Below are 56,359 nucleotides of genomic sequence, written 5' to 3'. Positions count from 1 at the left end.
CGGACAACCAACCGACGAAGCAAGTCCGAAGAGTCACCCGAGCAAGTCCGAAGAGTCACCCGAGAAAGGAGCCCGGTCATGCCCACCCTCCCCTGGACCGTGCCGAACACGCCGCCGCTCCACGCCGAGGTGCACGTCATGGCCTCCCGCTTCGAAACCCGCACCCTCTGGGGAGCGCTCCGGTTCTTCGCACGGACGCCGGGTGTGTGGCGGCAGGTGAGCAAGGCTCCCGGCGCGTACGGCGCGTCCCTGAAGGCGGCGCCCCTGCGGCGGACCTTCTGGACGCTGTCCGCCTGGGAGTCCCCCGAGGCGCTCAAGCAGTTCGCGCGCTCCGGCGCGCACGCCCCGGCCGCCGGCGGCCTGCGCCCCCTGATGCGGGACGCGAAGTTCCTCACCTGGACGGCGACGGCCGACGAGCTGCCCCTCGACTGGGCGCAGGCGCTGCGGCGCTTCGACTGAGCGGCGTACGACGTACGAGGGAGACGTACGAGGGAAACGCCCCCACCTGACCGGTGGGGGCGTCGGACGTACGACGGAAACGGCCCCACCTGACCGGTGGGGCCGTCCTCGTGCCCCGCCGGGGCGACCGGTGGCCGGGCGGTCCCGCGCCTTCTCGTACTCTTGAGCCCGTGCAGGAACTCCACGACGCCCCGCTCGCCCCGCTGACCACCTTCCGGCTCGGGGGGCCGGCGACCCGGCTGATCACCGCCACGACCGACGCCGAGGTGATCGCCGCCGTGCGCGAGGCCGACGACGCCGGTACGCCGCTGCTGCTCGTCGGCGGCGGATCGAACCTGGTCATCGGCGACAAGGGCTTCGCCGGAACCGCCCTGCGCATCGCGACGCGCGGCTTCGAACTCGACGGTACGAGGCTGGAGCTGGCGGCGGGCGAGGTGTGGACCGACGCGGTCGCCCGCACCGTCGAGGCCCAGCTCGCCGGTATCGAGTGCCTCGCCGGGATCCCCGGCTCCGCGGGCGCGACACCGATCCAGAACGTCGGCGCGTACGGTCAGGAAGTGTCGTCGACGATCACCGAAGTGATCGCGTACGACCGGAAGACGCGCGAGACGGTCACGCTGACGAACGCCGACTGCGCCTTCTCGTACCGCCACAGCCGCTTCAAGGCCGACCCCGAGCGCCATGTCGTGCTGCGTGTCCGCTTCGAGCTGGAGGACGCGGAGGGGCTCTCGGCGCCGATCAAGTACGCCGAGACGGCCCGGGCGCTGGGCGTGGAGCCCGGCGACCGCGTGCCGCTGGAAAAGGCCCGTGAGACGGTCCTGAAGCTGCGCTCCGGGAAAGGCATGGTGCTCGACCCCGAGGACCACGACACCTGGTCGGCCGGGTCGTTCTTCACCAACCCGATCCTCACGGACGAGGAGTTCGCCGCGTTCCACGCGCGCGTGCGGGAGCGGCTCGGCGCCGATGCCGCGCCGCCCGCGTACCCGGCGGGCGACGGCCACACGAAGACCTCCGCGGCCTGGCTGATCGACAAGTCGGGCTTCACCAAGGGGTATGGAAGCGGGCCCGCCCGGATCTCCACCAAGCACACACTGGCCCTCACCAACCGGGGCGAGGCCACCACCGAGGACCTCCTCGCGCTGGCCCGCGAGGTCGTCACCGGCGTCCACGATGCCTTCGGGATCAGGCTGGTCAACGAGCCGGTGACGGTCGGGGTCCAGCTCTAGCGACCCCGTTCGTCACCGGACTCAGTAGGCCACGCCCACGCCCTGCTTCACCGTCCCCGCGTCGTCGATCATCGCCAGCATCGCGTGCGCCACATCGGCGCGGGCGATGAACCGGCCCTTGAGCGGGAAGCTCCCGACGGCCGTGCGGTACGCGCCGGTCACCGGCTTGTTCTGCAGGCGCGGCGGGCGCACGACCGTCCAGTCCGTCGCGCTGCGGGCCACCTCCTGCTCCATCTCCCTGAGGTCGGCGTAGACGTCCTTCAGGAGCCCCGAGATCAGGCCCCGCATGGCGCGGTCGACGAGCGCGGCGCCCTCGGGGTCGGGGCCGACCGGACCCGCGCTCACCACCAGCAGCCGCCGCACCTCCTCCGCCTCCATGGCGCCCAGCACCGTACGGGTCAGCCGGGCCGCGACCCCGGCGTCCTTGCGGCTGCGGGCGCCGAGCCCGGACAACACCGCGTCCCGGCCCGCGACCGCGGGGCGCAGCGCCTCCGGGTCCCTGAGGTCCGCGCGGAACACCTCCAGGCCCGCGCCCGTGACGGTCAGCCGCGCCGGGTCCCGTACGACGGCCGTGACCTGGTGGCCCGACTCCAGCGCCTGCCGGACGATCTCCTGGCCGATGCCTCCTGTGGCACCGAAAACGGTGAGTTTCATGCGCCTGCTCCCCTTGGGTGGACCAGTGGGTGAGTGGTGGGTGAGTATTCACTCACCCGTCTTCCTCCTAGAGTGAGTAAGTACTCACCCACCCGTCAAGCTTGATTGGACCGGCCATGGAATCCTTGAGCCCCCTGCAGCAGAAACCGGCCCGGATCCGCATCCTCGACGCGGCGCACGAGCTCATGCTCACCGTCGGCCTCGCCCGCGCCACCACCAAGGAGATCGCCAAGGCGGCGGGCTGCTCCGAAGCCGCGCTATACAAGTACTTCGCGAGCAAGGAAGAGCTGTTCATCCGTGTCCTGGCGGAGCGGCTGCCCACGCTGGGCCCCCTCCTGGACCGGCTCATGGCCGAGCCGGAGGAGCACACCGTCGAGGAGAACCTCACGGAGATCGCCCGCCAGGCGGCCCTCTTCTATGAGCAGAGTTTTCCGATCGCCGCCTCCTTGTACGCGGAAACACAGCTCAAGCGCCGCCACGACGAGGCCATGCGGGCGATGGGTGCGGGCCCGCACATGCCCATCAAGGGTGTCGCCGCGTATCTGCGCGCGGAGCAGCGGGCCGGGCGCATCCACCCGGACGCCGACAGCTTCGCGGCCGCGTCCCTGCTCCTCGGCGCATGCGCCCAGCGGGCCTTCGCGTACAACTCCACGGAGGAGAGCCGGCCGCCGGCCCTGGACACCTTCGCCCCGGCCCTCGCGCGCACGCTCCTGCGCGGTATTTCGCTTGCCGATGGCCCGGCCTGACGATCACCCTTTGCCTATGAGGCACCCCATATGCGGCTGAGGCTCCGCCAGTTCAGACCTCGCACCGGCCCGCACGAGCACCGAGTCGTCCAGCCCTGGACACCGTTGCGCCACACGTCACTGCGCGACCCGGACCCGTACGGCCTGCTGATGGGAGACCACGACGGCCTGAACCGGCTCGCGGGACTGCTCTCCTTCGCCGCGTACTCGAGGCACACGATCGTGCATGTGCCGCTGCGAGACGGTCTCCCGCCCGACGAGGGCTGCGGCGACCTGGTGGACCTCGTCCTGGTCCACCAGTCGCTCGGTCTGCGTCCCAGCGCATGGCCGGAACTGCGCCGCAAACTGGTGCGCGGCACCCCGCTCACCGTCCGCACCGACGAGGCCCGCACCGCGCGCGACGCCGCGTCCTGGCAGCAGCGGCGCCACCACAAGGACATGCGCGACCTTCTGCGCCACACGACACACGCGCGGACGTTCTTCCTCGTCGGCAGCCGCGACATCTTCGCCGACACGGCCACGGCCTTCGCCTGCGCGGCGGGCTGGGGTCCCCGCGAGAAGGGCGTCGTCAAGGGGCACTCAGCCCTGGTGACCGGGATCGCCGGCCTGATGCCGGACGGTGACGACATCTGGCGCAGCCCCGAGGTCCTCATCTGTTTCAAGCCGTATCCGCCGTACGCGCACTTCAGGCGACCGGGCCGCTGAGCCAGTCGTCCACCCCGGCCAGCAGCTTCGCCCGGACGTCCTCCGGGGCGGCCGAGCCGCGGATGGACTGCCGTGCCAGTTCGGCCAGTTCCGCGTCCGTGAAGCCGTGGTGGCGGCGGGCGATCTCGTACTGGGCGGCCAGCCGGGAGCCGAAGAGCAGCGGGTCGTCGGCGCCGAGGGCCATCGGCACCCCGGCCTCGAACAGAGTCCTCAGGGGTACGTCCTCGGGCTTCTCGTAGACCCCCAGGGCGACGTTCGAGGCCGGGCAGACCTCACAGGTCACCTCGCGGTCCGCGAGCCGCTTCAGCAGCCGTGGGTCCTCGGCGGCGCGCACCCCGTGGCCGATCCGCGCGGCGCCCAGGTCGTCCAGGCAGTCGCGGACGGAGGCCGGTCCGGTCAGCTCGCCGCCGTGCGGTGCGGACAGCAGCCCGCCCTCCCGCGCGATCGCGAAGGCCCGGTCGAAGTCCCGCGCCATGCCCCGCCGTTCGTCGTTGGAGAGCCCGAAACCGACGATGCCCCGGTCCGCGTACCGCACGGCCAGGCGGGCCAGCGTACGGGCGTCCAGCGGGTGTTTCATGCGGTTCGCGGCCACCAGGACGCGCATCCCGAGCCCGGTCTCGCGCATGGTCGTGTCCACCGCGTCCAGGATGATCTCCAGAGCCGGGATCAGACCGCCCAGGCGAGGTGCGTACGACGTCGGGTCGACCTGGATCTCCAGCCACCCCGAGCCGTCCTTGAGGTCCTCCTCGGCGGCCTCGCGCACCAGGCGCCGAATGTCCTCGGGATCTCTGAGGCACGACCGCGCGGCGTCGTACAACCGCTGGAACCGGAACCAGCCCCGCTCGTCCGTCGCCCGCAGCTTCGGCGGCTCTCCGCTGGTCAGCGCGTCGGGCAGATGGATCCCGTGTTTATCGGCCAGTTCCAGCAAGGTGGTGTGCCGCATCGAACCGGTGAAGTGCAGGTGCAGATGGGCCTTCGGCAACTCAGAGACATCACGTACACGCTCCATCCCCGGATCTTGCCGTACGGGGATGTCGTGCCGGTAGCGCTTTCCCTGATCGTGGTCTTGCTCGAACAAAGAAACGGGGCACCTACTCGGAAAGTAGGTGCCCCGCGCGCGTGGAGTGCGAAAACGTCAGTCGCGGGCTTCCGCCAGCAGCTTCTGGATCCGGCTGACACCCTCGACGAGATCCTCGTCACCGAGGGCGTACGACAGGCGCAGGTAGCCGGGCGTGCCGAAGGCCTCGCCGGGTACGACCGCGACCTCGGCCTCCTCCAGGATGAGCGCGGCCAGCTCGACCGTGTCCTGGGGGCGCTTGCCGCGGATCTCCTTGCCGATCAGAGCCTTCACCGAGGGGTACGCGTAGAAGGCGCCCTCGGGCTCCGGGCAGAGCACGCCGTCGATCTCGTTCAGCATCCGCACGATCGTCTTGCGGCGGCGGTCGAAGGCCTCGCGCATCGTGGCGACGGCCTCCAGGTCGCCGGAGACGGCGGCGAGCGCGGCGACCTGCGCCACGTTCGAGACGTTCGACGTGGCGTGCGACTGGAGGTTGGTCGCGGCCTTCACGACGTCCTTCGGGCCGATGACCCAGCCCACACGCCAGCCCGTCATCGCGTACGTCTTGGCGACGCCGTTGACGACGATGCACTTGTCGCGCAGCTCGGGCACGACCACCGGCAGGGAGTGGAACTCGGCGTCCCCGTAGACCAGGTGCTCGTAGATCTCGTCGGTCAGGACCCACAGGCCCTTCTCGGCGGCCCAGCGGCCGATCTCCTCGATCTGCTCGCGGGTGTAGACCGCGCCCGTCGGGTTGGACGGGGAGACGAAGAGCAGCACCTTGGTGTTCTCGGTGCGGGCCGCCTCCAGCTGCTCGACCGAGACGCGGTAGCCGGAGGTCTCGTCGGCGACCACGTCGACCGGGACACCGCCGGCGAGACGGATCGACTCCGGGTAGGTCGTCCAGTACGGGGCCGGGACGATGACCTCGTCGCCCGGGTCGAGGATCGCGGCGAAGGCCTCGTAGATGGCCTGCTTGCCGCCGTTGGTGACCAGGACCTGGGCGGCCTCCACTTCGTAGCCGGAGTCGCGCAGTGTCTTCGCGGCGATCGCGGCCTTCAGCTCGGGCAGGCCGCCGGCCGGCGTGTAGCGGTGGTACTTCGGGTTCGAGCAGGCCTCGATGGCGGCCTGGACGATGTAGTCCGGGGTCGGGAAGTCGGGCTCACCGGCGCCGAAGCCGATCACCGGGCGCCCGGCGGCCTTGAGGGCCTTGGCCTTGGCGTCCACGGCGAGGGTGGCGGACTCGGAGATCGCGCCGACTCGGGCGGAGACCCGGCGCTCGGTCGGAGGGGTTGCAGCGCTCATGGCACCCATCGTTTCAGACCGGAAACGCCCCCGGCACGCGGGTTTCACAGACTGAACATCCGCAGAACATCCGTCCGGATCCGGACGGCTCACCAGTCGATCTTCGGCGGACAAAGCCCGTACGGACACTTTCTGTTCGACGACCGGCCCCGGACCACGTACACTCTCACCTCGTTGGCCTTCACCGGCCGCACCCATCCGGTGCACACCGAGCACTCGGGCGGATGCGGTACGTTGGGGGAAATCAAAGGGTCGTAGCTCAATTGGTAGAGCACTGGTCTCCAAAACCAGCGGTTGGGGGTTCAAGTCCCTCCGGCCCTGCTACACACACCTTTCGCCAGGATGTGTGCGCATGTACGTACTGCAATGCACCGCCGTGCGGCTCCACCGGGCGCGGCACGGCCATGACCCGGAATCAGGTGAGGACGAGTGACGGACGCCGTGGGCTCCATCGACATGCCTGATGCCGAGGCGCCGGAGTCCAGTAAGAAGAAGGCTCGCAAGGGCGGCAAGCGCGGCAAAAAGGGCCCGCTGAAGCGCCTCGCCACCTTCTATCGCCAGATCGTCGCGGAGCTCCGCAAGGTCGTCTGGCCGACTCGCAATCAGCTGACGACGTACACCACAGTGGTGATTGTCTTCGTCGTCATCATGATTGGCCTGGTGACCGTGATTGACTATGGGCTCAACCACGCCGCCAAGTACGTCTTCGGCTGAGCCGAGAGCGAAGGGCGCCGTCACCGGCGCCCCTTTCGCGTGTTCCACCCCCATGTATCCAGGAAGAAGCAGCCACCGTGTCTGACCCGAACCTGAACGACGCCATCGAGTCGGTCGAGTCCGTTGACGACGAACTCGACATCGTCGAGGGCGCGGACGTCGAGGACGAGGTCGAGGCTGCCGACGCCGCTGCCGGCGAGCCCGCCGAGGAAGCGGCGCTGCACGTCGAGGACGAGTCCGGTGAGGACGTCGAGGACGAGGACGTCCCCGAGGAAGCCCTCACTGTCGAGGACGCCGACGAGGCCGAGGCCGAGGCCGAGGAGGCCGACGAGGAAGAGGCCGAGCCCGCCGCGCCCGTCGACCCCGTGGAGGCCCTCCGCGAGGAGCTCCGCACCCTCCCCGGCGAGTGGTACGTCATCCACACGTACGCCGGTTACGAGAACCGCGTGAAGACCAACCTCGAGCAGCGCGCCGTCTCGCTGAACGTCGAGGACTTCATCTTCCAGGCCGAGGTGCCGCAGGAAGAGGTCGCGCAGATCAAGAACGGCGAGCGCAAGACGATCAAGCAGAACAAGCTTCCGGGCTACGTCCTGGTCCGCATGGACCTGACGAACGAGTCCTGGGGCGTCGTCCGCAACACCCCCGGCGTCACCGGCTTCGTGGGCAACGCCTACGACCCGTACCCGCTGACCCTGGACGAGATCGTCAAGATGCTCGCCCCGGAGGCCGAGGAGAAGGCCGCCCGCGAGGCCGCCGAGGCCGAAGGCAAGCCCGCTCCGCAGCGCAAGGTCGAGGTCCAGGTGCTGGACTTCGAGGTCGGCGACTCGGTCACCGTCACCGACGGCCCGTTCGCCACGCTGCAGGCGACCATCAACGAGATCAACGCCGACTCGAAGAAGGTCAAGGGCCTCGTCGAGATCTTCGGCCGCGAGACCCCGGTCGAGCTCTCCTTCGACCAGATCCAGAAGAACTAGCACCTTCTGGACGTACGTCTTCCGAACAGGTCAGACGGGCTCTCGCAGCCGGTCTGACCTGCTCGGTTTTTGGCCGCGCACGGATACCCGTTATCGTTGTGCGGTATGCCTCCATCCGGATCATTGGCTCGGTTGAAGGCAGCCGTCCGGGGCGACTCGGACGTAGGAAGGCGAAAACGAAAGAGGACCCGGAATGCCTCCCAAGAAGAAGAAGGTCACGGGGCTTATCAAGCTCCAGATCAACGCCGGTGCGGCGAACCCGGCCCCGCCGGTCGGCCCCGCGCTGGGCCAGCACGGCGTCAACATCATGGAGTTCTGCAAGGCCTACAACGCCGCGACCGAGTCGCAGCGTGGCTGGGTGATCCCGGTGGAGATCACGGTCTACGAAGACCGCACCTTCACCTTCGTCACCAAGACTCCGCCGGCCGCCAAGATGATCCTCAAGGCCGCGGGTGTCGAGAAGGGCTCCGGCGAGCCGCACAAGACCAAGGTCGCCAAGATCACCGAGGCGCAGGTCCGCGAGATCGCCACCACCAAGATGCCCGACCTCAACGCCAACGACCTGGACGCCGCGTCGAAGATCATCGCCGGCACCGCCCGTTCCATGGGCATCACGGTCGAGGGCTGACACCCACCTTCGTAGGAACCATGCGGCGTGAGCCGCACGTGGCAGGGCCTGCTCGGTCCGTACCACGACTCCTCAGAACACATCAGGAGCAGTAGTGAGCAAGCGCAGCAAGTCTCTCCGCGCTGCGGACGCCAAGATCGACCGGGAGAAGCTCTACGCCCCGCTCGAGGCCGTCCGTCTCGCCAAGGAGACCTCCACGAGCAAGTTCGACGGCACCGTCGAGGTCGCCTTCCGCCTGGGTGTAGACCCGCGCAAGGCCGACCAGATGGTCCGTGGCACCGTGAACCTCCCGCACGGCACCGGTAAGACCGCCCGGGTCCTGGTCTTCGCGACCGGTGACCGTGCCGAGGCCGCGACTGCCGCGGGCGCCGACATCGTCGGCTCCGACGAGCTCATCGACGAGGTGGCGAAGGGTCGTCTGGACTTCGACGCCGTCGTCGCCACCCCGGACCTCATGGGCAAGGTCGGCCGCCTGGGCCGTGTCCTCGGCCCGCGTGGTCTGATGCCGAACCCGAAGACCGGCACCGTGACCCCGGACGTGGCCAAGGCCGTGACCGAGATCAAGGGCGGCAAGATCGAGTTCCGCGTCGACAAGCACTCGAACCTGCACTTCATCATCGGCAAGACCTCGTTCGACGAGACCAAGCTGGTGGAGAACTACGGCGCCGCGCTCGACGAGATCCTTCGTCTGAAGCCGTCGGCCGCCAAGGGTCGCTACATCAAGAAGGCCGCGATCAGCACCACGATCGGCCCCGGCGTTCCGGTCGACCCGAACCGCACCCGCAACCTCCTCGTCGAGGAGGACCCGGCCGCCGTCTGAGCCTCCCGCTCACCCCGGTGACCGCGTCGCGTACGCGTATGTGACACGGGCCCCGCAACCTTTCGAGGTGCGGGGCCCGTCCCCATTCCTGGAGTCGTTCGCGGGGGCTGTCCCCGGGACGAAATCCGGATACGAGTGTCAGTGGGCTGCGCTAGCGTGCAGCTCACAGAATTCGCTTAGGGGTGGGACGAATGAAGAGCACGACCGTGCGCCGCATGACCCTTTCGATCGCGCTGACGACCGCGCTGGCGGGTGTGGCCGCCTGTAGCTCCTCGGGTGACTCCGGGGGCTCCGGCAAGGACGACAAGGCGGTGCACAAGGGGACCACGCACGTCAGCCCCATAGCCGCCCTGCGCTCCGCCGAGAAGTCCACCGACAACGCCGACTCCGCCAAGGTCGAGTCCACGACGACCATGGGCACGCTGATGTCCATGAAGGCGGACGGTGTCATGGGCTGGGGCGACGGCCTCACCGGCACCATGACGATCACGTACACCGGTGGCACGATGGCCGACACGATGCGGCAGACGGGCAGCACCTCCATGCAGGCCCGCTACCTGCCCGACGCGTACTACGCGAAGATGAGCGACAAGTTCGCCGAGCAGGCGGGCGGCAAGCACTGGATCAAGTACGCGTACGACGACCTGGCGAAGTTCGGCGGCGGCTCGGGCGCGTATCTGAAGGACCAGATGCAGAACACCACGCCGAACCAGTCGGTGAAGCTCCTGCTGGCCTCCGGTGACGTCAAGAAGGTCGGCGAGGAGACGGTGCGCGGCGAGAGCACCACGCACTACTCGGGCATGGTGGACGTCGCGAACCTGGCGACCAAGAGCTCCAACCTCACGGCGAGCCAGCTGGCCGACCTGAAGAAGCAGCTCACCCAGGCCGGCGTGAGCACGGAGAAGGTCGACATCTGGGTCAACGGCGATGACCTGCTCGTCAAGAAGGTCGAGAAGGGCGAGCTGTCGACCGGCACGATGTCCTCGACGGCGTACTACAGCGACTACGGGGTGAAGGTCTCCGCGACGGAGCCCCCGGCCGGCGACACCGCCGACTTCAAGGATCTGCTCAAGTCGCAGGGCACCACGTCCTGAGCCCACCCGAATCCACCGCCTCCTGAACCCCACGAGAATTCACCGGACCACCCCAACCCCCTGGGATACGCTCGCGGCCTTGCTGTGAATCAACCATCTGTTCCTTGGGGGGAATCGTGGAGTTCGCTGTGCGCGGAAGTGTGCGGCATGGCGGTGTGCGGCGCGGAGGTGTGCGGCGCGGAGCGGCGGGCGTGACGCTCGCCGCCCTGGCGCTGGGCGCGGGTGCCGTCTCCTGTACGAAGGGTGACGCGGGAGAGTCGCCGGACATGACGCCCGCGGCGGCCGTCGCCAAGGCGGCTGAGAACGCGGATGACATCACCTCCCTCCGGTACCACATGTCGGGCCGGGCCCCGCAGCAGGGCCGGGTCGTCGGTGACGGGGCGCTGAACGTGAAGCCGCTGGCCATGAGCCTGAAGACGGCCTCCCTTGACGGGCCCGACAAGGGCAGGTTCGTGGAGATGCGGCTGGTCGACGGGGCGCTGTACCTGGGCGGGTCCGAGCAAGCCGTCGAGGGGACGGACGGCAGGCACTGGATGAAGTTCGACGTGTCCGGCCACAGCCGTACTCCCGGGGGCCTGAACCTCGACACCACCAAGTGGAGGGACGACGCCGACAAGAACCCGGCCCAGGAGGCCGGTTTCCTGACCGGCTCCAAGGATGTGGAGAAGGTCGGCACCGAGAAGGTCGACGGCGTCCGGACCACCCACTACAGGGGCACGGCCACCCTTGACGCCATCCGCGCGGAGTTGAAGACCGAGGCCAAGGCGACGCGGGTCAGGCGCGAGAAGAACCTCAAGCAGTACGAGGACATGGGCGCCGACACGCTCACGATGGACATCTGGATCGGTCCGGACGACCACACGAAGCGGTTCCGGGTGCGGGCCGCCGCCGACAAGGGCGCGTTCGACATGACCATGACCTTCCTCGACTACAGCAAGCCCCTGACGATCAAGGCCCCGGCCGCCAAGGACACCGTCGATCTCGCCCAGACGATGAAGGACGCCCAGGGCTGACCCCGGGATCCTGGGCCGATTTGCTTGCCGCGCGGCCGTTCACGTACTCTTCCCCAGAAGCCAAAGACCGCTGGTCGTTGCCGTGTGCTCGTAAGAGGGCATGGTGGCCGAAGGATCCGCTGAAACTGCGGACGACCCGCGTAGGTGACCGTGGATGTGCTCCTGGAGTTCTGTCAAAGAATTCTGGTCGAGCTACGCCCCGTGCGCCTGCGCCGGGGCGTTTCGTTTTGTCCAGCCCCTTCCGAGCGGTCCTCATCACCCGGAAGGAGGCCGACGCTCTATGGCAAGGCCCGACAAGGCTGCCGCGGTAGCCGAGCTCGCGGACCAGTTCCGCAGCTCGAACGCCGCTGTGCTGACCGAGTACCGGGGTCTCACCGTGGCGCAGCTCAAGACGCTGCGTCGTTCGCTCGGTGAAGACGCCCAGTACGCCGTGGTGAAGAACACGCTGACCAAGATTGCGGCCAACGAGGCCGGGATCTCCACGCTCGACGACCTGTTCAACGGTCCGACGGCGGTCGCCTTCATCACCGGTGACCCGGTGACGTCGGCGAAGGGTCTTCGTGACTTCGCCAAGGACAACCCGAACCTCGTCATCAAGGGCGGTGTCCTTGACGGCAAGGCGCTGTCCGCCGACGAGATCAAGAAGCTTGCGGACCTCGAGTCCCGCGAGGTTCTGCTCGCCAAGCTGGCCGGTGCCATGAAGGGCAAGCAGTCTCAGGCTGCCTCGCTCTTCCAGGCGCTGCCGTCGAAGTTCGTCCGCACTGCGGAAGCGCTTCGCGTCAAGCTGGCCGAGCAGGGCGGTGCCGAGTAATTCGGCTCGCGCATTGACCGCCGCCTGAGGCGACGGTCGTAGCGGGCCGAACGTACGCCCGCCTCACCAGTACATACCGGCACCTGCCGAATTAGTGGAAGGACGCCATCATGGCGAAGCTGTCCCAGGAAGAGCTGCTCGCGCAGTTCGAGAACCTCACCCTCATCGAGCTCGCCGAGTTCGTGAAGGCCTTCGAGGAGAAGTTCGACGTCACCGCCGCCGCGGCCGTCGCCGTTGCGGGCCCCGCCGCCGCCGGTGCCCCGGCCGAGGCCGCTGAGGAGCAGGACGAGTTCGACGTCATCCTCACGGGTGCCGGCGAGAAGAAGATCCAGGTCATCAAGGTCGTGCGTGAGCTGACCTCGCTGGGTCTGAAGGAGGCCAAGGACCTCGTCGACGGCGCTCCGAAGCCGGTCCTCGAGAAGGTCGCCAAGGAGGCCGCCGAGAAGGCTGCCGAGTCCCTCAAGGGCGCCGGCGCCTCCGTCGAGGTCAAGTGACTCGACGAGTCCGCCTGAGGACTCTCGGAGTCCGCTGAGGACTCTGTCTCGCGTGCTGACACAGCCGCTCAAGTAGCGCTGTAACGCTGACGCACCGAAGAGCGATCACCCATCTGGGTGGTCGCTCTTCGGCGTTCCAGGGGGTCTCGCAGCGGCTGCCTTGCGCTGGTGGTCGCGACGAGTAAGGTGATCTTCGTTGTGCCTCCGGCCGCCCCCGTGACGGGCTGCAAGACGGGCTGCACGTGACGTTCACGGCACTCGGTTTGGGCATGGGGGGCCTTGACGAACCGCACGCAGCGCGCAATTCTCAGGACGCGTCGTCACAACGATCCGGATCCGAGGCATGGATCGACGGCGAAGAGGGCAGTATCGATGTGCATTGAGGGCGTGGCTTGCCGCAGGTGTTGAGAACAACGATGGTCTCAAAAAACCGGGACTGGACATCAGTGGGCCTAGTGGCTACACTGACCCTTTGCGCTGCCTGTTAGCTGCCTCCTGCCCGTCACCAGGGGCATGCCCTCGCTTGAGCACCGATGACTGGATCATCCCTGACCTGGCCTTTTGGCTGAATCGGGAACGGACTGTCTCTGTGCCCACAGTGGGGGGCCGGTACGCGCGTAGTGAGTCCGAGCCCTCGGAAGGACCCCCTCTTGGCCGCCTCGCGCACTGCCTCGACCGCGAATACGAACAACGGCGCCAGCACCGCCCCGCTGCGCATCTCCTTTGCAAAGATCAAGGAGCCCCTCGAGGTTCCGAACCTTCTTGCGCTGCAAACCGAGAGCTTCGACTGGCTGCTCGGCAACGAAGCGTGGAAGGCTCGTGTCGAGGCGGCTCTGGACAGCGGACAGGACGTCCCCACGAAGTCCGGTCTGGAGGAGATCTTCGAGGAGATCTCCCCGATCGAGGACTTCTCTGGGTCGATGTCCCTGACGTTCCGGGACCACCGCTTCGAGCCCCCGAAGAACTCCATCGACGAGTGCAAGGACCGCGACTTCACGTACGCGGCCCCGCTCTTCGTCACGGCCGAGTTCACCAACAACGAGACCGGCGAGATCAAGTCCCAGACGGTCTTCATGGGCGACTTCCCGCTCATGACCAACAAGGGCACCTTCGTCATCAACGGCACCGAGCGTGTCGTGGTGTCGCAGCTGGTCCGCTCGCCGGGCGTCTACTTCGACTCCTCCATCGACAAGACGTCCGACAAGGACATCTTCTCCGCGAAGGTCATCCCGTCCCGGGGTGCCTGGCTGGAGATGGAGATCGACAAGCGCGACATGGTCGGTGTCCGCATCGACCGCAAGCGCAAGCAGTCCGTCACCGTTCTCCTGAAGGCTCTCGGTTGGACGACCGAGCAGATCCTCGAGGAGTTCGGCGAGTACGAGTCCATGCGCGCCACCCTGGAGAAGGACCATACCCAGGGCCAGGACGACGCGCTGCTCGACATCTACCGCAAGCTGCGTCCGGGCGAGCCCCCGACCCGCGAGGCCGCGCAGACGCTTCTTGAGAACCTCTACTTCAACTCGAAGCGCTACGACCTCGCGAAGGTCGGCCGCTACAAGGTGAACAAGAAGCTGGGCGGCGAAGCCCCGCTGGACGCCGGGGTCCTGACCGTCGAGGACATCCTCTCGTCGATCAAGTACCTGGTGAAGCTGCACGCCGGTGAGACCGAGACCGTTGGCAACAACGGCACCTCGATCGTCGTCGAGACCGACGACATCGACCACTTCGGCAACCGTCGTCTGCGCAACGTCGGCGAGCTCATCCAGAACCAGGTCCGCACGGGTCTGGCTCGTATGGAGCGCGTCGTCCGCGAGCGCATGACGACTCAGGACGTCGAGGCGATCACGCCGCAGACCCTGATCAACATCCGGCCGGTCGTCGCCTCCATCAAGGAGTTCTTCGGCACCAGCCAGCTGTCGCAGTTCATGGACCAGAACAACCCGCTGTCGGGTCTCACCCACAAGCGCCGTCTGTCGGCGCTTGGCCCGGGTGGTCTCTCCCGTGAGCGGGCCGGCTTCGAGGTCCGTGACGTGCACCCCTCGCACTACGGCCGCATGTGCCCGATCGAGACCCCTGAAGGCCCGAACATCGGTCTGATCGGCTCGCTCGCCTCCTACGGCCGGGTCAACGCGTTCGGTTTCGTCGAGACGCCGTACCGCAAGGTCACCGGTGGTGTCGTCACCGACGAGGTCGACTACCTCACGGCCGACGAAGAGGACCGATTCGTCATCGCGCAGGCCAACGCGCCGCTGACGGACGAGCTCCGCTTCGAGGAGTCCCGCGTCCTGGTCCGTCGTCGTGGCGGAGAGGTCGACTACGTCCCCGGTGACGACGTCGACTACATGGACGTCTCGCCGCGCCAGATGGTGTCGGTCGCGACCGCCATGATCCCGTTCCTCGAGCACGACGACGCCAACCGTGCCCTCATGGGCGCGAACATGATGCGTCAGGCCGTGCCGCTGATCAAGTCCGAGGCGCCGCTCGTCGGCACCGGCATGGAGTACCGCTGCGCCGTCGACGCCGGCGACGTACTCAAGTCGGAGAAGGACGGTGTGGTCCAGGAGGTCTCCGCGGACTACGTCACCACCGCCAACGACGACGGCACGTACACCACGTACCGCCTGCACAAGTTCTCCCGCTCGAACCAGGGCACCTCCGTCAACCAGAAGGTTGTCGTGGACGAGGGCGCCCGGGTCGTCGCCGGCCAGGTTCTGGCCGACGGACCGGCGACCGAGAACGGCGAGATGGCGCTCGGCAAGAACCTGCTCGTGGCGTTCATGCCGTGGGAGGGTCACAACTACGAGGACGCGATCATCCTGTCGCAGCGCCTCGTGCAGGACGACGTCCTCTCCTCGATCCACATCGAGGAGCACGAGGTCGACGCCCGTGACACCAAGCTCGGCCCCGAGGAGATCACCCGGGACATCCCGAACGTCTCCGAGGAGGTCCTCGCCGACCTCGACGAGCGCGGCATCATCCGCATCGGTGCCGAGGTCGTCGCCGGCGACATCCTGGTCGGCAAGGTCACGCCCAAGGGTGAGACCGAGCTGACCCCGGAGGAGCGCCTGCTCCGCGCGATCTTCGGTGAGAAGGCCCGTGAGGTCCGTGACACCTCCCTGAAGGTGCCGCACGGCGAGATCGGCAAGGTCATCGGCGTACGCGTCTTCGACCGTGAAGAGGGCGACGAGCTGCCGCCGGGCGTGAACCAGCTGGTTCGTGTCTACGTGGCGCAGAAGCGCAAGATCACGGACGGTGACAAGCTCGCCGGCCGCCACGGCAACAAGGGTGTCATCTCCAAGATCCTGCCGATCGAGGACATGCCGTTCCTGGAGGACGGCACCCCGGTCGACATCATCCTCAACCCGCTGGGTGTCCCGTCCCGAATGAACCCGGGACAGGTCCTGGAGATCCACCTCGGCTGGCTCGCCAGCCGCGGCTGGGACGTCTCCGGCCTCGCGGACGACTGGGCGCAGCGACTGCAGGCCATCGAGGCCGACGTGGTCGCCCCGGGCACCAACGTCGCCACCCCCGTCTTCGACGGTGCGCGTGAGGACGAGCTCGCGGGTCTGCTGCAGCACACGATCCCGAACCGCGACGGAGAGCGCATGGTGCTCCCGACCGGTAAGGCACCGCTGTTCGACGGCCGCTCCGGCGAGCCGTTCCCGGAGCCGATCTCGGTCGGCTACATGTACATCCTCAAGCTCCACCACCTGGTCGACGACAAGCTGCACGCCCGCTCGACCGGCCCGTACTCGATGATCACCCAGCAGCCGCTGGGTGGTAAGGCCCAGTTCGGTGGCCAGCGCTTCGGTGAGATGGAGGTGTGGGCGCTTGAGGCTTATGGCGCCGCTTACGCCCTCCAGGAGCTGCTGACCATCAAGTCCGACGACGTCACCGGCCGCGTGAAGGTCTACGAGGCCATCGTCAAGGGCGAGAACATCCCCGAGCCCGGCATCCCCGAGTCCTTCAAGGTGCTCATCAAGGAGATGCAGTCTCTCTGCCTCAACGTGGAGGTGCTGTCCAGCGACGGTATGTCCATCGAAATGCGTGACACCGACGAGGACGTCTTCCGCGCGGCGGAGGAGCTCGGCATCGACCTGTCCCGGCGCGAGCCGAGCAGCGTCGAAGAGGTCTGACGGGAGTCCGGTACGGAGGCTCAGAGATCACATCAATGAGCCTCCGTCCGGCCCCAGGACCCCCGTATCAGACCCCTAAGACTTACAACCCTGAGAGGGATTGACGCATAGTGCTCGACGTCAACTTCTTCGATGAGCTCCGGATCGGTCTGGCCACCGCTGACGACATCCGTCAGTGGAGCCACGGCGAGGTCAAGAAGCCCGAGACCATCAACTACCGCACCCTCAAGCCCGAAAAGGACGGACTCTTCTGCGAGAAGATCTTCGGTCCGACCCGGGACTGGGAGTGCTACTGCGGTAAGTACAAGCGTGTCCGCTTCAAGGGCATCATCTGCGAGCGCTGCGGCGTCGAGGTCACTCGCGCCAAGGTGCGTCGTGAGCGGATGGGCCACATCGAGCTGGCCGCTCCCGTCACCCACATCTGGTACTTCAAGGGCGTTCCGTCGCGTCTGGGCTACCTGCTCGACCTCGCCCCGAAGGACCTCGAGAAGGTCATCTACTTCGCGGCGTACATGATCACGTACGTCGACGAGGAGCGCCGCACCCGCGACCTGCCCTCGCTGGAGGCGCACGTCTCCGTCGAGCGTCAGCAGGTCGAGAACCGTCGCGACGCCGACCTCGAGGCCCGCGCCAAGAAGCTCGAGACCGACCTGGCCGAGCTCGAGGCCGAGGGCGCCAAGGCCGACGTACGCCGCAAGGTGCGCGAGGGTGCCGAGCGTGAGATGAAGCAGCTGCGTGACCGTTCGCAGCGCGAGATCGACCGTCTCGACGAGGTGTGGACCCGCTTCAAGAACCTGAAGGTCCAGGACCTTGAGGGCGACGAGCTCCTCTACCGCGAGCTGCGTGACCGCTTCGGCACGTACTTCGACGGTTCGATGGGTGCCGCGGCGCTGCAGAAGCGCCTGGAGTCCTTCGACCTCGACGAGGAGGCCGAGCGCCTTCGCGAGATCATCCGCACCGGCAAGGGCCAGAAGAAGACCCGTGCGCTCAAGCGCCTCAAGGTCGTCTCCGCGTTCCTGCAGACCAGCAACAGCCCCAAGGGCATGGTGCTCGACTGCGTGCCGGTCATCCCGCCGGACCTGCGTCCGATGGTGCAGCTGGACGGTGGCCGCTTCGCGACCTCCGACCTGAACGACCTGTACCGCCGCGTGATCAACCGCAACAACCGTCTGAAGCGACTCCTTGACCTCGGTGCCCCCGAGATCATCGTGAACAACGAGAAGCGCATGCTTCAGGAGGCCGTCGACGCGCTCTTCGACAACGGCCGTCGTGGTCGCCCGGTCACGGGCCCCGGCAACCGTCCGCTGAAGTCGCTGTCCGACATGCTCAAGGGCAAGCAGGGTCGATTCCGTCAGAACCTGCTCGGTAAGCGTGTCGACTACTCCGCGCGTTCCGTGATCGTCGTCGGTCCGCAGCTGAAGCTGCACCAGTGTGGTCTGCCCAAGGCCATGGCGCTGGAGCTCTTCAAGCCGTTCGTGATGAAGCGCCTGGTCGACCTGAACCACGCGCAGAACATCAAGAGCGCCAAGCGGATGGTCGAGCGCGGCCGCACGGTCGTGTACGACGTCCTGGAAGAGGTCATCGCTGAGCACCCGGTTCTGCTGAACCGTGCGCCCACGCTGCACCGCCTCGGCATCCAGGCCTTCGAGCCGCAGCTGGTCGAGGGCAAGGCCATCCAGATCCACCCGCTCGTCTGCACCGCGTTCAACGCGGACTTCGACGGTGACCAGATGGCCGTGCACCTGCCGCTCTCCGCGGAGGCGCAGGCAGAGGCCCGCATCCTGATGCTGTCCTCGAACAACATCCTCAAGCCCGCCGACGGCCGCCCGGTCACGATGCCGACCCAGGACATGGTCCTCGGTCTGTTCTTCCTGACCACGGACGGCGAGCTGCGTGACGTCAAGGGCGAGGGCCGGTCCTTCGGCTCCACTGCCGAGGCGATCATGGCGTTCGACGCCGGTGAGCTCGCGCTCCAGTCGGCCGTCGACATCCGCTTCCCGGTGGGCACCATCCCGCCGCGCGGCTGGACCCCGCCGGCGCGTGAAGAGGGCGAGCCGGAGTGGCAGCAGGGGGACACCTTCCGCCTCCGTACGACCCTGGGCCGTGCGCTCTTCAACGAGCTGCTGCCCGAGGACTACCCGTTCGTCGACTACTCGGTGGGCAAGAAGCAGCTCGGCGAGATCGTCAACGACCTGGCCGAGCGCTACCCCAAGGTCATCGTGGCGGCGACGCTCGACAACCTGAAGGCGGCGGGCTTCTACTGGGGCACCCGCTCCGGCGTCACCGTGGCCATCTCCGACATCGTCGTTCCCGAGGCGAAGAAGGAGATCGTCAAGGGCTACGAGGCGCAGGACGAGAAGGTCCAGAAGCAGTACGAGCGCGGTCTGATCACCAAGGAAGAGCGCACTCAGGAGCTCATCGCGATCTGGACCAAGGCGACCAACGAGGTTGCCGAGGCGATGAACGAGAACTTCCCCAAGACGAACCCCATCTTCATGATGGTTGACTCGGGTGCCCGAGGAAACATGATGCAGATGCGTCAGATCGCCGGTATGCGTGGTCTGGTGTCGAACGCCAAGAACGAGACGATCCCGCGTCCGATCAAGGCCTCCTTCCGTGAGGGCCTGTCGGTGCTGGAGTACTTCATCTCGACGCACGGTGCTCGTAAGGGTCTGGCGGACACCGCCCTGCGTACCGCCGACTCGGGTTACCTCACCCGTCGTCTGGTGGACGTCTCGCAGGACGTCATCATCCGCGAGGAGGACTGCGGCACCGACCGTGGTCTGCGTCTGGCCATCGCCGAGCGCGGCGCGGACGGCGTGCTGCGCAAGACGGAGAACGTCGAGACCAGCGTGTACGCACGTGCGCTGGCCGAGGACATCACCGTCGACGGCAAGGTGCTGGCCCCGGCCAACACCGACCTCGGCGACGTCCTCATCGACGAGCTCGTCAAGCACGGCATCGAGGAGGTCAAGACCCGCTCGGTCCTGACCTGCGAGTCCGCCGTCGGTACCTGCGCCATGTGCTACGGCCGTTCGCTGGCCACCGGCAAGCTGGTCGACATCGGTGAGGCGGTCGGCATCATCGCCGCCCAGTCCATCGGTGAGCCCGGTACGCAGCTGACGATGCGTACTTTCCACACCGGTGGTGTGGCCGGTGACGACATCACCCAGGGTCTGCCCCGTGTCGTCGAGCTCTTCGAGGCTCGTACGCCCAAGGGTGTCGCCCCGATTTCGGAGGCCTCCGGCCGAGTCCGTATCGAGGAGACCGAGAAGACGAAGAAGCTCGTCGTCACCCCGGACGACGGCAGCGACGAGACGGCGTTCCCGATCTCGAAGCGTGCCCGTCTGCTGGTGGGCGAGGGCGACCACGTCGAGGTGGGCCAGAAGCTCACCGTGGGTGCCACCAACCCGCACGACGTGCTGCGGATCCTCGGTCAGCGCGCGGTCCAGGTCCACCTGGTCGGCGAAGTCCAGAAGGTCTACAACTCGCAGGGTGTGTCGATCCACGACAAGCACATCGAGATCATCATCCGGCAGATGCTGCGCCGTGTGACGATCATCGAGTCGGGCGACGCGGAGCTGCTGCCCGGCGAGCTGGTCGAGCGTTCGAAGTTCGAGACCGAGAACCGTCGTGTGGTCCAGGAAGGCGGCCACCCGGCCTCCGGCCGTCCGCAGCTGATGGGTATCACCAAGGCCTCGCTCGCCACCGAGTCGTGGCTGTCGGCGGCGTCCTTCCAGGAGACGACCAGGGTTCTGACGGACGCGGCGATCAACGCCAAGTCCGACTCCCTGATCGGCCTCAAGGAGAACGTCATCATCGGTAAGCTCATCCCGGCCGGTACGGGTCTGTCCCGCTACCGCAACATCCGGGTCGAGCCGACCGAGGAGGCCAAGGCCGCGATGTACTCGGCCGTCGGCTACGACGACATCGACTACTCGCCGTTCGGCACGGGCTCCGGCCAGGCCGTTCCGCTGGAGGACTACGACTACGGTCCGTACAACCAGTAAGCGAGTCGGTTGTCAGTAACTGAAGGGCGGTCACCCCACGGGGTGGCCGCCCTTCGGCGTGTCAACGCCCGTTCTCCAGGTGAGCCTGGAGGTGGTGCAGCCGGGTGTGCACGTCGGGGTGCGAGTCGAGCAGCCGTGAGATCACCCCTTCCTTCTCGAACGGGACGCCCAGGGCCGCGGCGGTGACCCGTTCGGACTCCTCCCTGTCGTGTTCCTCGCGCAGCCATCGGGCCAGGAGACGCTCGCGGGGCCGGTGGAAGACCAGAACCCCGCTCAGCGCCCAGCAGCCCGGCGGGACCCACCAGGGCAGGCCGCTCACCATGTCGACGGCGTACGACGTCACGACGACGACGGTCAGGCTTGCCAGCACGTGGGGGGTGCAGAGCGACCAGCAGTGATCCGGGGAGCAGTACCGCCGCAGAGCCGGGGATGGCCGGTGAGGAACGCGGTGAAGCGGGCTTCGTCGATGGCGACCGCCTCGACCGGTTCCAGCACCGTCACGGTCGACGAGCGATGGCGTCCGCTAAGTGCCGCGCCCTCGCCCACGATGTCCCCGGGGCCGCGCAGCGCGAGGAGCGCCTCGTAGCCGTTTGCCGCGATCGCTGTGACCTTCGTCCAGTCGTGCACGAGGAGCACCACATGGGCGGAGGGCTCGTCCTGGTGCATGAGGACACTGCGGGCCCGGTAGTGCATGGGGCGTCCCATGGTCGGCAGGGCGGCACGGTCCTCGCTCTCCAGGCGGGCGAGAAAGGGCACGCCGTCGTCGAAGCCGTCGTCGTCCCATGCGCGTGTAAGCCCCCCGGTCATACCGCTGCCCCGGTGTTCACCTGCGCCGATGCCCTAGATGCCGCAACCGGTCAAGGTATTTTGAAGTAACCATGCAAAGAGCGAGCGGCAATCGGCCGCCCTGGCTGGGACCGCGCTCGCGCTATGGGGAGAGAACGGCCTGCGGCTTGCGCAGGCGGATGGTCGCCCGGCGATTCGAAGATCACGAAAAGCCCGGCCGAAGTGCACGGATCGTGGAATCGAAGATCACTTGGGATGGGTGGGCTTGGCATGGCCCACTCATCAGGGTGGGCGAAGCCCATTTGTTTTGACCGCAGCGAATGAGGTAGGTACGCTCAGACCTTGTGCCTGGGGTGTGCCCTGGCTCCCGTGCGTGCCTTCAACCGCACAAGGGGAGCCGTAGGCGGCCACCGTATTCTGCGCTCTTTCCGCCTCGCGGCGGGAGTCTGCAGCTTCGACACACCCGACCGCGTGGGTCGGCGATGTTTCAGGTTAGCTTCACCATTCGGCACACAGAAACCGGAGAAGTAGTGCCTACGATCCAGCAGCTGGTCCGGAAGGGCCGGCAGGACAAGGTCGAGAAGAACAAGACGCCCGCACTCGAGGGTTCGCCCCAGCGTCGCGGCGTCTGCACGCGTGTGTTCACGACCACCCCGAAGAAGCCGAACTCGGCCCTGCGTAAGGTCGCGCGTGTGCGTCTGACCAGCGGGATCGAGGTCACTGCTTACATTCCGGGTGAGGGACACAACCTGCAGGAGCACTCCATCGTGCTCGTGCGCGGCGGCCGTGTGAAGGACCTGCCGGGTGTTCGCTACAAGATCATCCGTGGTTCGCTCGACACCCAGGGTGTCAAGAACCGCAAGCAGGCCCGCAGCCGCTACGGCGCCAAGAAGGAGAAGTAGAAATGCCTCGTAAGGGCCCCGCCCCGAAGCGCCCGGTCATCATCGACCCGGTCTACGGTTCCCCTCTTGTCACCTCCCTGATCAACAAGGTGCTGCTGAACGGCAAGCGCTCCACCGCCGAGCGCATCGTCTACGGCGCCATGGAGGGCCTGCGCGAGAAGACCGGCAACGACCCGGTCATCACGCTGAAGCGCGCTCTGGAGAACATCAAGCCGACCCTCGAGGTCAAGTCCCGCCGCGTCGGCGGTGCGACGTACCAGGTGCCGATCGAGGTCAAGCCCGGTCGCGCCAACACGCTCGCGCTGCGCTGGCTCGTCGGTTACTCCCGCGCCCGTCGCGAGAAGACCATGACCGAGCGTCTGCTCAACGAGCTTCTCGACGCCTCCAACGGCCTTGGTGCCGCTGTGAAGAAGCGCGAGGACACCCACAAGATGGCCGAGTCCAACAAGGCCTTCGCGCACTACCGCTGGTAGTCGCTACCCCCATCGAGACCGAGAGAAGACCGAAGCCTTATGGCTACCACTTCACTTGACCTGGCCAAGGTCCGCAACATCGGGATCATGGCCCACATCGACGCGGGCAAGACGACCACCACCGAGCGGATCCTCTTCTACACCGGCGTCAGCTACAAGATCGGTGAAGTCCACGACGGCGCCGCCACCATGGACTGGATGGAGCAGGAGCAGGAGCGTGGCATCACGATCACCTCTGCTGCCACCACCTGTCACTGGCCGCTTGAGGACAACGACTACACGATCAACATCATCGACACCCCGGGCCACGTCGACTTCACGGTCGAGGTGGAGCGCTCGCTGCGCGTCCTCGACGGTGCCGTCACGGTGTTCGACGGTGTCGCCGGTGTCGAGCCGCAGTCCGAGACGGTGTGGCGTCAGGCCGACCGTTACGGCGTGCCGCGCATCTGCTTCGTGAACAAGCTGGACCGTACCGGCGCCGAGTTCCACCGCTGTGTGGACATGATCTCGGACCGCCTGGGCGCCCAGCCGCTCGTCATGCAGCTGCCGATCGGCGCCGAGATGGACTTCAAGGGCGTTGTGGACCTGGTCCGCATGAAGGCGCTCGTGTGGTCTGCCGAGGCCGCCAAGGGCGAGATGTACGACGTCGTCGACATCCCGGCCACGCACACCGAGGCTGCCGAGGAGTACCGCGGCAAGCTGATCGAGGGCGTCGCCGAGAACGACGAAGAGATCATGGAGCTGTACCTGGAGGGCGTCGAGCCCACCGAGGAGCAGCTGTACGCCGCGATCCGTCGCATCACCATCGCGTCTGGCAAGTCCAGCGACACCACGGTCACCCCGGTGTTCTGTGGCACCGCGTTCAAGAACAAGGGCGTTCAGCCCCTGCTCGACGCGGTCGTGCGCTACCTCCCGACCCCGCTTGACGTCGAGGCCATCGAGGGCCACGACGTGAAGGACCCCGAGGTCGTGGTCAAGCGCAAGCCGTCCGTGGACGAGCCGCTGTCCGCGCTCGCGTTCAAGATCATGAGCGACCCGCACCTGGGCAAGCTCACCTTCGTCCGGGTCTACTCGGGCCGCCTGGAGTCCGGCACCGCCGTGCTGAACTCCGTCAAGGGCAAGAAGGAGCGCATCGGCAAGATCTACCGCATGCACGCGAACAAGCGTGAGGAGATCGAGTCGGTGGGCGCCGGCGACATCGTCGCCGTGATGGGCCTGAAGCAGACCACCACCGGTGAGACGCTGTCCGACGACAAGAACCCGGTCATCCTGGAGTCCATGGACTTCCCGGCGCCGGTCATTCAGGTCGCCATCGAGCCCAAGTCCAAGGGTGACCAGGAGAAGCTGGGTGTAGCCATCCAGCGTCTCGCGGAGGAGGACCCCTCCTTCCAGGTTCACTCGGACGAGGAGACCGGCCAGACCATCATCGGCGGTATGGGCGAGCTGCACCTCGAGGTGCTGGTCGACCGTATGCGCCGTGAGTTCAAGGTCGAGGCCAACGTCGGCAAGCCGCAGGTCGCGTACCGCGAGACGATCCGCAAGGCCGTCGAGCGTCACGACTACACGCACAAGAAGCAGACCGGTGGTACCGGTCAGTTCGCCAAGGTGCAGATCGCGATCGAGCCCATCACCGAGGCCGACGGTCCGGCGTACGAGTTCGTGAACAAGGTCACCGGTGGCCGTATCCCGCGGGAGTACATCCCGTCGGTGGACGCCGGTGCGCAGGAAGCCATGCAGTTCGGCATCCTGGCGGGCTACGAGATGACGGGCGTTCGCGTCATTCTTCTCGACGGTGGCTACCACGAGGTCGACTCCTCCGAGCTCGCGTTCAAGATCGCCGGTTCGCAGGCCTTCAAGGAGGCCGCGCGCAAGGCCAGCCCTGTGCTGCTCGAGCCGATGATGGCCGTCGAGGTCACCACGCCCGAGGACTACATGGGTGAGGTCATCGGCGACATCAACTCCCGCCGTGGCCAGATCCAGGCCATGGAGGAGCGGATGGGTGCCCGGATCGTCAAGGGTCTGGTGCCGCTCTCGGAGATGTTCGGCTACGTCGGCGACCTCCGCAGCAAGACCTCGGGTCGCGCAAGCTACTCGATGCAGTTCGACTCCTACGCCGAGGTTCCCCGGAACGTCGCCGAGGAGATCATCGCGAAGGCCAAGGGCGAGTAACACACCCCGTTTACACGCTTTAGGCTTGACACCGACCGCCGGGGCTTGAATCCGGCAAGGGACGAGAAATCGTCCCCGGGGGAAAACCCCGGCGGGCGGCATCCCAGCAAAGATCACCTGGCGCCGATGAGTAAGGCGTACCAGAACCACTCCACAGGAGGACCCAGTGGCGAAGGCGAAGTTCGAGCGGACTAAGCCGCACGTCAACATCGGCACCATCGGTCACATCGACCACGGTAAGACGACCCTCACGGCCGCCATTACCAAGGTGCTGCACGACGCGTACCCCGACCTGAACGAGGCCTCGGCCTTCGACCAGATCGACAAGGCTCCTGAGGAGCGCCAGCGCGGTATCACGATCTCCATCGCGCACGTCGAGTACCAGACGGAGACGCGTCACTACGCCCACGTCGACTGCCCCGGTCACGCGGACTACATCAAGAACATGATCACGGGTGCGGCGCAGATGGACGGCGCCATCCTCGTGGTTGCCGCCACCGACGGCCCGATGCCGCAGACCAAGGAGCACGTGCTCCTGGCCCGCCAGGTCGGCGTTCCGTACATCGTTGTCGCCCTGAACAAGGCCGACATGGTGGACGACGAGGAGATCCTGGAGCTCGTCGAGCTCGAGGTCCGTGAGCTCCTCTCCGAGTACGAGTTCCCGGGCGACGACCTGCCGGTCGTCAAGGTCTCGGCGCTCAAGGCGCTCGAGGGCGACAAGGAGTGGGGCCAGTCGGTCCTGGACCTGATGGCCGCCGTCGACGAGGCGATCCCGACCCCCGAGCGTGACGTCGACAAGCCGTTCCTCATGCCCGTCGAGGACGTCTTCACGATCACCGGTCGCGGTACGGTCGTCACCGGCCGTATCGAGCGTGGTGTCCTGAAGGTCAACGAGACCGTTGACATCATCGGCATCAAGCAGGAGAAGACCACCACCACGGTCACCGGCATCGAGATGTTCCGCAAGCTGCTCGACGAGGGCCAGGCCGGTGAGAACGTCGGTCTGCTCCTCCGTGGCATCAAGCGCGAGGACGTCGAGCGCGGCCAGGTCATCATCAAGCCGGGCTCGGTCACCCCGCACACCGAGTTCGAGGCCCAGGCCTACATCCTGTCCAAGGACGAGGGTGGCCGCCACACGCCGTTCTTCAACAACTACCGTCCGCAGTTCTACTTCCGTACGACTGACGTGACCGGTGTTGTGACCCTCCCCGAGGGCACGGAGATGGTCATGCCGGGCGACAACACTGAGATGAAGGTTGAGCTCATCCAGCCCGTCGCCATGGAAGAGGGCCTCAAGTTCGCCATCCGTGAGGGTGGCCGGACCGTGGGCGCCGGCCAGGTCACCAAGATCAACAAGTAAGTCTTGTTGGCTTGATTGCCTGGTAGCTCCTTAGAGCTCCTTGGAAGGGCCCGTACGACTTCGGTCGTACGGGCCCTTTCGCTTGCCCGCGAGGAATCCGGAACCGCTTGCCCGCGGGGTTCCGAAATTATTCGACGCCGACGACCCGTTCCCCCCGGCTGCCCCTCCCTTCACTATTTGTCATGCCGCTGAGCAAATTCGTACGCCTTCGGGTCGAGGGGTGAGGCATGTCTGGACACGTGAGCCGCAGAACCGTGCTCGGCGCCGGTCTCGCGGTGTTACCGGCGCTGTCGGGGGTGGCGTGGGCGGACGGCGGGCAGCCGGGGTCCACCGACCCCGGCGCGTACATCTCGTTCACTGGGGGTGCCTTCTCGCTCGTGGGCGCCCCGGTGGTGGTCTCCCCGGACGATCACCCCGGAGTCGTACGGGTGGCGGGCGACCTCCGCGACGACATCGAGCGGGTGACGGGTGTACGGCCCGGCAGCGCGACGGCGCGGGAGGTGGTGCTGGTCGGGACGATCGGCCGCAGCCCGCTGATCGACGGTCTCATCGCCTCCGGCAAGCTGGATGTCACCGGCGTCCGTGGTCGCTGGGAGACCTCCCTGCAGACCGTCGTGGAGCGGCCCCTGCCCGGCGTCGACCGCGCCTTCGTCGTCGCGGGCAGCGATCCGCGCGGCACGATCTTCGGCGCGTACGACGTCTCGTACGGCATCGGGGTCTCGCCCTGGTACTGGTGGGACGACGTGCCGCCGGTCCACCGCGACGCGCTGTACGTGCTGCCGGGGCGGCACACGCAGGGCACGCCGGTGGTGAAGTACCGCGGGATCTTCATCAACGACGAGAACCCGGCGCTCGGCACCTGGGCGCCCGCGTACTTCGGCCCCGGCAAGGCCCCCGGTCACGACGGCGGCTTCAACGCGGACTTCTACGCCAAGGTCTTCGAGGTGCTCCTCCGCCTGAAGGCGAACTACCTCTGGCCGGCCGTATGGGGCCGCGCCTTCGCCGAGGACGACCCGCAGAACCATGCCCGCGCCAAGGAGTACGGGATTGTCATGGGCACGTCTCACGAGGCGCCCATGATGCGAGGCATCGAGGAGTGGAACCGGCACGCGGTGCCCGCCGTGCGCGACGCCTCCGGCGCGATCGTCACCCCCGGGCACGACCCGTTCGGCGGTACGGGGGAGTGGTCGTTCCGACGCAACGCCGACGCGATCAAGGCGTACTGGCGCGAGGGCATCCAGCGGATGGCCGACCAGGACTTCGAGGGCGTCGTCACGCTGGGCATGCGGGGGAACGGGGACACGAGCCTGCCGGACGGCGACGGCGTCGAACTGATGCGGGAGATCATCGACGCGCAGCGGGCGATCATCACGGACGTCACGGGCAAACGGCCTTCCGAGGTCCCCCAGGTGTGGACGCTCTACAAGGAGGTCCAGCGGTACTGGGACCGGGGGCTGCGGGCGCCGGACGACGTCACGGTCGTACTGACCGACGACAACTGGGGCAACATCCGCAAGCATCCGGACCCGGCCGAGCCCGCGCGGGCCGGTGGCTACGGCCTGTACTACCACTTCGACTACGTCGGGGCCGGCCGCAACTACAAGTGGGTCGACACGACGTCCCTCCCGAACATGTGGGACCAGCTCCACCAGGCCCACGCGTACGGCAACCACGGGCTGTGGGTGACGAACGTGGGGGACTTGAAGGGCAATGAGCTGCCCACCGAGTTCTTCCTCGACTACGCCTGGAATCCCGAGCGTTGGAGCCTTTCGTCGCTCGGGGAGTGGGAACGGCGCTACGCGCGGCAGAACTTCGGCCCGGCGCAGGCCCCGGACATCGCCGATGTGCTGGCGACGTACGGGCAACTTCAGTCCCGTCGCAAGCCCGAGCTGCTCAACCGCCGTATCACGGGGAGTGGTTCGGACGTCGTCTACGACGATCAGGCCACCCCGTTCTACGGGCGTGAGCTGGAGCGGGTCACGCAGGAGTGGCGGGAGCTCGCGGCGCGGGCCGAGCGGATCGCGCGCAGACTCCCGGACTCGGCGCAGGACGCGTGGTTCGAGCTGGTCGGGTATGCGGTGCTGGCGACGGCGAATCTGTACGAGCTGCGGGAGGCGGAGTTCACGAACCTGCGGTACGCGGCGCAGGGCCGGGCGGCGACCGATGGCCTGGCGGCTGTGGCGGAGGCAGGTCTCGCACGGGACCTCGCGCTCGCCGAACGCTTCAACTCCCAGGTGGCGGGCGGGAAATGGCGCGGTTTCCAGACGCAGCCGCACATCGACTACGGGGATGTCGCGCGCTACGGCCCGAACGCGGGCTGGCAGCAGCCGGAGCTGAACAATGTCGCTCTGCCGGATGTCCTGTTCCCCGCGGTGCGGCGCATCTCGCTCCCGGACGCCGCCGAGATGGGAGTGGCGGTCGACGGTTCCCCGGGCGAGGCGCTGGTGCTGAGCCCGTACCGGACCGGGCCGGCGCCGTACATCGAGGTGTTCAACCGGGGTCGGGAGACCTTCGACTACCGGATGGAGGCGTCCGTGCCGTGGATCGCTGTGGACCGTCCGAAGGGGCGGGTCTCGCGGCAGGTGCGGGCGGTGGTGACGGTGGACTGGTCTCGGGCGCCTCGTGGCCGGACGGAGGCGGAGATCACGGTGGAGGGCGCGGGTCCTGATGTGCCCCTCAAGGTGATCGCCGAGAACCCTTCGCCGCGGGGTCTGCGCGGTTTCGTCGAGGCGGGCGGATATGTGGCGCTGGACGCGGAGCATTACGCGCGGGCCGTGGGCGCCTGGCAGCGCATCGACCGGATCGGCCGTACGGGAGCGGGGATGACGCCGTTCCCGGTGACGGCGGCGCGCCAGACACCGGGCCGTGCGGCCTCACCCCGCCTGGAGTACGAGGTGAGCGTGCTGACCCCGGGCACGGTGACGCTCTGGGCCTACCTGTCCCCCCGCAACCCGGCACTGGCCACCGGCGGTCTGCGCTACGCGGTCTCCTTCGACGACGCAGCGCCGCAGACGGTCGACATCCACGCGGCGACGGGCGCGGACGACGGCCTGATGAACATGCAGTGGGCTCGCAACACCTCGGACAACGTGAACGTGACGTCGACACGGCACGCGCTCGCCACTCCCGGCGTACACCGCCTGACGTTCTGGATGGTCGACCCGACGGTGGTGGTGCAGCGGCTGGTGATCGACACGGGCGGGCTGCCGCGGACGTATCTGGGCCCGCCGGAGAGCCACCGCGTCGTCAGCTGACCCGCACCCCATGACCGTACGACGTGGTGGCCCTGCCACCTACGAAAGGACCGCACATGAGGAACAACTTCCGCATGCCCGCAGCAGCCGCTGTGGCCGCGACACTGCTGGTCACGGCCGCCGCGCAGACGGCGTCGGCGCACCAGGCCCCACTGCGAGTGCTCGCCGACCGGGCTGACGTCCGGATCGGCACGGCCGTGGACGTGACGGCGCTGACGGACGACGCCGCGTACCGCCGTACGACCGCTCGTGAATTCGACTCGGTGACGGCCGAGAACGTCATGAAGTGGGAGTCGGTCGAACCGCAGCGCGGGGCGTACGACTGGTCGGAGGCGGACGACCTGGTCAGCTTCGCCCGCGCCCACGGCCAGGCCGTACGCGGTCACACACTGGTCTGGCACAACCAGCTGCCGGGCTGGCTGACGTCGGGTGTCGCGGACGGATCGATCGACGCGACGCAGTTGCGCGCCATACTCCACGACCACATCACCACCGAGGTGAAGCACTTCAAAGGCAAGATCTACCAGTGGGACGTGGTGAACGAGGTCTTCAACGACGACGGTTCGCTGCGGGACTCGATCTGGCTCCAGCAGCTCGGCCCGTCGTACATCTCCGACGCCTTCCGCTGGGCCCACGCCGCCGACCCGAAGGCGAAGCTCTTCCTGAACGACTACAACGTCGAGGGGATCAACGCGAAGTCGACGGCGTACTACGAGCTGGCGGGCCGACTGCGCGCCGAGGGCGTGCCGGTCCAAGGCTTCGGAATCCAGGGCCACTTGGGCATCCAGTACGGCTTCCCGGGCGATGTCGCCGACAACCTCGCCCGTTTCGCCGGCCTGGGCATGCAGACGGCCTTCACGGAGGTGGACGTGCGCATGGTCCTCCCCGCGGACGCCGAGAAGCTCGCCCGCCAGGCGGACTACTTCCGGGGGCTGCTGGACGCCTGCCTCTCCACCCGCAGCTGCAAGTCCTTCACCGTCTGGGGCTACACCGACAAGTACTCGTGGGTGCCGGGGGTCTTCACGGGGCAGGGGGCGGCGACCCTGATGGACGAGAACTTCGTGACGAAGCCCGCGTACGCGGCGGTGGGGGAGGGGCTGGCGGCCGGACGGTGAGGCCGGTCACCAGGCGATCGGCAGGGAAAGCGGGCCGCGGATCATCGTGCGCTGCCGGAAGGGGACCTCGTCGGCGGGTACGGCGAGGCGGAGGTCGGGGCAGTGCTCCAACAGGGTGTCGATCAGCATCTCGATCTGCATCCGGCACAGGACGGCGCCCGTGCAGTAGTGCGGCCCGTTGCCGAACGCCACATGCGCGCCGGCGTCCCGGTCGAAGTCGATGCGGTCGGGGTCGGGGAAGACGTCCGGATCGCGGTTGGCGGCCAGGTAGGAGACGTAGACCGGGTCGCCCGCGCGGATCCGGATGCCCTGGATCACGACGTCCTCCAGGGCCACGCGGGGCAGGCCGACGGCGGCGCGGTGCGGGATGTAGCGCAGGAGTTCGTCGATGGCCGCGGGGCGCGATGCGGGGTCGTTGCGCATGCGTTCCATCAGGTCGGGCCGGGTCAGCAGGAGGTAGAACATCTGGCCGCTGTTGTTGGTGAGCGCCTCTCCGCCGATCTGGAGCGGGCCGGCGACGCTGATCGCCTCCTCCTCCTTGAGCTCACCGCTCTTCACCGCGCCGCCGAGCAACGACAGGACGTCGTCCCCGTCGCCGTCCTGCCGGTCGCGGATGGCCTGCGCGATCCACCCGAACAGGCCCTTCTTGGCGCGCTCGGAGGCCTCGGCGCCGCCCGCGGTGGAGATGATCTCCCGCGTCCAGGTGTGCACCTTCTGCCGCTCGTCGGCGGGCACGCCCATGACCTCGCAGACGACGGAGATCGGAAAGGGCTCGAGGACCCGCTCGATCAGATCGGCGGGCGGCCCGTCCTGCACCATGGCGTCGACCAGCTCGTCGAGCATCTCCTGGACGCGGGGGCGCAGCCGCTTCACCGCGCCCACCGTGTACGCGGTCGAGGCGGCGCGGCGCAGCCGGTTGTGGTCGGGCTGGTCGGCCCAGGCCAGCGCCCCGGGCCGCGGCGCGAAGTGCGGCGCCAGCCGGGTGAACTGCCGGAGGGACGCCTCCTTCCGGCTGAACCGCGGATCGTTCGTGATCATCTTCACGTCGTCGTACCGCGTCGCCAGCCACGCCCAGCTCTCGTCCCCGTGCGGAAGCCGGATCCGGGTCAGCGGCCCTTCCTTCATCAGCTCCGCGAGCACCGGCTCGAACTCGGTCCCGTCCAGCTGCCCGGCGGGCCAGTCACGAACGGGGGGAAGGGGCTGCTCGGCCAGGGTGGTGGTCTCTTCTGCCATGGGTCCACCATCGGGCGCCCCCGGTTCGGTGTCGCGGGGGAGTGCTCCAGACGGAGGGTGGGGCGTGGTGGTGTTCCTGCCAAGGCCGACGTCACAGACCCGACCGCGCTCGCTCTTCAAGGACGTCGAAGTCGAGGAACGCGTCAGCGTTGTCCTGGAGCCGGCGCAGTGCCCGGGCCCGGTCATCCGCGATGTCGTCGTCGATGTCGACCAGGGGCCTGGGCATGTGTGCCTCCCGAGCGGCGCTTGATGGACGAGAGGACCGGCCGCAACTCGTAGAGCGGCCGGCCAGTCCGGCATCGGCAACTGACACAAGTCGATAACAGAGTTCACAACAGCAACTTCACAGGTTATGCACCCCTCTTGAGATTCTTTGGCCCGCGATGCCTCAGCTTGACTGAAAGGTCACTCATCGCCGGTCCATAGAATTCACAGCCTCCGGAATATGGATTGAACGCAGGTCAAGAGCGGGGAGAGCCTCTGTCCTCATCTTTGATCATCTCGTGATCACGCCCAGGAGATCTCTTCACAGGTACTTGGCATTCCATCGCGTCCACCCGTGACGCATGGGGCGTTGCGCGGTGATCTCAGGGAGTGTTGATGAGACAAAAGGGGAGACGGCTCTTCCCGGTCTCAGGGGGGCGCGAGAGATCCTCGCGCGCTTTGCTGAGGCGTACGGCACTGGCGGTGGCCGCCGTGCTCGCGGCGGAGGCCGCGCTGGTGTCGCTGGAGACGGGGGCGGCGTTCGCCGCAGACTCCGGCAGCACCGAGGTGACGGCGACAACGGTCTACGACACCAAGTCGGCGGCTTCGTCGGCCGATTCGGTCGCGGCGGCGTTGCTGATGGCCCGCCTGCAGGACCGGAAGATCGAGGTGCTGTCGGAGCGCACGGCGACCTCGACGACGTACGCACTGCCGAGCGGTGCGATGCAGACGTCCACGTATGCCGGGCCGATCCGGCAGGAGGTGGACGGCAGTTGGAAAGACATCGACACCTCACTCTCGGACACCGGCGCCTCGCTCGAGCCGGGCGTGGCGGCCGCGGACATCGCCGTCTCGGACGGCGGGGACACCGCGCTGGTGTCGGTCGACAAGGGGGACAAGTCGTTCGGCCTGGGTTGGGAGTCCAAGCTGCCGACCCCGTCGGTCAAGGACGACACCGCCTCCTACGACCTGGGGGACGGCCAGACCCTGACCGTGACGGCCCTGTCGCAGGGCTTCAGCCAGAACGTCGTCCTGGATTCCGCGCCCGAGAAGGGCCTGGAGTACCGCATTCCCTTGAATCTCACAGGACTTGAGCTGTCGGTCGCCGACTCCGGTCACCTCCTGCTGAAGGATTCCGACGGCGAGCTGGTCGCGGAGGCGCCCGCGCCGACGATGTGGGACGCGTCCAAGGACGACGCCTCCGGCGAGTCCAAGCACCAGGCCAAGGTCACCACGAAGGTCGAGACTGCCGACGACGGCTCCCAGACCCTCGTGCTGACCCCGGACGCCGACTACTTCGACCAGGACCTGATCTACCCGGTCACCGTCGACCCGACCTCGACCCTCGCTGTCACCACCGACACCTGGGTGGCCACCAACTACACCGACTCGCAGGTCTCCTCGACCGAGCTGAAGTCGGGCACCTACGACGCGGGGACCACCAAGGCGCGCTCGTATCTGAAGTTTGACGTGTCGGCCTTCAAGGGCAAGGACATCATCGACACCAACCTCGCCCTGTACTCGTACTACTCCTCGACGTGCTCCACGTCGGGTGCGGGCACGCAGGTGCGGCGGATCACCTCCTCGTGGTCGTCGTCGGGCATCACCTGGTCCGACCAGCCGTCCACCACGACGACCGGCGCGGTGACGAACACCGCGGCCAAGGGCTACAGCGATTCCTGCCCGGCCGGAACGATGAACTTCGACATCGACGACATCGTGTGGGACTGGTCGACCGGCTCGTCCAACTACGGCATCCGGATCGCGGGCGCGTCCGAGACGGACTCGACGACCTGGCGGCGCTTCCGCTCGGCGAACTACGTCTCCGGCGACGGCTCCACCGAGCCGCACCTGACCGTGACGTACAACTCCTACCCGGTGACCCCGAGTTCGCTCGCCATCTCGCCGTCGCAGGTCAACGCCTACAACGGCAAGCGGTACGTCAGCTCCCTCACCCCGACCCTGTCGGCGAAGGTGACCGATCCGGACGGGGCGAAGACGAAGGCCCAGTTCGAGGTCACGGCCGACCCGGACTACGCCGACACCACGTACTCGTACACCGAGACCACGTCCGCGGTGTCCTCCGGATCGACGGCCAAGCTGACGATCCCGTCGGCCTCGGCGTTCCCGGCGGGCGTCCATCTGCGCTATCGGGTCCGCGCCGACGACGACACGGACTACGGCTCGTGGACCGGCTACACCACGTTCGTGATGAACACCGGCAAGCCCGCCGCCCCGACGGTCACCTGTGACACGTACGAGGAGAACGGCTGGACGGCGAAGGCTGACGACGCCGTGTCCTGCACCATCGACACCTCCTCCACCGACGGCGCCGGCTACTACTGGGGCCTGGACAACAGCAGCCTGCCGAACAAGAAGCTGGACACCACCAACGGCACCGGCGGCGACTCGGCAACCGTCTCCATCGACCCCGCGAACGGCTGGCACACGCTGTACGCCCGCACGGTCGACTCCGGCGGAAACCTCTCTTCAGCCACCACCGCCTACAGCTTCGGCGTCGGCGCGGACGGCGCCGCGATCCTCTCCCCGCAGGACGGCGACACCACCGCCCGCCGCCTCACCCTGTCCGCCAAGGGCCTGACCAGCTACACCGGGGCCACCTGGCAGTACCGGCGCGGCGAGACCGACTCCTGGCACACGGTTCCGGTCGGCGACGTCACCGCCTCCGGCAGCGCGGTCTCCGCCTGGCCGGTCGCCGTCACCTCCGGTACCGCGACCAAGCTGGTGTGGAACACGGTGTCCAGCCTCTCCGAGGACGGCGCGATCGAGCTGCGCGCAGCCTTCACCGACGGCACCACCACCGGCCACTCGCAGACCGTCGAGGTCACCCTCGACCGCGACGCCGGCACCGCCCCGGCCACCGAGGTCGGCCCCGGTACGGTCAACGAACTCACCGGCGACTACACCCTGTCGGCCACCGACGCCTCGGCGTTCGCGGCGAGCGTGGAGCGCACGTACTCCTCGCGTGCCAACGACACCGACACCGAGGGCCAGTCCGAGATCTTCGGTCCCGGCTGGACCTCCTCCATCACCGCCGAAGCAAGCGACTACACGCAGATCCGCGAGACCTCCGACACCTCGGTGGAACTGCTCTCCGGTGACGGCGGCGCGATCGCGTTCACGCTGAACTCGGACGGCAGTTGGGCATCACAGACCGGTGCCGAGTCCCTGGCGCTGACCGGGACGCTCAGCGGTTCGACGTTCACGCTCACCGACACCGACGCCAACACCACGGTGTTCGCCAAGGCGGCCGACGCGGCGACGACCTGGACCCTGTCCTCGTCCGCGACCGCGGTCGACGACTCCACGGTCACCACGGTCTCGGAGACCGTCACCTCCGGCAGCCAGACCCTGGCCCGCCCCAAGTACGTGATCTCCCCGACCGGCGCGGTGAAGGCGGCGACCTGTCAGGCGACGCCCACGACCAAGGGCTGCCGCGTCCTGGAGTTCGTCTACGCCGACTCCACGACCGCCACCGACAGCGCGCTCGGCGACTACGCGGGTCAGGTCAAGGCGATCAAACTGTGGGCCACCAGCCCCGGTGGCTCCTCGGCCACCGCCGAAACCGTCGCCTCCTACGCGTACGGCGCCTCCGGCAAGCTCCGGCAGGTCTGGGACCCGCGGGTCAGTCCGGCGCTGAAGACGGAGTACACCTACGACTCCGACGGCCGCGTTGCCACCCTCACCAAGCCGGGTCAGCTGCCGTGGACGTTCACGTACGGCAAGGCCGGCTCCGCGCTGACCGCCGGTGCGGGCATGCTGCTGTCGGCGTCCCGTGCGACCCTCACCGCGGGTACGGACACGGTCGACGGCTCCAGCACCACCTCGAGCGTCGTGTACGACGTACCGCTCTCCGGTACCAGTGCGCCGCACCAGATGGACGCGGACACCGTGGACGCCTGGGCGCAGAGCGACGCCCCGACCGACGCCACGGCGGTGCTCGCCCAGGACGCGGACCCCGTGTCCCACGCGGGCGGTGACCTGACCGCGGCCGCCTACGGTTCGGCGACGGTCACCTACATCGACGCCAACGGCAACGCGGTCGACACCGTCTCCCCGTCGGGCGCGACCATGACCTCGACGTACGACCTGTACGGCAACGAGGTGTTCACGCTGTCCGCGGCCAACCGCGAACTGGCCCTCGGCACCAGCGATGACGCCGAGGAACAGCTCGCGCAGCTCGGCCTGACCGACCTGACGACGGCCGATCGCGCGGCGCAGCTCGCGGACGTCACCCAGTACTCGGACGACGGCCAGCAGGTCACCGACACCTACGGGCCGCTGCACGAGATCACGCTCGCCGCGGCCGCCGGCGAGTACGCCGCCGGGGGCATCGTTCCGGCGCGCGAGCACACGGTGTACGGGTACGACGAAAACCGCCCGTCGGACGCGGTCGTCTCCGGCCTGGAGACCTCGTCCACCACCGGCGCCTCCCTGCCCGGTGTGAGCGCGGACGCCGAGACGGTGACCACCACGACCAGCTACGACTGGTCGACGGGCGCGACGAAGAGCTCGTCCACGGCATCATCGGCCACCGACCACGTGTACACCTACGACGACAGTGGACGCATCGTCACCTCGCGCACCGCGGGCTCGTCCGGCTCGGACGCGGCGACCCTCGGGTACGAGTACTACACGGCCTCCGGCTCCGGCACGTGCGTGAGCGCGGTCTGGGCGGGACAGCTGTGCCGGACCGTCCCCGCGGCGGCGATCACGGGCGGCGGCAGCAATCCGACCGCGGCCACGACCACCACGTACGAGTACAACCGGTGGGGTCAGGTCACCAAGGCGTCCGAGGTCGCGGGGAGCTCGACCCGCACCACCGTCAGCCTTTTCGACGACGCGGACCGGCTGACGTCCGTCCAGGTCACCAGTGACCTCGGGACGGCCGTGACCAAGACGTCGTACGCCTACGACGAGGACTCCGGGGCCCTGCTCTCGGAGACGGCCAACGGCAGGACCGACGTGTCGGCCTACGACCGTCTCGGGCGTCTCCTCTCGTACGACGACGGCGCGGGCAACACCACCACCTACGCGTACAACTCCCTCGGCCTGCTGGCCTCCTGGGCGGACTCCACGGGCGCGAGCACCACGTACGACTACGACGCGGACGGCAACACCCTCACCGCCAAGGATTCCGAGGCCGGTACCTTCTCCGGCACCTACGACGCCGACGGACACCTGACCGGTGAGACCCTGCCCGGCGACTACACGTCGACGGTCACCGTCGACCCGGCGGGCAACACCACCTCCCGGGTCTACACGGACAGCGCCGACACCACCGTCCTGTCCGACTCGGTCGACTACCTGATCACCAACCAGCAGGCAGGGCACACCCAGACCGACGGCTCCTCGGTGCAGACCGGCTACACCTACGACACCCAGGGGCGCATCACCCAGGCCGCGGACACCACGGCCACCGGCTGCACCACCCGCGCGTACACCTTCGACGCGTCCGGCAACCGCACCGCGCTGGCCACCACCAGCAGCACGGTCGCCGACTGCAGCACGACCACGACCGCGACCACCAGCCACACGTACGACTCGGCCGACCGCCTCGTCGACTCCGGCTACACCTATGACGCCCTCGGCCGCACCCTGACCGACGGCAGCAGCACCTACACGTACTACGCCAACGACCTGGCGGCGTCCATCACCACCGGCACCAGCCGTACCAGCTACGGCCTGGACGCGGCGGGCCGGCCGGCCGTGACCACGTCCGCGAGCACGGCGGACAGCGGGGCCACGTGGACGACGGACAGCGTGATGACCAGTCACTACGCCAACGGCAGCGACTCGGCGACCTGGAGCGGGACCGGCACGGGCAGCGTCACCCGGAACGTCATCGATCTCTCGGGCGCGCTCGCGGCGAAGGTCACGGACTCCGGTTCGCCGGTGCTCCAGCTGGAGAACCTCCACGGCGACATCGCGGTGACCCTGAACCTGGACGGTTCGGGCACGGCGACGGTGAGCCGCTACGACGAGTACGGCAACATCCAGGACGGCACGACCGCGCTCGCCTTCGGCTGGCTCGGCTCGTACCAGCTCACGACGGACACGGCCAGCGCCGTCAGCGTCATGGGCGCCCGCCTGTACAGCGCCTCGACCGGCCGCTTCCTTCAGGTCGACCCGATATACAGCGGGAGTGCGAACACGTACGACTACTGCAACGGGGACGGCAGCAACTGCACCGATCTGGACGGCACCTGCCCGAGCGGGTGGCGACACATCACCGCCAATACACTCTGCACGGCGGCGATCTGGGCCGCTGCAACATTGATCACGGCGGTGGGGGAGTCGCTCTGCCTGGCCTACGCGGCAGGCCTGCTCTGGGCCTGCAGCGCGATTGTGGGAGGCCTCGCGGATGCCGTGAGCTACTACGTCGAAACCCGTTGGGACGGCGGGTTCACCTGGAGCAACTTCTTCCAGAAGTTCGTTGTCGGGGCGGCCATCGGACTCACTGTCGGCGGCATCGGGCAGTGGCTTTCCAACAAGGCGGGCGGCCGTAAAGCCATCAGAAGGATTGCCCGGTACATCATCAAGGTAGGCAAGAAGCTCCACGTGCGACGAGTCACCTCGGTCCTCGCTCGCAGGATGACGGCGGCTCTGTGATGCGCCGCCTGATCAAGCAGCTGCGCATCTCACTCCTGTTTGTGATCGGGATCGCCACCTTCGAGCTGGTGGGCAATGCAGTCACGGAACTGCCGTCAGTGAATCTCCTGTCGGCCCTGAACGACTGGGCCCAGACCACGGTCGGCCTTGGTGTCCTCGTGACCGTGGTGCACTCCACGATCTACAGTGCCGCGTACCTCGGGCGGCCCGAGGGAAGGGAGGCGCGTGGTGTCCGGGCCGGCCTGGTAGTGCTGCTGCTCTTCGACCTGGGCATCGCCTGGCCGCTGTGGACGATGGCCACCGGTCACTCGGCGCTGTACGCGGCGGGATGTGTGGCGGTGGCGCTTCTGCCTCTGCTGACCACCGTCGTGGCATGGAGCTGGACGAGGCTGCGAGGCCTGGAGGCGGATGTCGCCCGCAACAGAGCCCTGTTCTTCGGGATCCTGGCCCTGCTGCCCCAGCTGCTGGCCGCCGCGATTCTCTTCCTGGCGGTGTGACAGCACCTCCGGCGTGACCGTGAGGCTGCGGGGTGCGGAAGGACCGCACCCCGCAGCTCCATGGAGGGTCTTCAACTGTTGGGGGTTTGGCTTAAGCAGGCTGGTTGATGCTGCTTCGCGTCATCGGGGCGGTTCCTTGGACTCTGTCATCCGTTTCCGCCTGCCTGGTAACGGTTTCCGCTGTTTTTGTGAGTGGGGGTGTTGCTCCTTCGCTGCGTCGTGGGATGGCGACGGTCATGGTCTCCCGTGCGTTGCGGTGCCTCTCGGGTGCGGGGGCGGGCGGATCGGCGGGACATGGTGAGGCCGTGTCTTTGTGTGATGGTCGTTCGTTAGGTCGATCGGAGCGCCTAGTGCCCGGGGTGGCCGCTGCGGGGGACTGACCGGGATCGTGCGGGGATAAGGGGGGAAGGGTGTGGCCAGGTTGATGGCGACGGCCACCTGCACCGCCTTTGGTGGTGTCCTGGAGGGCAGCGGTGAGCGGGTCGGGCAGGGCTTGCTGTTCGAACGGGTGGGGTTTTGGGCGGAGTTGAGCCGGGAGCTGACTGGCGCTCTGGTGGCTTCCCGGTGGGATGAGGCCTCTTTGGACGTGCTGGCCGCCGGGGTGGATGAGCGGGGCGAGGCGCCGCCCAGCGGCTGTTGCGGGAGGACGCCGCCGCGGGGCGCGTCCACGCCGTACGGGTGCGGAACGCCGGCGGGGTCAAGGAGATGTGCCGCAGACCCGCCCCCACCGGTGTCGGTAAGACCATCGTTGACGTCTCGCGCCGGCTGGAACTGGAGGCGGACGGCGCGGGCGATGCCCGGCCGGAGCGGCTGAGGGCGATGGACGGCGCGAACTTCAAGATCGCCACGGGGGAGAAGCACCTGGCTCAGGCCGCCGCCCGGCTGGCCGGCCACGAGGGCTGGCTGTGCTGGCTCACCCGGTGGAAGGAGATCGCGGCCACGGACCGGCGGAGGATCGTCCCCGCCGCGTTCGTCACCGACAGCGGGCATGTGGTGTGGGGGTGTACGCACGAGGAGGACTGGGCGCCCTGGCTGCGCGGCGAAGCAGCCGCCGCGCACAGCACCGAACCGCATCTCGCCGCCGCGCACACCAGCGAGTCGGATCCCGCCCCCGTACACACCACCGAGCCGGACCGCGCCGCCGTGCCCGCGCCGCGGCCCTCACGGCCGCGTACCGCGGGTTCCTGCTCGTCCTCCTGGCCGCGCCGCTCGCCACCGTCCCGTACCTGCTCGGCCTCGTGTCGGTGCTCGCCGCGGCGGGGCTGGCCGCGCTGGCGGGCTTCCTGACCTTCTTCGGCGCCGCGATCATGTCGGGCACCGGCACGGAGGGCGTGCCGGAGTCATGGACCGTGCGCGAGGAACTGGACCCCTCGCTGCGCTGACCCGGCAGTCACCCGACGCACGCCGTGTTTGACGTTCGTCACCTTCGGGGTACGATCCTCGGCTCGATTAGCCAGCCCCCGGTCCCATATGGCAGACTGTCGGAGTTGCTCGGTCGAGTGCCGATGCTGCGCGCCTCCCGTCGGGAGGACCGGAAGCGAGTCCCACAGTACTCGTCGCCTCAACTGCCGTAAGGCAGCGCTGGGGCGGACGTACGGGAATCTTTCGGGAAGTGTCAGCGGGGTGCGGGCCAGGCACCCGGTGGGTGTTCCAACCCCCGGTCCAGCGGTTGCTTTCGGGCGAGCCGCGTCCCTCGTAGGGAAATCCGTAACGGATATCTGTGCGGCAGGAGCGCGACACACCCGACCGCGTGGGTCGGAGGACGGGACGCGAACCCCCGGGTTCCAGAGCGTTTCACTAGACAAAGGACTACTGAGTAGCCATGGCGGGACAGAAGATCCGCATCCGGCTCAAGGCCTACGACCACGAGGTCATCGACTCCTCGGCGAAGAAGATCGTCGAGACGGTGACGCGCACTGGTGCGTCGGTCGCGGGCCCGGTGCCGCTGCCCACTGAGAAGAACGTGTACTGCGTCATCAAGTCGCCGCACAAGTACAAGGACTCGCGCGAGCACTTCGAGATGCGCACGCACAAGCGCCTGATCGACATTCTCGACCCGACGCCCAAGACCGTTGACTCTCTGATGCGACTCGACCTCCCGGCCGGTGTCGACATCGAGATCAAGCTCTAGGGAACGGTGATCTGAGAATGGCTAAGCAGATCAAGGGCATCCTGGGCGAGAAGCTCGGCATGACGCAGGTGTGGGACGAGAACAACCGTGTTGTTCCGGTCACCGTCGTCAAGGCCGGCCCGAACGTCGTCACCCAGGTCCGTACGAACGACGCCGACGGCTACGAGTCGGTCCAGATCGCCTTCGGCGAGATCGACCCGCGCAAGGTGAACAAGCCCCTCAAGGGCCACTTCGCCAAGGCCGACGTCACCCCCCGTCGTCACCTCGTCGAGATCCGTACCGCTGACGCCAGCGAGTACACCCTCGGCCAGGAGATCACCGCCGAGACCTTCGAGGCCGGCGTCAAGGTGGACGTGACCGGCAAGAGCAAGGGCAAGGGCTTCGCCGGTGTCATGAAGCGTCACAACTTCAAGGGCCTCGGCGCCGGTCACGGCACCCAGCGCAAGCACCGCTCTCCCGGCTCCATCGGTGGCTGCGCCACCCCGGGCCGCGTGTTCAAGGGCCTCCGCATGGCGGGTCGCATGGGCAACGAGCGGGTCACCACCCAGAACCTGACCGTTCACGCCGTTGACGCGGAGAAGGGCCTGCTCCTTATCAAGGGCGCGGTTCCTGGTCCGAACGGCGGCCTCGTCCTGGTCCGCACCGCGGTCAAGGGGGCCTAAGGACTATGAGCACCATTGACATTCTGTCGCCCTCCGGCGACACCGCTGGGACCGTTGAGCTCCCGGCCGAGATCTTCGATGTAGAGAAGATCAGCATCCCGCTGCTTCACCAGGTCGTCGTTGCGCAGCTGGCCGCTGCCCGTCAGGGCACGCACAAGGTCAAGCGTCGTGGCGAGGTCCGCGGTGGCGGTAAGAAGCCTTACCGCCAGAAGGGCACCGGCCGCGCGCGCCAGGGTTCGACCCGTGCGCCGCAGTTCGCCGGCGGTGGCGTCGTCCACGGCCCCACGCCGCGTGACTACTCGCAGCGGACCCCGAAGAAGATGAAGGCCGCGGCCCTGCGCCACGCCCTCACCGACCGGGCCCGCAACGCTCGCATCCACGTCGTCACCGGCGTGATCGAGGGCGAGACCCCCTCCACCAAGGCCGCCAAGAGCCTGCTCGGCAAGATCTCGGAGCGCAAGAACGTGCTCCTGGTCATCGAGCGCTCCGACGAGGCCGCGCTGCTCTCCGCGCGCAACCTGCCCCAGGTCCACATCCTGGAGCCGGGCCAGCTGAACACGTACGACGTTCTCGTCTCGGACGACGTGGTCTTCACCCAGGCCGCTTTCGAGTCCTTCGTGTCTGGCCCCAAGGCCGCTGACACCGAAGGGAGCGAAGCCTGATGGCTACGCGTCACCCGAGCATTGCCTCGAAGGCCGCCAAGGCCAAGAAGGTCGCGCGCGTCGCCAAGGCGAAGCGCCACGAGACCGAGGGCAAGAACACCGTCGAGACGCCGCTGAGCAAGAGCTTCACGGACCCCCGTGACGTCCTCCTCAAGCCGGTCGTCTCCGAGAAGAGCTACGCGCTGCTCGACGAGGGCAAGTACACCTTCGTCGTCGCGCCGGGCGCCAACAAGACCCAGATCAAGCAGGCCGTCCAGGCGGTCTTCTCGGTCAAGGTCACCGGGGTCAACACGATCAACCGTCAGGGCAAGCGCAAGCGCACCAAGACGGGCTTCGGCAAGCGTGCTGACAGCAAGCGCGCGATCGTGACCCTCGCTGAGGGCGACCGTATCGACATCTTCGGCCAGGCCTCCTAACGGAGCGCCCTGGTCCGAATATCGGACGAGGACTGAGAAATGGGAATCCGCAAGTACAAGCCGACTACGCCGGGCCGTCGTGGCTCCAGCGTCGCCGACTTCGTCGAGGTCACGCGGTCCACGCCGGAGAAGTCGCTGGTCCGCCCGCTGCACAGCAAGGGCGGCCGTAACAACGCCGGTCGTGTGACCGTTCGCCACCAGGGTGGCGGACACAAGCGCGCCTACCGAGTGATCGACTTCCGTCGTCACGACAAGGACGGCGTGCCGGCGAAGGTCGCGCACATCGAGTACGACCCCAACCGCACCGCGCGCATCGCGCTGCTGCACTACGCCGACGGCGAGAAGCGCTACATCCTCGCCCCGCGCAACCTGCAGCAGGGTGACCGCGTCGAGAACGGTCCTGGGGCCGACATCAAGCCGGGCAACAACCTGGCGCTCCGCAACATCCCGGTCGGTACCACGATCCACGCGATCGAGATCCGTCCCGGTGGCGGCGCCAAGTTCGCCCGCTCCGCCGGTGCCTCGGTGCAGCTGCTCGCGAAGGAGGGCACCATGGCCCACCTCCGCATGCCCTCCGGTGAGATCCGCCTGGTCGACCAGCGCTGCCGCGCCACGGTCGGCGAGGTCGGCAACGCCGAGCAGAGCAACATCAACTGGGGTAAGGCCGGCCGCAAGCGCTGGCTGGGCGTTCGCCCGACCGTCCGCGGTGTGGCGATGAACCCGGTTGACCACCCGCACGGTGGTGGTGAGGGCAAGACCTCCGGTGGTCGCCACCCGGTCTCCCCGTGGGGTCAGAAGGAGGGTCGTACTCGTTCGCCGAAGAAGGCTTCGAACAAGTACATCGTCCGCCGCCGCAAGACGAACAAGAAGCGCTAGGAGCGGGTTTAGATGCCGCGCAGTCTCAAGAAGGGACCCTTCGTTGACGGCCACCTCGTAAAGAAGGTGGACGCTCAGAACGAAGCCGGTTCCAAGAACGTCATCAAGACCTGGTCCCGTCGCTCGATGATCATCCCGGCCATGCTCGGCCACACGATCGCGGTGCACAACGGCAAGACCCACATTCCGGTGTTTGTCACCGAGTCGATGGTCGGCCACAAGCTCGGCGAGTTCTCGCCGACGCGCACCTTCCGGGGTCACGTGAAGGACGACCGGAAGTCGAAGCGCCGCTAACAGCGGGGTGGAATGACCATGACAGACACTGGAAGGACAACCATGGAAGCCAGGGCCCAGGCGCGGTACATCCGCGTTACGCCCATGAAGGCCCGCCGCGTGGTGGACCTTATCCGTGGCATGGATGCCACGGAGGCTCAGGCGGTCCTGCGTTTCGCCCCGCAGGCCGCGAGCGTGCCGGTCGGCAAGGTGCTTGACAGCGCCATTGCCAACGCCGCGCACAACTACGACCACACCGACGCCACTTCGCTGGTCATCAGCGAGGCGTACGTGGACGAGGGCCCGACCCTGAAGCGGTTCCGTCCGCGTGCCCAGGGCCGTGCCTACCGGATCCGTAAGCGGACCAGCCACATCACCGTGGTCGTCAGCAGCAAGGAAGGAACCCGGTAATGGGCCAGAAGGTAAACCCGCATGGGTTCCGGCTCGGCATCACCACGGACTTCAAGTCCCGGTGGTACGCCGACAAGCTGTACAAGGACTACGTCAAGGAAGACGTCGCCATCCGTCGGATGATGACGTCCGGCATGGAGCGCGCCGGCATCTCGAAGGTTGAGATCGAGCGCACCCGTGACCGCGTGCGGGTGGACATCCACACCGCGCGTCCCGGCATCGTCATCGGCCGCCGTGGCGCCGAGGCCGACCGCATCCGCGGTGACCTCGAGAAGCTCACGGGCAAGCAGGTCCAGCTGAACATCCTCGAGGTCAAGAGCCCCGAGACCGACGCTCAGCTGGTTGCTCAGGCCGTTGCCGAGCAGCTGTCCTCCCGCGTCTCCTTCCGTCGCGCCATGCGTAAGAGCATGCAGGGCACGATGAAGGCCGGCGCCAAGGGCATCAAGATCCAGTGTGGTGGCCGTCTCGGTGGCGCCGAGATGTCCCGCTCGGAGTTCTACCGCGAGGGCCGTGTGCCCCTGCACACGCTCCGCGCGAACGTCGACTACGGCTTCTTCGAGGCCAAGACGACCTTCGGCCGCATCGGTGTGAAGGTCTGGATCTACAAGGGCGACGTCAAGAACATCGCCGAGGTCCGCGCCGAGAACGCCGCTGCCCGCGCCGGCAACCGCCCGGCCCGTGGCGGCGGCGGCGCCGACCGCCCGGCCCGTGGTGGCCGCGGTGGCGAGCGTGGCGGTCGCGGTCGCAAGCCGCAGCAGCAGTCCGCGCCGGCTGCCGAGGCCCCCAAGGCCGAGGCTCCCGCCGCCGCTGCCGCTCCGGCTGAGAGCACCGGAACGGAGGCCTGACCGACATGCTGATCCCCCGTAGGGTCAAGCACCGCAAGCAGCACCACCCGAAGCGCCGTGGTCAGGCCAAGGGCGGTACGCAGGTTTCGTTCGGCGAGTACGGCATTCAGGCCCTCACGCCGGCGTACGTGACGAACCGCCAGATCGAGGCCGCTCGTATCGCGATGACCCGCCACATCAAGCGTGGCGGCAAGGTCTGGATCAACATCTACCCGGACCGCCCGCTGACGAAGAAGCCTGCCGAGACCCGCATGGGTTCCGGTAAGGGTTCGCCGGAGTGGTGGATCGCGAACGTGCACCCGGGCCGGGTCATGTTCGAACTGTCCTACCCCAACGAGAAGATCGCTCGTGAGGCCCTCACTCGCGCAGCCCACAAGCTGCCGATGAAGTGCCGGATCGTCAAGCGCGAGGCAGGTGAAGCGTGATGTCGGCCGGTACCAAGGCGTCCGAGCTGCGCGAACTGGGTGACGAGGAGCTTCTCAACAAGCTCCGCGAAGCCAAGGAAGAGCTGTTCAACCTCCGCTTCCAGGCGGCGACCGGTCAGCTCGAGAACCACGGTCGGCTCAAGGCCGTCCGTAAGGACATCGCGCGGATCTACACCCTGATGCGTGAGCGCGAGCTGGGCATCGAAACGGTGGAGAGCGCCTGATGAGCGAGAGCAACGTGACTGAAGAGACCAAGACGAGCCGCGGTTTCCGCAAGACCCGTGAGGGTCTGGTCGTCAGCGACAAGATGGACAAGACCGTCGTCGTCGCCGTCGAGGACCGCGTCAAGCACGCGCTGTACGGCAAGGTCATCCGCCGTACGAACAAGCTCAAGGCTCACGACGAGCAGAACGCCGCCGGCGTCGGCGACCGGGTCATCATCATGGAGACCCGTCCGCTGTCCTCGACGAAGCGCTGGCGCATCGTCGAGATCCTCGAGAAGGCCAAGTAATTACCTGAGGGGTTTCCCTCAGGTTGGTTCCGCCAGGCTCGGCGAGCTCCGTAAATCGACTTACGGAGCTCGCCGGGAACCGGCAGACACATCAGGAGATAGACGTGATCCAGCAGGAGTCGCGACTGCGTGTCGCCGACAACACTGGTGCGAAGGAAATCCTTTGCATCCGTGTGCTCGGTGGCTCCGGTCGCCGCTACGCGGGCATCGGTGACGTCATCGTCGCCACCGTCAAGGACGCGATCCCCGGCGGCAACGTGAAGAAGGGTGACGTCATCAAGGCGGTCATCGTTCGCACCGTCAAGGAGCGCCGCCGTCCGGACGGCTCGTACATCCGCTTCGACGAGAACGCCGCTGTCATTCTGAAGAACGACGGCGACCCTCGCGGCACCCGTATCTTCGGCCCCGTCGGCCGTGAGCTGCGCGAGAAGAAGTTCATGAAGATCATCTCGCTCGCGCCGGAGGTGCTGTAAGCATGAAGATCAAGAAGGGTGACACGGTTCAGGTCATCACCGGCAAGGACAAGGGCAAGCAGGGCAAGGTCATTGCCGCTTACCCGCGCGACGAGCGCGTCCTGGTCGAGGGTGTCAACCGGGTCAAGAAGCACACCAAGGCCGGCCCGACCGCCAAGGGTTCGCAGGCCGGTGGCATCGTCACGACCGAGGCCCCGATTCACGTGAGCAACGTTCAGCTCGTCGTGGAGAAGGACGGCAACAAGGTCGTCACGCGTGTCGGTTACCGCTTCGATGATGAGGGCAACAAGGTTCGCGTTGCCAAGCGGACGGGTGAGGACATCTGATGGCTACCACCACCACTCCGCGTCTCAAGACGAAGTACCGCGAGGAGATCGCGGGCAAGCTGCGTGAGGAGTTCTCGTACGAGAACGTCATGCAGGTTCCCGGCCTCGTCAAGATCGTGGTCAACATGGGTGTCGGCGACGCCGCCCGTGACTCGAAGCTCATGGACGGTGCCGTCCGTGACCTGACCACGATCACCGGTCAGAAGCCGGCCGTCACCAAGGCCCGCAAGTCCATCGCGCAGTTCAAGCTGCGTGAGGGTCAGCCGATCGGTGCCCACGTCACGCTCCGTGGCGACCGCATGTGGGAGTTCCTGGACCGCACTCTGTCGCTCGCGCTGCCGCGCATCCGCGACTTCCGTGGTCTGTCCCCCAAGCAGTTCGACGGCCGTGGCAACTACACGTTCGGTCTCACGGAGCAGGTCATGTTCCACGAGATCGACCAGGACAAGATCGACCGTACCCGGGGCATGGACATCACCGTGGTGACCACGGCGACCAACGACGCTGAGGGCCGTGCCCTTCTCCGTCACCTCGGCTTCCCCTTCAAGGAGGCGTAAGCGAGATGGCGAAGAAGGCTCTGATTGCCAAGGCTGCTCGTAAGCCCAAGTTCGGTGTGCGTGGCTACACCCGCTGCCAGCGCTGCGGTCGTCCGCACTCCGTGTACCGCAAGTTCGGCCTGTGCCGCGTCTGCCTTCGTGAGATGGCTCACCGTGGCGAGCTGCCGGGCGTGACCAAGAGCTCCTGGTAGTCCCCGCTTTTCAGGGATTCCAGGGCTCTCGGTAAGTAAAGGGCTCGGTCAGGTGCCCGCCCCTCCATGGCTTAGGCTAGGAGGGTTGGGCGCCTGCCGCCCCGACCGACTTACTACGCCGTAGGTCCCCGCACCGCACCCGTCCCGCCACTGAGTGGGGAGAGGGATGGCGCATACAGGAAACCCCGGCGAGAGAGGCCGAAGGCCAATTCATGACCATGACTGATCCGATCGCAGACATGCTTACGCGTCTGCGTAACGCGAACTCGGCGTACCACGACACCGTGGGAATGCCGCACAGCAAGATCAAGTCGCACATCGCGGAGATCCTCCAGCAGGAGGGCTTCATCACGGGCTGGAAGGTCGAGGACGCCGAGGTCGGCAAGAACCTCGTCCTCGAGCTGAAGTTCGGCCCGAACCGTGAGCGCTCCATCGCGGGCATCAAGCGGATCTCCAAGCCCGGTCTCCGGGTTTACGCGAAGTCCACCTCCCTGCCCAAGGTGCTTGGCGGCCTCGGCGTGGCGATCATCTCCACGTCGCACGGTCTCCTCACCGACAAGCAGGCCGGCAAGAAGGGCGTAGGCGGAGAAGTCCTCGCCTACGTCTGGTAGCGGAAGGGAACGGAGGAAACAGCTATGTCGCGTATTGGCAAGCTCCCCATCACGGTTCCCGCCGGCGTGGACGTCACCATCGACGGCCGTACGGTCTCGGTGAAGGGCCCCAAGGGCACCCTCTCCCACACCGTCGCGGCGCCGATCGAGATCGCTAAGGGTGAGGACGGCGTTCTGAACGTCACCCGCCCGAACGACGAGCGTCAGAACAAGGCCCTCCACGGCCTGTCCCGCACGCTGGTGGCGAACATGATCACCGGCGTGACCACGGGTTACGTGAAGAAGCTCGAAATCAGCGGTGTCGGTTACCGCGTCCTGGCGAAGGGCTCCAACCTGGAGTTCTCGCTCGGCTACAGCCACTCGATCACCGTCGAGGCCCCCGAAGGCATCACCTTCAAGGTCGAGAACCCGACGCGGTTCTCGGTCGAGGGCATCGACAAGCAGAAGGTCGGAGAGGTTGCGGCCAACATCCGCAAGCTGCGCAAGCCCGACCCGTACAAGGCCAAGGGCGTCAAGTACGAAGGCGAAGTCATCCGCCGCAAGGTCGGAAAGGCGGGTAAGTAAGCCATGGCATACGGTGTCAAGATTGCTAAGGGCGACGCTTACAAGCGTGCTGCCATCAAGCGTCGTCACATCCGGATCCGTAAGCACATCTCGGGTACGGCTGAGCGTCCGCGCCTGGTCGTGACGCGCTCCAACCGCCACATCGTGGCCCAGGTCATCGACGACGTTAAGGGTCACACCCTGGCGTCGGCGTCGACCCTGGACACCACGGTCCGCGGCGGCGAGGGCGACAAGTCCGCGCAGGCCAAGTCGGTCGGCGCCCTGGTCGCCGAGCGCGCCAAGGCTGCCGGTGTCGAGGCTGTCGTATTCGACCGTGGTGGTAACCAGTACGCCGGGCGCATCGCCGCCCTGGCGGACGCCGCCCGCGAAGCCGGACTCAAGTTCTGAGTCGCCCGTCGCGCTAGCGACTTAGGTCGCTGCGTAGCTAGCGGAAAAAGAGAGAGGTAATCCAATGGCTGGACCCCAGCGCCGCGGAAGCGGTGCCGGTGGCGGCGAGCGGCGGGACCGGAAGGGCCGTGACGGCGGCGCTGCTGCCGAGAAGACCGCGTACGTTGAGCGCGTTGTCGCGATCAACCGCGTCGCCAAGGTTGTGAAGGGTGGTCGTCGCTTCAGCTTCACCGCGCTGGTCGTGGTGGGCGATGGTGACGGCACCGTCGGTGTTGGTTACGGCAAGGCCAAGGAGGTGCCGGCCGCCATCGCCAAGGGTGTTGAGGAGGCCAAGAAGCACTTCTTCAAGGTCCCCCGTATCCAGGGCACCATCCCGCACCCGATCACGGGCGAGAAGGCTGCGGGCGTCGTCCTGCTCAAGCCTGCTTCCCCCGGTACCGGCGTTATCGCCGGTGGCCCGGTGCGTGCGGTGCTCGAGTGCGCCGGCGTTCACGACATCCTGTCGAAGTCGCTCGGCTCGTCCAACGCGATCAACATCGTGCACGCGACCGTGGCGGCCCTCAAGGGCCTGCAGCGTCCCGAGGAGATCGCGGCTCGCCGTGGTCTGCCCCTCGAGGACGTCGCCCCCGCGGCTCTGCTTCGTGCGCGTGCGGGAGCGGGTGCGTAATGGCCCGCCTCAAGATCACGCAGACGAAGTCGTACATCGGCAGCAAGCAGAACCACCGCGACACCCTGCGTTCGCTCGGGCTCAAGCGCCTGAACGACGTGGTCGTCAAGGAGGACCGCCCCGAGTTCCGCGGAATGGTGCACACCGTCCGCCACCTCGTGACGGTTGAGGAGGTCGACTGATCATGGCGGAAAACAACCCGCTCAAGATCCACAACCTCCGTCCCGCCCCGGGCGCCAAGACCGCGAAGACCCGTGTGGGTCGCGGTGAGGCGTCGAAGGGTAAGACGGCCGGTCGTGGTACCAAGGGCACGAAGGCCCGCTACCAGGTTCCGGAGCGCTTCGAGGGCGGGCAGATGCCCCTCCACATGCGCCTCCCGAAGCTGAAGGGCTTCAAGAACCCGTTCAAGACCGAGTTCCAGGTCGTGAACCTCGACAAGCTGGGCGCGCTGTACCCGGAGGGTGGCGAGGTCACCGTCGAGGGTCTCGTCGCCAAGGGTGCCGTTCGCAAGAACAGCCTCGTCAAGGTCCTCGGCCAGGGCGAGATCTCCGTGGCGCTGCAGGTGACGGTCGACGCCGTCTCCGGCTCCGCCAAGGAGAAGATCACCGCCGCCGGCGGTACCGTCACCGAGCTCGTCTGACTTCATCAGGCGTCTCGATGACTTGAGCGATCCCGACCGGGGATACCCCACAAATGGGGTATCCCCGGTTGGTCGTTCCAAGGGGGGCAGTCTCGCCGGTAAGGTGGCCTGCACTGCCAACTTTCCCCGGGGGCTCCGCAGGGGCACCACGGGCGTCGGTCGGCCGTTACTAAGTCGTCAAGTCCTTTGTCGAATCCTCAAGACCGTCACCTCTGACGCACTTGCGCGGGGGTCGCAGGAGGCACCGTGCTCACCGCGTTCGCCCGGGCGTTCAGGACGCCCGACCTGCGCAAGAAGCTGCTCTTCACGCTCGCCATCATCGTGGTCTACCGGGTCGGTACGCACATCCCGATCCCGGGTGTCGACTACAAGAACGTGCAGACCTGTATCGACGTGGCCTCGAAGGGCAACCAGGGTCTGTTCGGTCTGGTCAACATGTTCAGCGGTGGCGCTCTGCTGCAGATCACGATCTTCGCGCTCGGCATCATGCCGTACATCACGGCGAGCATCATTCTGCAGCTGCTGACCGTGGTGATCCCGCGCCTCGAAGCCCTCAAGAAGGAGGGCTCGGCCGGCACGGCGAAGATCACGCAGTACACCCGTTATCTGACGGTGGCGCTGGCCATCCTCCAGGGCACCGGTCTGGTCGCGACCGCCCGCAGCGGCGCGCTGTTCAGCGGCTGCCAGGTCGCGAACGAGATCGTCCCGGACCAGTCGATCTTCACCACCATCACGATGGTCGTCACGATGACCGCCGGTACGGGTGTCGTCATGTGGCTCGGCGAGCTCATCACCGACCGCGGCATCGGCAACGGCATGTCGATCCTGATGTTCATCTCGATCGCCGCGACCTTCCCGTCCGCGCTGTGGGCCATCAAGACCCAGGGCACGCTGGCCGACGGCTGGATCGAGTTCGGCACCGTCATCCTCGTCGGCCTGGTCATGGTCGGCCTGGTGGTCTTCGTCGAGCAGGCCCAGCGACGCATTCCGGTTCAGTACGCGAAGCGGATGATCGGCCGCCGTTCCTACGGCGGTACGTCCACATACATCCCGCTGAAGGTCAATCAGGCGGGTGTGATTCCTGTCATCTTCGCGTCGTCGCTGCTCTACATCCCGGCTCTGATTGCCCAGTTCTCCAACAGCAACGCGGGCTGGAAAACCTGGATCACGCAGAACCTGACCAAGGGTGACCACCCGATTTACATCAGCATGTACTTCCTTCTGATCGTTTTCTTCGCGTTCTTCTACGTGGCGATCTCGTTCAACCCCGAGGAAGTCGCGGACAACATGAAGAAGTATGGTGGCTTCATCCCGGGCATCCGGGCTGGCCGACCGACCGCTGAGTACCTCAGCTACGTACTCAACCGGATCACCTGGCCGGGTTCGCTGTATCTGGGTCTGATCGCTCTCGTACCGACGATGGCGTTGGTTGGCTTCGGGGCAAGCCAGAACTTCCCGTTCGGTGGTACCAGCATCCTGATCATCGTGGGTGTCGGTCTCGAGACGGTGAAGCAGATCGAGAGCCAGCTTCAGCAGCGCAATTACGAAGGGTTCCTCCGCTGATGCGAATCGTCCTCGTCGGGCCGCCCGGTGCCGGCAAGGGAACGCAGGCCGCGTTCCTCGCCAAGAACCTGTCGATCCCGCACATCTCCACGGGCGACCTCTTCCGCGCCAACATCAGCCAGCAGACGGAACTCGGCAAACTGGCGAAGTCCTACATGGACAAGGGCGAGCTGGTCCCGGACGAGGTCACCATCGCGATGGCCAAGGACCGCATGGAGCAGGCCGACGCGGAGAACGGCTTCCTCCTGGACGGCTTCCCTCGGAACGTCTCGCAGGCCGAGGCGCTCGACGAGATGCTGAGCGCCGAGGGCATGAAGCTGGACGCGGTGCTCGACCTGGAGGTCCCCGAGGACGAGGTGGTCAAGCGCATCGCCGGCCGCCGCATCTGCCGCAACGACTCTTCGCACGTCTTCCACGTCACGTACAAGCAGCCGAAGCAGGAAGGCGTCTGTGACGTCTGCGGCGGCGAGCTGTACCAGCGGGACGACGACTCCGAGGACACCGTCCGCACGCGTCTCGAGGTCTACCACACGCAGACCGAGCCGATCATCGACTACTACAAGGCTCAGGGCCTGGTCGTCACGATCTCGGCGCTCGGCAAGGTGGAAGAGGTCACGGGGCGCGCCATGGAGGCGCTGGCTCGTCAGACCGCGTGATGCTGGCGTTCTTCTCGCGGGGCGCGTAGGCAGTAAGCAGTACGTCGTTTCGGCCGCGGCACCCTGGGAGGGTGCCGCGGCCGAAGTGTGGGCGGGGGCCTCCGGCGGTTTCGCCCCCTCCGCCCCTTCCCTCCCCCACTCTCGGCTTCGCTCGAGCGGGAGGACCCCCATCGTCCTGGGGCTCCGCCCCAGACCACGCTCCTCGAACGCCGGAGGGGCTGGATGGTGCCGGCCGCGGCTGAAAGATCACGCCGCGAGGCGGGTGTCGGCACCCGTATCGTTGAAGTTGTCCGTACTCTCCGGTCCAGAAAGGCCGCAGCAGCCATGGTGCAGATCAAGACCCCCGAGCAGATCGCCAAGATGCGCGAGGCGGGATTGGTCGTCGCGGCCATCCATGCGGCCACGCGCGAGGCGGCCGTGCCCGGCGCCACCACCAAGGACCTCGACGAGGTCGCGCGCAAGGTGCTCGCCGAGCACGGCGCGAAGTCGAACTTCCTCGGGTACGGCGGCTTCCCGGCCACCATCTGCACCTCGGCCAACGAGGTCGTCGTCCACGGCATCCCGGACGACAAGACCGTCCTGAAGGACGGCGACATCATCTCCATCGACGCCGGCGCGATCATCGACGGCTGGCACGGCGACGCCGCGTACACCGCGTTCGTGGGCACGGGTCACTCTCCGGAGCTGATCGAACTCTCCCGGGTGACCGAGGAGTCGATGTGGGCGGGCATCGCGGCGATGAAGCTGGGCAACCGGCTCGTCGACGTCTCCCGTGCCATCGAGACGTACATCCGCCGCCAGCCGAAGCCCGGCGGCGGCCGTTACGGGATCATCGAGGACTACGGCGGCCACGGCATCGGCACCGAGATGCACATGGACCCGCACCTCCTGAACTACGTCGAGCGCCGCCGTGGCAAGGGCCCCAAGCTGGTCCCCGGCTTCTGCCTCGCCATCGAGCCGATGGTGTCCTTGGGCACACCGAAGACCGATGTCCTCGAGGACGAGTGGACGGTCGTCACGACCGACGGCACCTGGTCCTCCCACTGGGAGCACTCCGTCGCGCTGACGGAGGAGGGCCCGCTGGTCCTGACGGCTCCGGACGGCGGCAAGGCGAAGCTGGCGGAGTACGGGATCACGGCTGCTCCGGATCCTCTGGCTTAATGATCTTCGTAGTCGGGCATTCTTCCTCGATTCGTCTTTCCGAGGGCCCTGACGTAGACTGACTCGTCGGCTCTCGTGCACCCGCATGTCTGCATGCGCTCGCGCGGAGTCGATCAAGGTAGTCGATTCGAAGGGCAAAGCGTGGCCAAGAAGCAAGGTGCCATCGAGATCGAGGGCACTGTCGTCGAGTCTCTGCCGAACGCCATGTTCAAGGTCGAGCTCCAGAACGGCCACCAGGTCCTGGCACACATCAGCGGCAAGATGCGCATGCACTACATCCGCATCCTCCCTGACGACCGGGTCGTGGTGGAGCTGTCTCCGTACGACCTGACGCGTGGCCGGATCGTCTACCGGTACAAGTAGATCTTGCCTTTACTCCGTGTTCCCGTTCCGGGGCACGGGTGGTGGCACTGACCCGGAGAACCTCACCTAATGAAGGTCAAGCCGAGCGTCAAGAAGATCTGCGACAAGTGCAGGGTGATCCGCCGTCACGGTCGGGTCATGGTCATCTGCGAAAACCCGCGCCACAAGCAGCGCCAGGGCTGACGCACGACCGAACCTTCTGCACCCGCAGAAACTTCGCGCGACGCAAGCAGTACATGTTCATACGCAGAATCCAGGACTGTGTCTCATTGGACCATCAGGCCTGACACCCCCGGTCGGAGGCCGGGGACCCGGTTCGTACCGAATCTTCGATCTCTGGATCAGAAGAGGACGGCGGGCGGGAATCGGTTCTGCGGAAGACCTCCGAACGACAACTGGAGCCATTGAATGGCACGCGTTTCCGGTGTTGACATCCCGCGCGAAAAGCGTGTGGAGGTCGCCCTGACCTACGTGTTCGGCATCGGCCGGACCCTTTCCCAGCAGACGCTGGCCGAGACCGGCGTGAACCCCAACACGCGCGTTCGTGACCTCTCCGAGGAGGAGCTGGTCAAGATCCGCGAGTACGTGGACGCCAACATCCGGACCGAGGGTGACCTCCGTCGCGAGATTCAGGCCGACATCCGCCGCAAGGTCGAGATCGGCTGCTACCAGGGTCTGCGCCACCGCCGTGGCCTGCCCGTCCACGGTCAGCGCACCAGCACGAACGCTCGTACCCGCAAGGGCCCGCGTCGCGCCATCGCCGGTAAGAAGAAGCCGGGCAAGAAGTAGTCCTCAGCGGACGCTTGACCAAGCGGTCTTCGCTGTAGGACCGACCACCTCCCGTAGGAGTAATAGATGCCCCCCAAGGGTCGTCAGGGCGCTGCCAAGAAGGTGCGCCGCAAGGAAAAGAAGAACGTCGCTCACGGGCACGCTCACATCAAGAGCACGTTCAACAACACGATCGTCTCGATCACGGACCCCTCGGGCAACGTGATCTCCTGGGCCTCCGCCGGCCACGTCGGCTTCAAGGGCTCGCGCAAGTCCACCCCCTTCGCCGCGCAGATGGCCGCCGAGTCGGCCGCCCGCCGCGCGCAGGAGCACGGCATGCGCAAGGTCGACGTCTTCGTCAAGGGTCCCGGCTCCGGCCGTGAGACCGCGATCCGCTCCCTCCAGGCCACGGGCCTCGAGGTCGGTTCGATCCAGGACGTCACCCCCACGCCGCACAACGGCTGCCGTCCGCCCAAGCGCCGCCGCGTCTGACGCACGGTTGTCTCAGGTTTCGGGCGGTACGGCACTTCGGTGACGTACCGCCCGTACCCTTGTAGCTGGAACACATCGGGCTACCGCCCGTGGCAAGGGCATCAAATAGTGGGTGCCCATGACTGAAGGACTGCTTCATGCTTATTGCTCAGCGCCCGTCGCTGACCGAAGAGGTCGTCGACGAATTCCGCTCCCGGTTCGTGATCGAGCCGCTGGAGCCGGGCTTCGGCTACACCCTCGGCAACTCCCTCCGTCG

58 protein-coding genes, 1 tRNA gene and 2 pseudogenes are annotated in these 56,359 nt (G+C 67.1%); 54 read left to right on the top strand and 7 right to left on the bottom strand.

Going from position 1 to position 56,359, the window contains the following annotated elements; genetic code table 11:
* Positions 1-78 precede the first annotated feature (78 nt).
* Together ACZ4WS_RS17250 and ACZ4WS_RS17245 are read left to right on the top strand one after the other, a co-directional pair.
* Entirely contained in the window at positions 79-459 is a 381-nt protein-coding gene (locus tag ACZ4WS_RS17250; protein WP_467981186.1) for a DUF3291 domain-containing protein, read from the top strand.
* Positions 460-629: 170 nt separating this feature from the next.
* On the top strand, positions 630-1,685 hold the full coding sequence (locus tag ACZ4WS_RS17245) for a UDP-N-acetylmuramate dehydrogenase (RefSeq protein ID WP_467981184.1): 1,056 nt from the start codon (positions 630-632) through the stop codon (positions 1,683-1,685).
* Between the two features lie 21 nt (positions 1,686-1,706).
* Here ACZ4WS_RS17245 and ACZ4WS_RS17240 read toward each other — a convergent pair whose 3' ends face one another.
* Entirely contained in the window at positions 1,707-2,339 is a 633-nt protein-coding gene (locus tag ACZ4WS_RS17240) for an NAD(P)-dependent oxidoreductase (RefSeq protein ID WP_467981182.1), read from the bottom strand.
* Positions 2,340-2,455: 116 nt separating this feature from the next.
* Here ACZ4WS_RS17240 and ACZ4WS_RS17235 point away from each other — a divergent pair, with 116 nt between their 5' ends.
* Together ACZ4WS_RS17235 and ACZ4WS_RS17230 are read left to right on the top strand one after the other, a co-directional pair.
* Complete coding sequence (locus ACZ4WS_RS17235) at positions 2,456-3,085, top strand: TetR/AcrR family transcriptional regulator (protein WP_467981180.1); 630 nt, start codon at positions 2,456-2,458, stop codon at positions 3,083-3,085.
* A gap of 30 nt (positions 3,086-3,115) precedes the next feature.
* Positions 3,116-3,790, top strand: a complete 675-nt coding sequence (locus ACZ4WS_RS17230) for a hypothetical protein (protein ID WP_467981179.1) — start codon at positions 3,116-3,118, stop codon at positions 3,788-3,790.
* Here the strand turns inward: ACZ4WS_RS17230 and ACZ4WS_RS17225 are convergent.
* Positions 3,771-4,799 carry an adenosine deaminase gene (locus ACZ4WS_RS17225; RefSeq protein WP_467981177.1) on the bottom strand — a complete coding sequence of 343 codons (1,029 nt, stop codon included), beginning with the start codon at positions 4,797-4,799 and terminating at the stop codon, positions 3,771-3,773. The genes ACZ4WS_RS17230 and ACZ4WS_RS17225 overlap by 20 nt on opposite strands.
* 126 nt (positions 4,800-4,925) lie before the next feature.
* Positions 4,926-6,152 (bottom strand): pyridoxal phosphate-dependent aminotransferase, encoded by a 1,227-nt coding sequence (locus tag ACZ4WS_RS17220; protein WP_467981175.1) that lies wholly within the window; start codon positions 6,150-6,152, stop codon positions 4,926-4,928.
* A 248-nt stretch (positions 6,153-6,400) separates the two neighbouring features.
* Here ACZ4WS_RS17220 and ACZ4WS_RS17215 point away from each other — a divergent pair.
* The 11 genes from ACZ4WS_RS17215 (at position 6,401) to ACZ4WS_RS17165 (ending at position 20,846) form a co-directional block, all read left to right on the top strand.
* Positions 6,401-6,473: transfer RNA gene (locus ACZ4WS_RS17215), tRNA-Trp, on the top strand.
* Positions 6,474-6,581: 108 nt separating this feature from the next.
* Positions 6,582-6,866, top strand: a complete 285-nt coding sequence (gene secE, locus ACZ4WS_RS17210) for a preprotein translocase subunit SecE (RefSeq protein WP_467981173.1) — start codon at positions 6,582-6,584, stop codon at positions 6,864-6,866.
* Between the two features lie 77 nt (positions 6,867-6,943).
* Positions 6,944-7,840, top strand: coding sequence for a transcription termination/antitermination protein NusG (nusG, locus tag ACZ4WS_RS17205; RefSeq protein WP_467981171.1), 897 nt, complete (start codon positions 6,944-6,946; stop codon positions 7,838-7,840).
* A 193-nt stretch (positions 7,841-8,033) separates the two neighbouring features.
* On the top strand, positions 8,034-8,468 hold the full coding sequence (rplK, locus tag ACZ4WS_RS17200; RefSeq protein ID WP_467981169.1) for a 50S ribosomal protein L11: 435 nt from the start codon (positions 8,034-8,036) through the stop codon (positions 8,466-8,468).
* A 94-nt stretch (positions 8,469-8,562) separates the two neighbouring features.
* On the top strand, positions 8,563-9,288 hold the full coding sequence (rplA, locus tag ACZ4WS_RS17195; RefSeq protein WP_467981167.1) for a 50S ribosomal protein L1: 726 nt from the start codon (positions 8,563-8,565) through the stop codon (positions 9,286-9,288).
* A gap of 191 nt (positions 9,289-9,479) precedes the next feature.
* Complete coding sequence (locus tag ACZ4WS_RS17190; RefSeq protein WP_467981166.1) at positions 9,480-10,382, top strand: SCO4651 family lipoprotein; 903 nt, start codon at positions 9,480-9,482, stop codon at positions 10,380-10,382.
* A gap of 170 nt (positions 10,383-10,552) precedes the next feature.
* The gene (locus tag ACZ4WS_RS17185) at positions 10,553-11,395 is read left to right on the top strand and encodes an SCO4651 family lipoprotein (RefSeq protein ID WP_467981676.1); all 843 of its coding nucleotides are present in this window, start codon (positions 10,553-10,555) and stop codon (positions 11,393-11,395) included.
* Between the two features lie 280 nt (positions 11,396-11,675).
* On the top strand, positions 11,676-12,206 hold the full coding sequence (gene rplJ, locus ACZ4WS_RS17180; protein ID WP_020132671.1) for a 50S ribosomal protein L10: 531 nt from the start codon (positions 11,676-11,678) through the stop codon (positions 12,204-12,206).
* 110 nt (positions 12,207-12,316) lie between these two features.
* Positions 12,317-12,700: a 50S ribosomal protein L7/L12 gene (gene rplL / locus ACZ4WS_RS17175; protein ID WP_467981164.1), complete on the top strand. Its 384-nt coding sequence runs from the start codon at positions 12,317-12,319 to the stop codon at positions 12,698-12,700.
* Positions 12,701-13,350: 650 nt separating this feature from the next.
* The gene (rpoB, locus tag ACZ4WS_RS17170; RefSeq protein WP_467981163.1) at positions 13,351-16,836 is read left to right on the top strand and encodes a DNA-directed RNA polymerase subunit beta; all 3,486 of its coding nucleotides are present in this window, start codon (positions 13,351-13,353) and stop codon (positions 16,834-16,836) included.
* Positions 16,837-16,946: 110 nt separating this feature from the next.
* Positions 16,947-20,846, top strand: a complete 3,900-nt coding sequence (locus ACZ4WS_RS17165; protein WP_467981161.1) for a DNA-directed RNA polymerase subunit beta' — start codon at positions 16,947-16,949, stop codon at positions 20,844-20,846.
* Between the two features lie 61 nt (positions 20,847-20,907).
* Here ACZ4WS_RS17165 and ACZ4WS_RS17160 read toward each other — a convergent pair whose 3' ends face one another.
* Both ACZ4WS_RS17160 and ACZ4WS_RS17155 read right to left on the bottom strand, forming a co-directional pair.
* On the bottom strand, positions 20,908-21,216 hold the full coding sequence (locus ACZ4WS_RS17160) for a hypothetical protein (protein WP_467981159.1): 309 nt from the start codon (positions 21,214-21,216) through the stop codon (positions 20,908-20,910).
* A gap of 50 nt (positions 21,217-21,266) precedes the next feature.
* Positions 21,267-21,653 (bottom strand): annotated as a pseudogene (locus ACZ4WS_RS17155) (Crp/Fnr family transcriptional regulator); the annotation flags it as partial.
* Positions 21,654-22,162: 509 nt separating this feature from the next.
* On the opposite strand from ACZ4WS_RS17155, the gene rpsL reads away from it, so the two are divergent.
* From rpsL to ACZ4WS_RS17125, 6 genes are all read left to right on the top strand, one after another.
* Entirely contained in the window at positions 22,163-22,534 is a 372-nt protein-coding gene (gene rpsL, locus ACZ4WS_RS17150) for a 30S ribosomal protein S12 (protein ID WP_003948652.1), read from the top strand.
* 2 nt (positions 22,535-22,536) lie between these two features.
* Positions 22,537-23,007, top strand: a complete 471-nt coding sequence (rpsG, locus tag ACZ4WS_RS17145) for a 30S ribosomal protein S7 (RefSeq protein WP_003974303.1) — start codon at positions 22,537-22,539, stop codon at positions 23,005-23,007.
* Between the two features lie 39 nt (positions 23,008-23,046).
* Positions 23,047-25,176: an elongation factor G gene (gene fusA, locus ACZ4WS_RS17140; RefSeq protein WP_467981157.1), complete on the top strand. Its 2,130-nt coding sequence runs from the start codon at positions 23,047-23,049 to the stop codon at positions 25,174-25,176.
* Positions 25,177-25,342: 166 nt separating this feature from the next.
* Positions 25,343-26,536: an elongation factor Tu gene (gene tuf, locus ACZ4WS_RS17135; protein WP_053753935.1), complete on the top strand. Its 1,194-nt coding sequence runs from the start codon at positions 25,343-25,345 to the stop codon at positions 26,534-26,536.
* 227 nt (positions 26,537-26,763) lie between these two features.
* Positions 26,764-29,790 carry a glycosyl hydrolase 115 family protein gene (locus tag ACZ4WS_RS17130; protein WP_467981155.1) on the top strand — a complete coding sequence of 1,009 codons (3,027 nt, stop codon included), beginning with the start codon at positions 26,764-26,766 and terminating at the stop codon, positions 29,788-29,790.
* Between the two features lie 56 nt (positions 29,791-29,846).
* Entirely contained in the window at positions 29,847-30,905 is a 1,059-nt protein-coding gene (locus ACZ4WS_RS17125; RefSeq protein WP_467981153.1) for an endo-1,4-beta-xylanase, read from the top strand.
* Positions 30,906-30,911: 6 nt separating this feature from the next.
* On the opposite strand, the gene ACZ4WS_RS17120 is transcribed toward ACZ4WS_RS17125, so the two are convergent.
* Positions 30,912-32,138, bottom strand: a complete 1,227-nt coding sequence (locus ACZ4WS_RS17120; protein WP_467981152.1) for a cytochrome P450 — start codon at positions 32,136-32,138, stop codon at positions 30,912-30,914.
* Positions 32,139-32,229: 91 nt separating this feature from the next.
* Complete coding sequence (locus tag ACZ4WS_RS17115; protein WP_467981150.1) at positions 32,230-32,364, bottom strand: hypothetical protein; 135 nt, start codon at positions 32,362-32,364, stop codon at positions 32,230-32,232.
* Positions 32,365-32,801: 437 nt separating this feature from the next.
* On the opposite strand from ACZ4WS_RS17115, the gene ACZ4WS_RS17110 reads away from it, so the two are divergent.
* From ACZ4WS_RS17110 to ACZ4WS_RS16950, 33 genes and pseudogenes are all read left to right on the top strand, one after another.
* On the top strand, positions 32,802-38,975 hold the full coding sequence (locus ACZ4WS_RS17110) for a DNRLRE domain-containing protein (RefSeq protein ID WP_467981148.1): 6,174 nt from the start codon (positions 32,802-32,804) through the stop codon (positions 38,973-38,975).
* Positions 38,975-39,472 carry a hypothetical protein gene (locus ACZ4WS_RS17105; protein ID WP_467981146.1) on the top strand — a complete coding sequence of 166 codons (498 nt, stop codon included), beginning with the start codon at positions 38,975-38,977 and terminating at the stop codon, positions 39,470-39,472. Before ACZ4WS_RS17110 ends, ACZ4WS_RS17105 begins: the two co-directional genes overlap by 1 nt.
* A 636-nt stretch (positions 39,473-40,108) precedes the next feature.
* Complete coding sequence (locus ACZ4WS_RS17100; protein ID WP_467981144.1) at positions 40,109-40,759, top strand: hypothetical protein; 651 nt, start codon at positions 40,109-40,111, stop codon at positions 40,757-40,759.
* Entirely contained in the window at positions 40,711-40,854 is a 144-nt protein-coding gene (locus ACZ4WS_RS17095; RefSeq protein WP_467981142.1) for a hypothetical protein, read from the top strand. Before ACZ4WS_RS17100 ends, ACZ4WS_RS17095 begins: the two co-directional genes overlap by 49 nt.
* 440 nt (positions 40,855-41,294) lie before the next feature.
* Positions 41,295-41,603: a 30S ribosomal protein S10 gene (rpsJ, locus tag ACZ4WS_RS17090; RefSeq protein ID WP_003948644.1), complete on the top strand. Its 309-nt coding sequence runs from the start codon at positions 41,295-41,297 to the stop codon at positions 41,601-41,603.
* A 17-nt stretch (positions 41,604-41,620) separates the two neighbouring features.
* Positions 41,621-42,265 (top strand): 50S ribosomal protein L3, encoded by a 645-nt coding sequence (rplC, locus tag ACZ4WS_RS17085; protein ID WP_467981141.1) that lies wholly within the window; start codon positions 41,621-41,623, stop codon positions 42,263-42,265.
* 5 nt (positions 42,266-42,270) lie between these two features.
* Entirely contained in the window at positions 42,271-42,927 is a 657-nt protein-coding gene (gene rplD, locus ACZ4WS_RS17080) for a 50S ribosomal protein L4 (protein ID WP_467981139.1), read from the top strand.
* Positions 42,927-43,343: a 50S ribosomal protein L23 gene (gene rplW / locus ACZ4WS_RS17075; RefSeq protein ID WP_467981137.1), complete on the top strand. Its 417-nt coding sequence runs from the start codon at positions 42,927-42,929 to the stop codon at positions 43,341-43,343. The genes rplD and rplW overlap by 1 nt, the downstream gene beginning before the upstream one ends.
* 39 nt (positions 43,344-43,382) lie before the next feature.
* Positions 43,383-44,219 carry a 50S ribosomal protein L2 gene (rplB, locus tag ACZ4WS_RS17070; RefSeq protein ID WP_030039757.1) on the top strand — a complete coding sequence of 279 codons (837 nt, stop codon included), beginning with the start codon at positions 43,383-43,385 and terminating at the stop codon, positions 44,217-44,219.
* Positions 44,220-44,231: 12 nt separating this feature from the next.
* Positions 44,232-44,513, top strand: a complete 282-nt coding sequence (rpsS, locus tag ACZ4WS_RS17065) for a 30S ribosomal protein S19 (protein WP_020132632.1) — start codon at positions 44,232-44,234, stop codon at positions 44,511-44,513.
* Between the two features lie 42 nt (positions 44,514-44,555).
* On the top strand, positions 44,556-44,903 hold the full coding sequence (rplV, locus tag ACZ4WS_RS17060; RefSeq protein ID WP_307128872.1) for a 50S ribosomal protein L22: 348 nt from the start codon (positions 44,556-44,558) through the stop codon (positions 44,901-44,903).
* Entirely contained in the window at positions 44,903-45,748 is an 846-nt protein-coding gene (gene rpsC, locus ACZ4WS_RS17055) for a 30S ribosomal protein S3 (protein WP_467981135.1), read from the top strand. The genes rplV and rpsC overlap by 1 nt, the downstream gene beginning before the upstream one ends.
* Before the next feature lie 5 nt (positions 45,749-45,753).
* Entirely contained in the window at positions 45,754-46,173 is a 420-nt protein-coding gene (gene rplP, locus ACZ4WS_RS17050) for a 50S ribosomal protein L16 (protein WP_010986348.1), read from the top strand.
* Positions 46,173-46,397: a 50S ribosomal protein L29 gene (gene rpmC, locus ACZ4WS_RS17045; RefSeq protein ID WP_005481220.1), complete on the top strand. Its 225-nt coding sequence runs from the start codon at positions 46,173-46,175 to the stop codon at positions 46,395-46,397. The genes rplP and rpmC overlap by 1 nt, the downstream gene beginning before the upstream one ends.
* Complete coding sequence (gene rpsQ / locus ACZ4WS_RS17040; protein ID WP_319090396.1) at positions 46,397-46,684, top strand: 30S ribosomal protein S17; 288 nt, start codon at positions 46,397-46,399, stop codon at positions 46,682-46,684. The genes rpmC and rpsQ overlap by 1 nt, the downstream gene beginning before the upstream one ends.
* A 104-nt stretch (positions 46,685-46,788) precedes the next feature.
* On the top strand, positions 46,789-47,157 hold the full coding sequence (gene rplN, locus ACZ4WS_RS17035) for a 50S ribosomal protein L14 (RefSeq protein ID WP_003992364.1): 369 nt from the start codon (positions 46,789-46,791) through the stop codon (positions 47,155-47,157).
* Positions 47,158-47,159: 2 nt separating this feature from the next.
* Entirely contained in the window at positions 47,160-47,483 is a 324-nt protein-coding gene (gene rplX / locus ACZ4WS_RS17030; RefSeq protein WP_019072281.1) for a 50S ribosomal protein L24, read from the top strand.
* The gene (gene rplE / locus ACZ4WS_RS17025; protein WP_075028517.1) at positions 47,483-48,040 is read left to right on the top strand and encodes a 50S ribosomal protein L5; all 558 of its coding nucleotides are present in this window, start codon (positions 47,483-47,485) and stop codon (positions 48,038-48,040) included. Before rplX ends, rplE begins: the two co-directional genes overlap by 1 nt.
* A 5-nt stretch (positions 48,041-48,045) precedes the next feature.
* Entirely contained in the window at positions 48,046-48,231 is a 186-nt protein-coding gene (locus tag ACZ4WS_RS17020; RefSeq protein WP_003948630.1) for a type Z 30S ribosomal protein S14, read from the top strand.
* A gap of 212 nt (positions 48,232-48,443) precedes the next feature.
* Positions 48,444-48,842 carry a 30S ribosomal protein S8 gene (gene rpsH / locus ACZ4WS_RS17015; protein ID WP_190037509.1) on the top strand — a complete coding sequence of 133 codons (399 nt, stop codon included), beginning with the start codon at positions 48,444-48,446 and terminating at the stop codon, positions 48,840-48,842.
* A gap of 24 nt (positions 48,843-48,866) precedes the next feature.
* Complete coding sequence (gene rplF / locus ACZ4WS_RS17010; protein WP_467981132.1) at positions 48,867-49,406, top strand: 50S ribosomal protein L6; 540 nt, start codon at positions 48,867-48,869, stop codon at positions 49,404-49,406.
* 3 nt (positions 49,407-49,409) lie between these two features.
* Entirely contained in the window at positions 49,410-49,793 is a 384-nt protein-coding gene (rplR, locus tag ACZ4WS_RS17005) for a 50S ribosomal protein L18 (protein WP_067367094.1), read from the top strand.
* Positions 49,794-49,857: 64 nt separating this feature from the next.
* Positions 49,858-50,460 carry a 30S ribosomal protein S5 gene (gene rpsE, locus ACZ4WS_RS17000; protein ID WP_055513610.1) on the top strand — a complete coding sequence of 201 codons (603 nt, stop codon included), beginning with the start codon at positions 49,858-49,860 and terminating at the stop codon, positions 50,458-50,460.
* A complete protein-coding gene (gene rpmD / locus ACZ4WS_RS16995) occupies positions 50,460-50,642 on the top strand; it encodes a 50S ribosomal protein L30 (protein WP_005313525.1) in 183 nt (60 codons plus the stop codon). Before rpsE ends, rpmD begins: the two co-directional genes overlap by 1 nt.
* Positions 50,643-50,644: 2 nt before the next feature.
* On the top strand, positions 50,645-51,100 hold the full coding sequence (gene rplO, locus ACZ4WS_RS16990; protein ID WP_053746341.1) for a 50S ribosomal protein L15: 456 nt from the start codon (positions 50,645-50,647) through the stop codon (positions 51,098-51,100).
* A 246-nt stretch (positions 51,101-51,346) separates the two neighbouring features.
* Positions 51,347-52,663, top strand: a complete 1,317-nt coding sequence (gene secY / locus ACZ4WS_RS16985; RefSeq protein WP_467981129.1) for a preprotein translocase subunit SecY — start codon at positions 51,347-51,349, stop codon at positions 52,661-52,663.
* Positions 52,663-53,319 carry an adenylate kinase gene (locus tag ACZ4WS_RS16980; RefSeq protein ID WP_467981127.1) on the top strand — a complete coding sequence of 219 codons (657 nt, stop codon included), beginning with the start codon at positions 52,663-52,665 and terminating at the stop codon, positions 53,317-53,319. Before secY ends, ACZ4WS_RS16980 begins: the two co-directional genes overlap by 1 nt.
* Positions 53,320-53,643: 324 nt before the next feature.
* The gene (gene map / locus ACZ4WS_RS16975; RefSeq protein WP_467981125.1) at positions 53,644-54,480 is read left to right on the top strand and encodes a type I methionyl aminopeptidase; all 837 of its coding nucleotides are present in this window, start codon (positions 53,644-53,646) and stop codon (positions 54,478-54,480) included.
* Positions 54,481-54,621: 141 nt separating this feature from the next.
* On the top strand, positions 54,622-54,843 hold the full coding sequence (gene infA, locus ACZ4WS_RS16970) for a translation initiation factor IF-1 (RefSeq protein ID WP_003948620.1): 222 nt from the start codon (positions 54,622-54,624) through the stop codon (positions 54,841-54,843).
* 69 nt (positions 54,844-54,912) lie between these two features.
* Complete coding sequence (rpmJ, locus tag ACZ4WS_RS16965) at positions 54,913-55,026, top strand: 50S ribosomal protein L36 (protein ID WP_003998809.1); 114 nt, start codon at positions 54,913-54,915, stop codon at positions 55,024-55,026.
* Positions 55,027-55,251: 225 nt separating this feature from the next.
* Positions 55,252-55,632: a 30S ribosomal protein S13 gene (gene rpsM, locus ACZ4WS_RS16960; protein ID WP_467981123.1), complete on the top strand. Its 381-nt coding sequence runs from the start codon at positions 55,252-55,254 to the stop codon at positions 55,630-55,632.
* Positions 55,633-55,698: 66 nt separating this feature from the next.
* Positions 55,699-56,103, top strand: coding sequence for a 30S ribosomal protein S11 (rpsK, locus tag ACZ4WS_RS16955; RefSeq protein ID WP_003956432.1), 405 nt, complete (start codon positions 55,699-55,701; stop codon positions 56,101-56,103).
* Positions 56,104-56,240: 137 nt separating this feature from the next.
* Positions 56,241-56,359, top strand: a pseudogene (locus ACZ4WS_RS16950) (DNA-directed RNA polymerase subunit alpha); the annotation flags it as partial.

Source organism: Streptomyces sp. NPDC029292 (assembly GCF_055569295.1).
The sequence above is the reverse complement of the archived record's forward strand: the minus strand, read 5'-3'. Positions and strand labels throughout refer to the sequence as shown.

What these genes read in the sequence shown, in the direction of transcription:
- rpsH (WP_190037509.1), top strand. Translation starts at nt 48,444, where the DNA reads ATGACCATGACTGATCCGATCGCAGACATGCTTACGCGTCTGCGTAAC.
- rplD (WP_467981139.1), top strand. Translation starts at nt 42,271, where the DNA reads ATGAGCACCATTGACATTCTGTCGCCCTCCGGCGACACCGCTGGGACC.
- ACZ4WS_RS17130 (WP_467981155.1), top strand. Translation starts at nt 26,764, where the DNA reads ATGTCTGGACACGTGAGCCGCAGAACCGTGCTCGGCGCCGGTCTCGCG.
- rplL (WP_467981164.1), top strand. Translation starts at nt 12,317, where the DNA reads ATGGCGAAGCTGTCCCAGGAAGAGCTGCTCGCGCAGTTCGAGAACCTC.
- ACZ4WS_RS17120 (WP_467981152.1), bottom strand. Translation starts at nt 32,138, where the DNA reads ATGGCAGAAGAGACCACCACCCTGGCCGAGCAGCCCCTTCCCCCCGTT.
- rpsK (WP_003956432.1), top strand. Translation starts at nt 55,699, where the DNA reads ATGCCCCCCAAGGGTCGTCAGGGCGCTGCCAAGAAGGTGCGCCGCAAG.
- rpsG (WP_003974303.1), top strand. Translation starts at nt 22,537, where the DNA reads ATGCCTCGTAAGGGCCCCGCCCCGAAGCGCCCGGTCATCATCGACCCG.
- ACZ4WS_RS17125 (WP_467981153.1), top strand. Translation starts at nt 29,847, where the DNA reads ATGAGGAACAACTTCCGCATGCCCGCAGCAGCCGCTGTGGCCGCGACA.
- ACZ4WS_RS16980 (WP_467981127.1), top strand. Translation starts at nt 52,663, where the DNA reads ATGCGAATCGTCCTCGTCGGGCCGCCCGGTGCCGGCAAGGGAACGCAG.
- rplW (WP_467981137.1), top strand. Translation starts at nt 42,927, where the DNA reads ATGGCTACGCGTCACCCGAGCATTGCCTCGAAGGCCGCCAAGGCCAAG.
- rplJ (WP_020132671.1), top strand. Translation starts at nt 11,676, where the DNA reads ATGGCAAGGCCCGACAAGGCTGCCGCGGTAGCCGAGCTCGCGGACCAG.
- rpsS (WP_020132632.1), top strand. Translation starts at nt 44,232, where the DNA reads ATGCCGCGCAGTCTCAAGAAGGGACCCTTCGTTGACGGCCACCTCGTA.
- fusA (WP_467981157.1), top strand. Translation starts at nt 23,047, where the DNA reads ATGGCTACCACTTCACTTGACCTGGCCAAGGTCCGCAACATCGGGATC.
- rpsQ (WP_319090396.1), top strand. Translation starts at nt 46,397, where the DNA reads ATGAGCGAGAGCAACGTGACTGAAGAGACCAAGACGAGCCGCGGTTTC.
- ACZ4WS_RS17115 (WP_467981150.1), bottom strand. Translation starts at nt 32,364, where the DNA reads ATGCCCAGGCCCCTGGTCGACATCGACGACGACATCGCGGATGACCGG.
- rpmD (WP_005313525.1), top strand. Translation starts at nt 50,460, where the DNA reads ATGGCCCGCCTCAAGATCACGCAGACGAAGTCGTACATCGGCAGCAAG.
- rpsC (WP_467981135.1), top strand. Translation starts at nt 44,903, where the DNA reads ATGGGCCAGAAGGTAAACCCGCATGGGTTCCGGCTCGGCATCACCACG.
- rplF (WP_467981132.1), top strand. Translation starts at nt 48,867, where the DNA reads ATGTCGCGTATTGGCAAGCTCCCCATCACGGTTCCCGCCGGCGTGGAC.
- rpsJ (WP_003948644.1), top strand. Translation starts at nt 41,295, where the DNA reads ATGGCGGGACAGAAGATCCGCATCCGGCTCAAGGCCTACGACCACGAG.
- rpmJ (WP_003998809.1), top strand. Translation starts at nt 54,913, where the DNA reads ATGAAGGTCAAGCCGAGCGTCAAGAAGATCTGCGACAAGTGCAGGGTG.
- rplV (WP_307128872.1), top strand. Translation starts at nt 44,556, where the DNA reads ATGGAAGCCAGGGCCCAGGCGCGGTACATCCGCGTTACGCCCATGAAG.
- ACZ4WS_RS17235 (WP_467981180.1), top strand. Translation starts at nt 2,456, where the DNA reads ATGGAATCCTTGAGCCCCCTGCAGCAGAAACCGGCCCGGATCCGCATC.
- rplC (WP_467981141.1), top strand. Translation starts at nt 41,621, where the DNA reads ATGGCTAAGCAGATCAAGGGCATCCTGGGCGAGAAGCTCGGCATGACG.
- rplE (WP_075028517.1), top strand. Translation starts at nt 47,483, where the DNA reads ATGGCTACCACCACCACTCCGCGTCTCAAGACGAAGTACCGCGAGGAG.
- map (WP_467981125.1), top strand. Translation starts at nt 53,644, where the DNA reads ATGGTGCAGATCAAGACCCCCGAGCAGATCGCCAAGATGCGCGAGGCG.
- ACZ4WS_RS17105 (WP_467981146.1), top strand. Translation starts at nt 38,975, where the DNA reads ATGCGCCGCCTGATCAAGCAGCTGCGCATCTCACTCCTGTTTGTGATC.
- rplB (WP_030039757.1), top strand. Translation starts at nt 43,383, where the DNA reads ATGGGAATCCGCAAGTACAAGCCGACTACGCCGGGCCGTCGTGGCTCC.
- rplP (WP_010986348.1), top strand. Translation starts at nt 45,754, where the DNA reads ATGCTGATCCCCCGTAGGGTCAAGCACCGCAAGCAGCACCACCCGAAG.
- ACZ4WS_RS17250 (WP_467981186.1), top strand. Translation starts at nt 79, where the DNA reads ATGCCCACCCTCCCCTGGACCGTGCCGAACACGCCGCCGCTCCACGCC.
- rpmC (WP_005481220.1), top strand. Translation starts at nt 46,173, where the DNA reads ATGTCGGCCGGTACCAAGGCGTCCGAGCTGCGCGAACTGGGTGACGAG.
- rplK (WP_467981169.1), top strand. Translation starts at nt 8,034, where the DNA reads ATGCCTCCCAAGAAGAAGAAGGTCACGGGGCTTATCAAGCTCCAGATC.
- rplR (WP_067367094.1), top strand. Translation starts at nt 49,410, where the DNA reads ATGGCATACGGTGTCAAGATTGCTAAGGGCGACGCTTACAAGCGTGCT.
- ACZ4WS_RS17190 (WP_467981166.1), top strand. Translation starts at nt 9,480, where the DNA reads ATGAAGAGCACGACCGTGCGCCGCATGACCCTTTCGATCGCGCTGACG.
- ACZ4WS_RS17240 (WP_467981182.1), bottom strand. Translation starts at nt 2,339, where the DNA reads ATGAAACTCACCGTTTTCGGTGCCACAGGAGGCATCGGCCAGGAGATC.
- ACZ4WS_RS17230 (WP_467981179.1), top strand. Translation starts at nt 3,116, where the DNA reads ATGCGGCTGAGGCTCCGCCAGTTCAGACCTCGCACCGGCCCGCACGAG.
- ACZ4WS_RS17220 (WP_467981175.1), bottom strand. Translation starts at nt 6,152, where the DNA reads ATGAGCGCTGCAACCCCTCCGACCGAGCGCCGGGTCTCCGCCCGAGTC.
- rpsE (WP_055513610.1), top strand. Translation starts at nt 49,858, where the DNA reads ATGGCTGGACCCCAGCGCCGCGGAAGCGGTGCCGGTGGCGGCGAGCGG.
- rpsM (WP_467981123.1), top strand. Translation starts at nt 55,252, where the DNA reads ATGGCACGCGTTTCCGGTGTTGACATCCCGCGCGAAAAGCGTGTGGAG.
- rplX (WP_019072281.1), top strand. Translation starts at nt 47,160, where the DNA reads ATGAAGATCAAGAAGGGTGACACGGTTCAGGTCATCACCGGCAAGGAC.
- ACZ4WS_RS17020 (WP_003948630.1), top strand. Translation starts at nt 48,046, where the DNA reads ATGGCGAAGAAGGCTCTGATTGCCAAGGCTGCTCGTAAGCCCAAGTTC.
- ACZ4WS_RS17225 (WP_467981177.1), bottom strand. Translation starts at nt 4,799, where the DNA reads ATGGAGCGTGTACGTGATGTCTCTGAGTTGCCGAAGGCCCATCTGCAC.
- rplO (WP_053746341.1), top strand. Translation starts at nt 50,645, where the DNA reads ATGGCGGAAAACAACCCGCTCAAGATCCACAACCTCCGTCCCGCCCCG.